Origin of the sequence: Buttiauxella cochleicola (assembly GCF_021283185.1) — a bacterium.
In the GTDB taxonomy this organism is placed as follows: Bacteria; Pseudomonadota; Gammaproteobacteria; order Enterobacterales; family Enterobacteriaceae; genus Buttiauxella; species Buttiauxella massiliensis.
The window spans coordinates 402351-460021 of the sequence record NZ_JAJSOS010000001.1 but is presented as its reverse complement, the minus strand read 5'-3'; the positions used below and the strand labels follow the sequence as shown (position 1 = coordinate 460021).

The window sequence follows — 57671 nt, the reverse complement described above, 5'->3', positions numbered from 1 at the left end:
CATCAAACCAGGCTTCGCCCTGGGTGATTTCACCGTCGACCGGCACGCGGTCACCGGTGGTTAAACGCAAGATCATGCCTGCGGTGACCTCTGCCAGTGGCAGCGTCTTTTCACCTTCTTCGGTGACCACGCGCGCGGTCGGCGGGGTTAAGTCCAGCAACCTTTCCAGCGCTTTAGAAGAGCGTTGGCGCGCACGTTGTTCCAGCATATGCCCAAGGTTTATCAGGCCGATAATCATCGCACTGGCTTCGTAATAGAGGTGGCGAGCTTCCATTGGGAAGTGCTGTGGCCAGATATTCACCGTAATGGAATAAATCCACGCGGCGCCGGTTCCTAGCGCAACCAGGGTATCCATGGTGGCGGTTTTGTTGAGCAAGCTGCGCCAGGCACTGCGATAGAAATGCCCACCGGCGAACACCATCACGCCCAGCGTGATAATCCCGATGGTCAGCCATAACGAGCGGTTGTCGTCGGTGACCATCATGTTGTCACCAAACATTCCCCAGACCATTACCGGGATACCGACAGCCAGGGCCAGAATAGCCTGCCAGCGGAAGCGCTTAACGGCGGCGTTGGCGGTCTCTTGTTGGCGTTCACGGCGTTTCGCATCATCTTCGATGGCTTCTGCACCATACCCGACACTTTCCACCGCTTTTACTAAAGATTCGGCAGAGGCAGAGCCCATAATCAGGGCGCTGCGCTCGGCAAGGTTTACCCGCGCCAGGCTGACACCAGGGACATTTTGCAATGCACTTTGTACCCGGGTCACGCAGCTGGCACAGCTCATCCCGTTGATCAACAACTGTTGGCTATCGTCGTCATCTTCGGTAGCTGTCGGAAGCTTCAATGCGTCCGCTGTCAGCACTTCCGACGGGATTGATGACTCTGTCAGCGGATCAGACTTTGGGTGGCTGGCCGCAGTTGCCTCGTACCCGGCTTGTTTTACGGTGTTGATTAACTCATCAACGGAAGCCGTTCCGGTTACGCTGGCGTGAGTTTGCGTGACTTCAGCTGTATCAACGTCAGGACGTTGCTCCAGGCTTTCTTTAACGCGTTTAACGCAATGGCCACAGGTCAGGCCATCAAGGTTTAGATCGATAACGTGAGACATTTTCAGACTCCTTTTATTTAACAGTACGACAAGCTTAAACCTTCCCCTCAGGGGAAGGTCAAGCTTCCCTCGAGGGAATATCTCTTTTACTGTTTTGGCGTCTGTCACTCATTCACTTTTTCTGCCCCCGGCAACTGACTTAATATCCCGGTATTCGCCAGCAAGCCTAAGCGCGCGGATTGCCATTCGGCAATAGCCTGAATTCGCTGTTGTTGCGCGTCCGCGAGCGCAGACTGAGCATTTAACACTTCAAGAATATCGGCCACATCTTTCTCGTAACGGCGACGGGAAGAATCGACCCCAGCTTGTGCGGCATCGAGCAGTTGTTGGCTTACGGTCAGCACACCCAGTGCGGTTTTGGCGTCGGCGTAAGCTTTAACCACATCGGTAAGGATTTGGTTGGTCGTGTCTTCAAGTTGTGCTTCGCTCTGTTCAGCTTGTGCCCGCGCTTCGAGAATTTTGTAATGGCGACTGAAGCCATCGAACAGCGGAACCGTCAGTGTCAGGCCAACTTCTTTACTGGTTTCAGTGCTGGATGACAGCCCCTGATTAGGGAAACCGTTTTGCGAGATATGCGCTGTCATATCTATAGTTGGTAAACCATCTGAGCGTACCTGGATGATTTTATCTTTATCAGCCAGCCATTTTGCCCGGGCTTGCTGAATCGCAGGGTGACGGGTTTCAGCCTGTTTAAGCCATTGATTAAGATCGTGAATATCCGCAGGGATCACCGTATCCGGTTGCGCCGGTAAGTGAATGCCGGTGGCGAGATCTATCCCCATGGCCTGTTTAAGCACCGCGAGATTTTTCTGGTAATCACCGCTGGCATGTATGGCGTTCAGCTGCGCTTTCGCCAGTGCGGTTGCGGCCTGCAACGTATCATCCTGGGTCGTTGCCCCTTTCTCCTCACGCCGCTTTGCCACACTAAGTGTCTGCTGGGCAAGCTCGGCGATTTGCTGGCGGGAATTCATTTCCGCTTCGCTGGTCATCGCCTCAAAATAGTCCTGAATCACCGATGCCATTGTTTTTTGCAAGGATGCGTCGTGCCCGGCAATGGCCGCCAGTAACATCTGATTAGCGGATTCGCGATTGGCTGAGCGGCCACCGAAATCGAATAATCGCCAGTTTAATGAACCGTAGTACTGATTACCCCGTGTGGTGGTCGTGGTGCTGGGTTCAAAAAAACTCGCAGGGACGGTGTTGGTGTCTCTGAGTCGGCTGGCGGTGGCGCTAATTGTCGGCAAATAAGCGGCTCTGGCTTCGCCAACCACGCCGCTTTGTACTTTAATTTCCGCCCAGGTGGCACGGATTTGTGGGTTATTGCACAACGCGGTATCCACCGCGTCGTTCAGGGCTAGCGGCTGGCTGAAATCAACTGACGTCGCACAATTTATTCGGCTCTGGTCTGGGAGCGTCGCCCCCGCCTGTAATTGGTCGGGATTGGCCTGAAGTGGATCATCGAGCACATTATTGATCCCTTCACTCCAGGCCGTGGGCAGCACCAGTAAACCCAACAGACAGACAGAGGCTAAATACTTTTTACCGTTCATTGAGACTCTCATGCGAATGCTGAATCAGAGGTGAGAGGAAATATTCAATGACCCGACGGCTACCTGTTTTTATTTCAATTGATGCGCTCATGCCCGGTCGTAGTGTCGAGGGTTCGCCATCGATATCCATCGTTTTGTGGTCAAGTTTGATATGAATGGCGTATTGCGAGTTCTGTGATTTCTGCGTGTTATCGCTATGGCCAGATGGTGCGCTTTCGGCTGCATTGCTGGTTCCGGCATTCAATGCATCGCGGGAAACATAAGTCACTTCACCCTGCATCATGCCGTATTTGGTGTAGTCAAATGCCTCGATTTTCACAGCGGCATGCTGGCCTTTGTGCACAAAACCTATGTCTTTGTTTTCAACGATTGCTTCGATCTCGACCTGATTTTGTTTGGGTACGATGACCATCAACGGCTGGGCGTCTGTTACTACGCCACCAACCGTATGTACCGCTAATTGTTGTACTGTGCCGTCAACCGGGGCGGTGAGCTGAAGTTGAGTTTTATGGGCGTCGGCTCGTTGCACATCCTGATGTGCTTCGGCCTGCTGGCGTAACCCGTCATTGAGCTCATCCTCGGTTTTCTTACGAGTATCTGCGATAAATGAATCACGCTGGTGGCGTGCATCGGCGAGTTTGCCTTCCAGCTCAATTTTGTCCTGCTCTTTTTCCTGCCATGAAGTGGCCGACACGTCATGGTTTTGGGCCAGATCTTTATAATTTTGTGCCCGCGCACGAACAATCGGTAATTGCTGGCTGTAACGGGCAATTTCCCCATCCAGATCCCGTAGTCTGCTTTCTACGTTCAGCCACTGGCTGGCCAGATGCTGACGGGCATCAGCGACCTTTTCTGGCGTGATGTTCTCTATATCGCTCAGTCCAATAAATTGATGAGCGGCGATGGATGCCAGCAAGGCGCGCGAGCGTGCAACCTGCAAGGCAGCGTTATCCTGGCCAACTTCAGCGCGCATTTTTTCATGGTCGATAATTTGCGTATCAAGCAGCAGGAGTGGTTCACCGGTATGCACAGTTTGCCCATCGGTAACAAAGATATGTTCAACGCGCGCGGTTTCTACAGAGGCAATCGTTTTGGCGTGACTTGAGGGAATGATTTTCCCGCTGGCGGAAACAATAATGTCAACCTTACCCAATACCGCCCACAGCACCATGAAAACGATTAACACCATAAGCAGGCGCGCCGTCCAGCGAGCAGTAGGTGAAACGGGGGCCAGTTGTAATGCCAGCGCCGCCGGTAGAAATTCCGCTTCGTCTGCTTTCAAAGCCGGTGGCGTGAGTGAGTGGCGCTGCTTCCAGAAAAACGCAAAGTGAGAACGGTAGCGTTTCATCAATTCGCACCACGCGGTATAGCGGAGTTTGAGGCTCATACGCAGGCCTCTCTTACCGGGCCTTGTTGCAGAGTATATAAATGCGCGTAGATCCCACCGGTGTGTTGAACCAGTTCATCATGATGACCGACTTCGGCAATCTCTCCGCGCTCCATTACCACGATACGGTTGGCTTCACGCACCGCAGACAGGCGATGTGCGATGATCAATACCGTTCGGCCTTCACAGATACGACGCATATTGTCCTGGATGATTTTTTCCGACTCATAATCCAGCGCACTGGTTGCCTCATCGAAAATCAAAATACGTGGATTTGAGATTAGGGCGCGCGCAATGGCAATACGCTGGCGCTGGCCGCCAGATAAACCTGTGCCGTGCTCACCGACCATGGTGTCGTAGCCTTCCGGTAACTCACAAATAAACTCATGCGCACCGGCAAGTTTCGCGGCTTCAATCACCGCTTCAATCGGCAGCGTCGGATTAGTCAGCGCGATATTGGCGCGAATCGAGCGGTTAAACAGGTTGTTTTCTTGCTGCACCACACCAATTTGGTGCCTGAGAGACGTGGTGTTTATCACCGCGAGATCGTGCCCGTCCAGTAGCACGCGGCCACTTGCGGGGATGTATAGCCGCTGCACCAGTTTCGTCAGGGTGCTTTTTCCTGAACCGGATCGCCCGACAATACCAATCACTTCGCCGGGGGTAATCGTCAGGCTCACTTTGCGTAACACTTCAGAAGCGTCCGGGCGATAACGGAAAGTCACCTGGTCGAATTCAATTGCGCCGTTGAGTCGCGGCAACCGTGATTTCTGGTCAACAACTTCAGGATGGGTATTTAAAATATCGCCAAGGCGGCTCATGGAAATACCGACCTGCTGAAAATCATTCCATAACTGCGCCAGGCGTAAAATCGGCTGTGACACCTGGCCGGAGAGCATATTGAACGCTACGAGCGCACCAACGGTCATCTGGTTATCGATAACCAGACTTGCACCAATCCACATAATAGCGGCGGTCACCAGTTTACTGATAAGCGTAATACCGCCACTGGCGATAGTTGAGATATTGGTGGCTGAAAGCCCGGAAGTCACATAACCCGCTAGTTGGTCATCCCAGTTTTTAACCCAGCGCGGCTCAACGGCCATGGCTTTTACGGTGTCTATATTGCTGATGGTTTCAACGAGGAACGACTGGTTTTCGGCCGATTTATTGAATTTTTCATTTAGCCGACGGCGCAGCACCGGTGTGAACACCAGCGATAAAAAAACATAGAGTGGGATCGATGCAATCACGATAAGTGTCAACTTAACGCTGTAGCTGAACATTACGGCGAGGAAGACGAACGAGAAAAGAATATCGAGCACGACTGTGATGGCATTACCTGTCAGAAACGAACGGATATTTTCCAGCTCTCGCACACGCGCTACCGAATCTCCTACGCGTCGGCTCTGGAAATAAGCAATCGGCAGGTTGAGCATATGGCGGAATAGACGCGCGCCGAGTTCGACATCAAGCTTGCTACTGGTATGTGCAAATACCCAGGTGCGAATTCCGCTCAATAAAGCTTCAAATATATTTGCTGCCACTAAGCCAATAGCAACAACATGCAGAGTTTTCATTGCATGATTAACCAAAACTTTATCCATCACCACCTGAAAGAAAAGCGGGGTGGCTAAGCCGATTAACTGCAATACCAGGGAAATGAGCATTATTTCACCTAAAATCCTCCGGTATTTGATCAGTGCCGGAATAAACCAGGTGAAATCGAATTTTGCTAATGTTCCTGTGAAATTTACTTTGCTTGCGAAGTAAATGACTTCGCCCGTCCAAATATCGGGCAATTCATCAATGGAAATAAATTCAGGAGGGCAGTTTTCATATTGAATAAGTAAACGAGGTTTTACGATATGATTATCATTCTTGCTACCCGGATCATATTTCCCCAGTATGAAATAACGCCCATCACGATGCTGAGCCACAGCAGGTAATGCGGCTTTATCCATTCGGCGCACATCCTGCCGCACGACTTTTGTTTTAAGCCCTAATTCCTGAGCTGCCAGCAATATAGCCATGCGGCCAAACACGGGCTGCCCGTCCGGGGATATCTCAAGATGTCCTGCAAATTTATGCTGAAGGTTAATTTTGTCGACCGCGACCTGATGGAAAGCACCGATGACCTGCAAACAGAAGAAACCACTATCCATGGGATACCGCCGACAACAAAAGAGTCATATTAATTAACAGGGCCAGTTATAAGAGGCTATATAGGATGTGCGCGATTAAATATCACAGCCATTATGGGTTGTAAAATGTGTATTTAGGTGAAAGTTGGGTATTTTTGGACAATAGTGGTGATATTGATTGTCCTGAGCTTTGTTAATTTGAATTGTGTTTTGTTGGTTTTTTTTAACAGCTGCGTACCATTGCATTCGTATTTAATGTTTTTGCGATCATAAAAAAAGCAAATATGTTTATATTGGTAAGAAACCACCTGCGACATGTAAATATATGGTTGTTTTGAAATGTCTATATTTAATGCATTGCCCGGAAGTCTCACGTGAAAATAAAGCTGCTGACTCATAGTTTGATTGATAATATTTACAAGAATGCATCTCTTTATTTTTATTGGAAAAATCAAAATAATTCTTAATCAAATAAATCTTTAACATGATTATTTGGTTTTTTATATAACTCGAAATAAGTACTCATTTTGGCAAAAGGAAAAACTGTGCCTGACTCCACACCAAACAACGCTTCACTACCTGACCTCAATAAAATTAGTTCCTGGACTGCTTCCGATTACGCGTCACTTACCGCTGATTTTGTCAGCAAAATGACCGTTGCACAGGTTCACTTGATGAGCAATGCACAACTGGTTGCGCCCAAAGCCATATCCGGCTTTACGGCAGACCAAATTCCAGCACTGGCGGTGGATTTTTATATCGTTACTGGCGAATGGTTAAACCAGCTTAATGAAGCAGCAACAAAAGCCATTACGCCGGATCAGATGACAAGGCTGACTTTTAGCAGCCTCGCTAAACTTGATACTAAACATCTGGGCCTTTTATCTGCTGATCAGGTGGCCGGTATTAATGATAATTACCAGTGGTACTCGGCGACCTGGCTGAACAGCCTCACATCTGAAGCTTTTAAAGGGATACCGATCAACAAACTGAACCAGATAAAGTTACAGGATTTTTGCCTGCTGGATGCAGAACATATCAAGGCGATATCGTCTGAGAAGCTGGCGGCCTTAAACGATGGACATCTCAAGGCTTTAACATCCGAACAGGTGGCTTTAATTCCTGATCTGGCTTCACTGAGTAGCCCCCAGTACGGATTGCTGAATATTTCCGGGCTACCCTCTTCGTTTTTCGCTGATATGAGCCAGGCGCAATACGCAGGCCTCACTGCGCACCAAATTTCTACCTTAAGTCTCGAACAAGTTAAGTCCATGAAGCACGTTGACTGGGTCCCTGCTAATTCTGCTACCGGCTTCACGGCTGAACAGATGGCGAGTATCCATGCAGAAGAATTCTCCTCAGCTAATTTGAACAAGTTGAGCATTGCATCGTTAAAGGCATTAAGCGGGGAGCAGGTTGCGTTGATTGGCGACCTTAGTGGTCTGGATAATGCCCACTTGAAAGCATTAACTGCTGCCCAGGTTAATGCAATCACCGGTATTAGCACTTTGAGCAATGAACAGTTTGCTTTATTAGACCTTTCCGCGATGTCAGCTTCGACTATCGCCGGATGGACCGTAACTGAGTACTCAGGGCTGACAGCTCATCAGATTTCCACCCTAAGCAATGAACAAATTCAGGCAATGCAACGTATTGACTGGATCCCTGCAGCGACAGTCACTGGTTTTACTGCCGCTCAGATATCATCTTTTAGCAATGACATGCTTTCGCAGCTCACGACGGATCAGGTTGCTGCCATAACGCATCTGAGCGCGTTGACTAGCCAGCAGTTTGGTTTGTTAAATATTTCTCAGCTTTCTAAAGTAGCCATAAACTATTTAAGTCAAACGGAATATGAAGGGTTGACGGCTCAGCAGATAGCGACCTTAAAACCAGAACAAATATATGAAATGTGGCATACCTCCTGGATGCCAGATGATGCTGCCACCGCCTTTACAGCAGAACAGGTGCAAAGTATTAACATCAGCATGGGCTACTTCACAGCTGGTTGGTTAAACCATCTGAGTATTGAAGCATTCCAGGCGTTGACGCCAGCGCAGGCCGCGCAAATATCTGCGGCAACAATGGCCGCTCTGGATAATGCACATCTGCAAGCATTAACCGCTGAACAAATTGGCAGTATGAATAAATTTGGCGATTTGAGTGGAGAACAGTTTGGTCTGTTAAATATTTCTAAGCTGTCAACCTCAGCCATCAACGCTTTGAGCCGTTCGCAATATGAAGGGATTACCGCCGGACAAATTTCGAGCTTAAGTACCGACCAAATCTACGCAATGAACCATGTGGACTGGCTACTGAGCGAAGCTATTGCCGTGTTTACAAAGGAGCAGCAGCAAAGTATTAGCGTTAGCATGGGCTATTTCACTTCCACGTGGTTTAACAGCTTAAGCGATGAAGCCATCAAAGGCGTGACTGCCGCGCAGTTATCCCATATTGATGCGTCTAATTTCAGTAAGTGGGATAATAACCACCTGGCGGCATTAACAGCAGAGCAGGTTGTAGCCGCACCGTACCTGAAGTCTTTGACCAGTGAACAGTTTGGGAATTTAGATATTTCTAAACTTTCAGTTTCAGCTATTGAGCAGATGTCAAAAACGGAATATCTGGGACTGACGGAGAAACAAATTTCCTCATTGAGTCCTGAGCAAACTCAGGCTTTGCAGCATATTGACTGGATCTCTCCGGATGCGGCCAAGGGGTTTACCGCTGCGCAAATGCCAGCATTTACCAATGATATTTCCGCGTTTACTGCTGCGTTCCTCAACAATTTGACTATTGCGGCTTTTGCGGGAATTACCCCAACACAGCTTGCGAGCCTGACCCCAGTCACATTTGCGAGTCTGGATTATCAACACTTTTGGGCCTTGAATGATTTGTCTGCGTTAACGGAGGTCATGTCGTCTTTGTCGAACGACCAGCTATTAACGGTTTCGCAAATGATGTCCCTTGATCAAGTGGCCCAGTTGCCAGAAAGCCAGAGGTCATTAATTAACTCTTCTGTCGAAACAGGATTCTCGTTAGTCGATACGATAAGCGACACCGGTTTGAAAACTCTCATGCACAACGCCGTGACCAACGATGCTTCATTGTTCAGTTTCACAACTATTGAATCCGTGCTTAAAGATTTTGCCTCGCAATTGACGGGGGACCTCACCGAAAACCAGTTCAACGATATAAATAATTACGTGCAGGCGATTGGCAATGTCTGTGGGACTGATTCGGCAATCTATTCCCTGGTCAATGGGTTGATTGGCACCGGTGGCGCATCCATTAACTGGACGGCAACGGGGCCTGGCGAGCGAATCGGTAGCCTGGCTGTTGGCTCGTCTGTCACACAATTTAACCAGTTAATTTCAACCTGGTTTGATGGTGCGAACGCGCCAGCGTCTTCTTCATTGGCACACGTTGATGGGCGCCCGCTGTTTGCCAAAGGTGGCCCAAGCATTAATGATATCCATCAAGGAGGAGTAGCAGATTGTTCGCTCCTTTCCTCACTTATTACGGTGGTGAACGCACAACCTGATTTCATCAAATCGATGATTGTTCAGAACCCGAATGATACTTACAGCGTAAGGTTCTTTAATAATGGTGTGGCTCACTGGGTTACAGTTGATGGTAATACTTATAGTAGTGGGGCCAATTCATCAAACTCAAGTTGGGTAGCGATTGTTGAGCGTGCGAACGTCGCATTTGAAGCGACCTATTTAAATGATGTGAATAGCTACTCAAGCTTGGTTGGTGGTAAAGCAAAGTTAATGGAAGTCACCGGCGACACTCTTACAATACTAAGAGCAGTCGCGACTTCGGAAGGAACCTGGGACACCACGGATTTTGAAACTCTAAAAACTGCGGTGCTCAATGGTGCACCCGCGGCAATTTCCAGTTGGGAAAACTCAACAAATGCCACCACCGGTCAATCAAATTTTATCAGTGGACATGCGTTTGCGATTATCGGTTTTGATGAGAAAACCAATGATTTTATTGTTGCCAACCCATGGGGGGCTGACCGTACTGATGGTGTTCAGGGAACATTTGAAGCCTCAATGGATCAAATGTGGCAGCACGGAAATTTCAGCACGGGTGTTTGGATCGCGAATTCAAATGGAGCATCTGACGCTGCCGGGCAACTTGTTCACGCAATGGCGGCAATGAACACTTCACCTTCGGCAGCGCTCACCACTGCTGCGTTACCAACCAATATGAATAACCCGCAGCTCGCTGCGTCACATGTCTGATAATTAAGCCCTTCACCTCCGCCCATCGGGCGGAGGTTTTCCCCATATTCAACGCATTATCTGAGGAAGTATTAGTTAAGTAATACTTTTTCTACCATTTACTTCTCAATGCACGGCTATGTACTAATGTTACTTAAAGTGTTTCGACACGTGTTTGTCGTTGTCTTTATGTTTCAGCGCGTTATTACCCTTTTTAGCCATGCAGAGATTCCTTATGAATAATATTTATCGTCTGGTGTGGAGCCATGTTGCGAACAGTTTTATTGCTGTAGCAGAAATATCTCGGACAGGAAAAAAAGGTGGCAGGGGGGGAAGGGGCCGCAGAAAACTATTAGCGGCGGCATTACTACTTTCCGGAAATTACATCTCCCTTGTCCATGCGGATGATGTGACCTGGAATGTTGCATACCCAAATTATGTGTTATTACCTCCATACGATGCCGTGAAAGAAACCGGCTATGCGTTCACTATTGATAGCCTGGTTGTTGCAAACCATTACCCGGTTGGCACCGAGCTAAATATCCTTGGCCCCATTCCGACTATTTCTCCCGGAACCAACGGCACCAGCACGGGTGTCACGGTAATTAACGGTTTGCCTGGTACTACCGGCACCGATCCGAACCGCATCATCACTATTGTCGCAACCGACTCGGCGGGAAATCCCACCACGATTACGGCTGCAAACATTGGGCAATATACCTACTCACCGGCACCTGCTGTTCCGCAAGAAAGCCAGGAGCTAAACGTAGAAGTTCCAGGGCTTGATGGCAGCTATCAGGTCATCAGCGTTTATGATTCGTCGACCTTTATTTCTGCGGGTGACACGCCCGTTAGCGATATGGTGCTTCCCGTTTATGACCATAACTCGATGCGTATTTTTAATAACTTTGGCATCGCGTCTGTGGCATCAACCGGCGGGCAGGCCAATATCAACGTGGGTTCAAGCGACGCTAATGCTCCCATTGCCGCGGCAGCAAACACCATTGATTTGTTAACTAAAAACTCCGTGCTGGCAAAAGCGGACGGAAGTGGCAGTGCAACCAGCCGTACCGAATGGCGTTCAGATAACTACATCCATTTTCGCCCGGCGATTGTGCTGTCAACGGATACTCAAAGCCTTCAGGCGCAAAGTGCAAAGTATGATTTCTCCATCACGCTGCCCAATTATGAGCAGGTCGGGAACCGGGTCGTCAGGCTACTTGATAAAACCTTTGTTATTAATTCCTCCAATGATATTGCCGGGGTTAACGACTTCCTGATAGGTCAGGGCGCGTACGCAGGTAAACCGCAGATACAGTACTGGCTAACGGCTGGTGCTACCGTGAATGGCGAGGTGATTGACTCTTCGGTCGAAGCTCAAAGCACCTATGATGCGATTATTACCGGAATGCTCGGTAAAGAAGAAAACACCAGCATCAACCTGACGTATCACGTCTGGGACGACAAAGGCCCTCACACCAACAACGCGACCGTCGACACGGGTGATTTAAACGTTATTTATGCCACAGGTGGGAACGCATCAGGACTTGTCACCATTGGTGGTAGCCTGGCGGTGGATGGTGCGAAGGCGGTAATGCGTGCCGACAATGACGCAATCATCACCAACAATGGTGCAATCAATGCCTGGCGCAGTAGCGGAAGCAGCCCCATATCGATTGGCATGCTGACCACGGATGCCACGGCCATCAACAATGGCACCTTAAACGCCGGGCTGTTTATTGAAAAAAATGGCGCAAACCAGAATGTCTCGAACGCAGGCAGCGTGGGGATGCAGGGTAGCGGTAGCAGCACTTTGACTAACAACGGTCATATTAACGTCGCGATCACCGACACCACCACCAACAACGCGCGAGGCATTAACGCGTCGGGTTCAACGGCGGTCACTAACGCCGCCAATGCCACGATTGCGGTGGTGGGCAATAGCAATAACACCGCGGGCAAAGCAGGCGGCTACGGCGTTTATCTGCAGGACAGTGCCACCTTTAATAATGCCGGGAAAATTTACCTCGGGGTGACGCCGGTTTTAAATGCTACTGCGCCGACGGCTGTACCGATGACCGGGGGAGACCTTTCTGCCGGTATCCATACGCAAAGTTCCGGAGCGGTAAATAACACTGGCATCATCACCCTTGAATCCAAAACGCGTAATGCGGCCGGGATTTCCGTGCAGGGTGCGACAGGAGCTGTGACAAACAGCGGCACGATCAATGTCTTAGGCAAACTGACGAATGGATCGGCGGCGGCTAACTATGGTCTGAATGTTGTCGATAACATCGGCTCCGTAACCCACTCAGGCGTGATTAACGTTGATGGCGATAATAATATTGCGATTAACGTGTCAGCGCAGAAAGCAGCTGCGACGGTTTCCACGACGGCAGGCAGCTCGATTACCGTGGGGACGGCGGGCGATACCGGCGGGAGTGATGGCCAGCCCTATACTTATCGTAACTACGCGGTGTACGCCGAGGGGCTGAACACCCAGCATGCCCAGGTAAACCTCAACTCCACTATTCGCCTGTTATCCGCCGGAGCAATCGGTGTTCACGCGCGTGGCGATGCACAAATCGACATTAACGCGGCCTCCACACTCTCTTTTGAAAACACCCAACAGATAGGCTATTACGCCTGGGGCGATGAAGCGCAGATCAATATCGGCAATGCGGTTATTACCGATAGCGGCCAAAAAGACTCAATTTTATTCGCTGTTGACCACGGGGCCTCTTTTGCTGGCAGCACGGGTGCAGCTTCAACCTATCAACTTACGGTTAATGGTCAAAATGCTACTGGGATATTTGCCAACGGTCTGGATGACAAAAATAATACGGATATCACTGACGATACTCTGACTTCGCTTGATACCGGGTCAGCCAAAATATTCGTCAACGGTAATGGCGCAGTCGGGGTAAAAGTCACTGGCGGTGCAGTAGGGACAATTAGCGATGGGGGGATTATTTTAGGCGGAAACAATACCACTGCGGTGGTGGTTGATGGTCGGAATTACAATATCGACAGCACTATTGATCCTGAAGAACTTATTACCCGCGTTACTTCCAATGCGTCTACTACCACCAGTTCCTCTCAAAGTGGGATTACGGGTTATAACGTTTCTCACTTAGGGCAATTAACCCTCAATGGCACGGGAATTGCCTTGAATGGAACGGGCAGCACCGGGATTTTGTTGCACGATAATGGCTCGGCGATCGTGAATGCCCCAGTCAGTGTTTCTGGGACCAATAATATCGGCGTGAATATCCAGAATAATGGGGTGTTGACCAATAACAATACCATTAGCGTCAGCGGTGTAGCCGGAAGCGGTAATGTCGGCCTGCGTGTTGGAGGCGCTAATGCGATCGTAAACCGTCTGGGTACCGTCAATGCGACGGGTGGGCTGGCGGCGGTTCAACTGATTGGTTCAGGCGCTAATCTAACAGTCAACGGAACGGGCAACCATATCACCGCATCTGGTGGAGCCGATGGTGTGAGAATGGACACCGGAGCCACCTCTTTTACCGCGACCAATACCATTATCGATATCTCTGGCAGCGGTGCTGGGATCAACAACAATGCTGACACGTCCAACATTAATCTTAATGGCGTCACGATTAATGCCTCGGATGGCCCGGCAATTCGTACGGCTGTAACCTTTAATGCAGCAGGGACCAATAACACACTCAACATTTCCGGCAGCGGCTACGGTTTTGCCTTCATGAATGCGACAGGCAATCCCACCACCGGAAACCTGACGATTGCTAATGGCTATACCATCAACGGGAATGGCGCTAACAGTGTCGGGATTCTGGCGCGAACAGCAGGCAATGTGAGCTCGGGTGCAACCATCAATATGGCGGCGGGGGCCGGTTCGGCAATAGTCGCCACCGATGGCGTGGCAAACACGGCTCGCACGATTACTAATACTGGCACTATCAACAGTCTCGGTGCCGGTGCGGCCGTGATTAATGCATCGGGTGCGGGAAATACGACGGTCAACAATAGTGGTACTTTGCTGGCGGCAAATAACACGGCGCAGGCTATTCTCACCGGTAGCGGCAATGACGTGGTGGCATTAAGCGGTGCGAGTGCCAATACGCGTGGTGAAATCGTGTTGGGAACGGGTAACGACCAGTTCAGTTGGACGGCGGGGGCATTTAACGGCGGCGTGACTTTCAGCGGTGCCGACGGTAATGACAGGGCCACATTGGGCGACGTTTCACTAGCGAACGTCACCCATATTCTGAGTAACGGCGGCATTAACAGCGCGCTGACCCTCAATGGCACACATCAAGGCGCAGCTCCGGCACTATTGGGAAGCTTTAACGCCGATAACCTGGCAAAAGGCACCAATATCGGCACCGGCTGGAGTTCGCTGACTTTAAATGGCGACGCCACCGATGCACGAGTTGTCGATAACCTGACACTCTCCGGTGCGCAGGCCATTAATGTCAATAACGGCGCGACGCTGCGCAGCGGTATCAGTGCTGCCACGTCCGCTGACGCCTCCATTCATAATTACAATGTCACCACATCTGGCGCGACCAGCCTGCTGTCATTCGATGGTGCAAGCGACCAGACTTATACCGGGGTTATCAGTGGAACCGGCGGCATGGAGCGCATCGGCGCGGGCAAAACTACATTGCTTGGCAACAGTACTTACACTGGAAACACTTATATTGGCTCGGGGGCGGAACTGGCATTGGGTGATGGTGGCACTGTCGGTAGTGTGTCTGAAACTACCAATATCACCGATGATGGCATTTTGACGATCGACCGTTCTGACAACATTGCCCTTAACGGTGTGATTTCGGGGAGCGGGGCGTTCCATCAAGATGGCATCGGGATTACGCGACTGGGTGGTGCCAACGCCTGGAAAGGGGCGACAGAAGTTAATCAAGGTACATTGCTGGTCAACGGTAATCAAAGCCAGGCAACTGGGGTTACCACCGTCCATTCGAACACCACATTAGGCGGTAATGGCACCATTGGTGGGGATGTCGCATTTGAAGGCAACACCACGCTGACGCCGGGAGATGGTGGGGTCGGCAAACTGACGATCAATGGCGATTTGACGTTGGCGAGTACCACCAACAGCAAGTTTGAGCTGGGCGAACCCTATGTGTCTGGTGGGGTACTTAACGATGTCGTGAATGTGGGGGGGGATCTGGTTCTTGATGGTGATCTTAATGTCACGCTGTCAAGTGGGGGCTACTTCATTCCGGGCGTCTATCGCCTGTTTAACTACGTAGGAGAATTAACTAATCACATCATGAATATTGCTTCACTTCCGGCGAATAATGGTGGTGATTACTATATTCAGACTGCTCTTCCTAATGAAGTTAACCTTATTCTGAATTACTTGAATCCTGCTTCAGAACTGCAGTTCTGGGATGGTGGTAGCGCAGCGGGTCATGGGACTGGCGGTGTTGGTGGCGATAATAATGTCAACGGTGGGGATGGAGTCTGGCGTGCTAATCGATTCGGCCAGACGAATAACTGGACTCAGGGAAATGGCGTCGGTAATGAGCCATGGGCAGCAACTGCCTTTGCTGTGTTTGAGGGACAAAAAGGCATTGTCACTATAAGTAATGACAATGGACGAGTCATCACCTCTGGTATGCAATTCCTGACAGATGGTTATGTACTGCAACAACTTAATGCCATCTCTCAATTGCATTACATCAGCACCGTAACGGATGCTTTCAATACTACGGCACCAAAACCGGCCAACCGTTTCCAGTCGGATGGAGAAACCGAGGCGGATAGTTTCTTTGTTATCCGGGTCGGGGCTGCGGGCAGTAATAATGTGACGACGACAATCAATGCGAATTTGGTTCAGGACGAGTTAGACAGCGGTGTGGTGCGATTGCTGAAAACCGATCCGGGCCGTTTGATCCTCAATGGCATCAATGATTTCAGCGGCGGGGTAGAGATCTGGGGCGGCACTTTGCAGGTCTCTAAAGACGAAAGCCTGGGCGATTCAGGGACATCCATAACGATCAGAAATGCTTCGGCTTTGCAGGCTGGGGCTGATTTCAATACTAATCGTAATATTTATCTTGATGGCGCAAGCGGTGGTTCGTTTGATTTATACGGTAACACCTTCACGCCGGCGGGTCTGATTGCCGGTGATGGGCCGCTCAACGTCTATGATACCTCGGGCGGCAGCGACAGCAGTTTCCTCGAGATGAACCGGAAAAATATTTATCAGGGCGATACAAATATTGTCGGCAACGACAATAACGGGCAACTGACCGTCAATGCTAATGCTACAGGGGTGTTTGGCAAGGTGAACAGCCAGGTTTCTGTTTCCAATAATGCATTGCTAAATCTCAATAATTCAGCCTCTGGTGAGGTCCATACCTTTGAAGTCAATGATGCGAGTCTGGCATTCCACGACACCGCAGGGGCCGGGCAGAGCACCATCAATCTGACACAAGGTGCTAATGCGACATTCACTGATGAAAGCCACGGTGATAACGCAAATGTAACCGTTGACGCCAGCTCAACACTCGCGCTGCAAAGCAGTGCAGATGCCGGTTCCGCGACTGTGGCAAACAGCGGCAAGGTGCTTTTTGCCGACAATGCGCAAGGCGCGGGTGCGGTAATATCTAACCTGGCGGGTGGTTTAGTTGATATCAGTGCTGCTTTGGCGAGCACATCAGTGGGTTCCCTATCAGGTGCGGGTAACGTTGCATTAGGTGCAGCAACTCTGATTGAAGGTGCGTTAGGGCGCAATGACACTATCAGTGGAATCATCGACGGGGCTGGAAGCCTGGTGAAAACGGGAACGGGCACGTTGAATCTCACCGCTAATAACACCTGGACTGGCAGCACCACCGCGCAGCAGGGCGTGTTATTGATCAACGGTAATCAAGTGGCTGCGACAGGTAAAACCACCGTCAATAACGGCGCAACGCTCGGTGGCGCAGGCGTCTTGGGTGGCAGCGTTGTTGTTGATGACGGCGGACACCTGGCCGCAGGGCAGGACCTTTCAAGCGTTGGTGTGCTGACGATGGGCGCATTAACACTCAACCAAAATTCGCAAGTCGACTTCCAGTTCGGACAGCCTTACACCGTTGGCGGCGCACTTAACGATCTGATCAACATCAATGGCGATCTCAACCTTAACGGCAAACTGAATATCGCGCAGACGCCGGGCGGCAGCTTTGATGTCGGGGTTTATCGCGTCTTCAATTATACCGGCGCGTTGACCGATAATATTCTGGATATCGGCTCCGCACCTCCGGCAGCAGACGATCTCTATGTTCAAACCTCAATTGCAGGTCAGGTCAATCTGGTGAACCGCACCGGCTATGTGATGCGCTTCTGGGATGGATTCGGCGGTACGGGTGGGGCGCTGAAAAACAACGGCGAGATCGACGGCGGCAACGGTATCTGGCAAAGCGGCAGCGGTAATGACAACTGGACGACAGACGTCACTACCCCGGACGGCCGTTTTAATACACCGTTTAGCGATGGCTCATTCGCGGTATTTGGCGGCACTGCGGGTAATGTCACGATAGATACAAGCCTGGGCGAAGTCGCGATTAGCGGCGCACAATTTGCCACCGATGGTTATGTAATTGGCGGTGATAACCTCACCACGCATACCGCCAATACAGTGATTCGCGTAGGCGATGGCACCGCACCGAGTGCGGGCTACACAGCGACCATCAACTCGGTTATCGACGGCGAAGGGGGCATCAACAAAGCCGATCTCGGCACCCTGATTCTCAATGGTAATAACCAATACCAGGGAGGAACGCAGGTCAGCGGCGGCGTGTTGCAGGTTTCTTCTGACAGCAACCTTGGTGCTGCGGGAACCGGCATTGGTCTGAGCGGCGGCACATTGCGCTACGGTGCCGCTTTTGACACGGCACGCCAGGTGACGCTTTCCGGCGTAGGTGGGGCTATCGATACCAACGGCCACTCGGTTTCGCTGGTAAGTGCCGTTACCGGCAACGGCGACTTCACCAAGCTGGGTAAAGGCACTTTGACGCTCACTCAGGACAGCAGTTTTGCAGGACTTACCACCATTAGTGATGGCGTGTTGCAACTGGGCAACGGTGGCACGGCGGGTAATGTGGGTGGCAATATTGTCGACAACGCGACCCTTGCTATTAACCGCAGCGACACCTTCACTTTAAACGGTGATATCTCCGGCAGCGGACGAGTCTGGCAGCAAGGTAGTGGCACCACTATTCTCAACGGTAGTAATACCTGGAGCGGGATTACTCTTGTCGAAAAAGGGACTTTGCTGGCGTCGAGCGAGAACCGCTTTAGCCAGAAATCCAGCCATATTGTCAGCAGTGGAGCCACTCTGGATACTGGGGGCTACAGCCAGACGGTCGCCAATACGGTTAACCAGGGAACCATCAATTTGCGTGGCGGTGATGTGGGATCAACATTCACGGTGAATGGTAACTATGTGGGTGTCGATGGCACGCTGAAAATTGCTGCGCAACAACATAGCCCCGGTGTTGCTGACCGTTTGGTTATCAATGGCGGCACGGCTTCTGGCAGCACGTTTTTAGATATTGATGTTAGCCAGTTGGGTGAGCCAACTACAGGTGATGGCATTATGGTTGTTGACGCAGTTAATGGTGCAACTACCACCGCACAGACTACGAAAGATGCCTTTAACATCGGCGGCGATGTCCTGACTGCCGGAGCATGGGAATACCAATTGTTTGCCGGAAATGCTCAGGGAGCGGGTGAGGACTGGTTCCTGCGCGCGGGCTATCGTCCGGATGTTCCAGGGTTTGATACGCTGGCCGCGATTATCCGCCAGGCCGATCTGACTGTGCTCGGCACACTTCACCAGCGTGTGGGCGATGAACAACTGTACAAGGCCGATGTGCCTGAAGATCAGGAAGGGCGTTTCTGGGCGCGTTACATCGTGAAGTCGGTCGACCAGAAACATGATGACCCAACCCAATCGCAAAGTAGCACCAACTACAATGGCATGCAGATGGGGCTTGATCTGTGGCAGAACGAGAAGTGGCGTGCGGGTTTGTACACCACCTTTATGGATACCGACAGCTCAATCAGTGGCATAACCGGGATGAGTGGCGGCGACGCTTATAACTCTACTTTCTCGTCTTACCTTGGCGGCTACGGAACCTGGACTGATACCAACGGCTTGTATGTCGATAATGTTTTGCAGTACGGGTACCACTCGGTTGATTTGAAGAATATGTATGACCGCGAGACTTACCATCCTGATGGCAACTCGTTTACGGCATCTGTCGAAGTGGGTAAACCGTGGCAACTGGGTGACAGTAACTGGCTGATTGAACCGCAGGCGCAACTTATCTACCAATACAGTGATTTTGACGACGTGACACTCAAAGACCGCGGCAAAACTAAAGTCTCGGTGAATGCTGACGGTTCTGTTATTGGTCGCCTTGGGGTTCGCCTGGCGGCGGATTACGACACTAACTACGGCAAAGTGAAACCGTATGTTCGCGTCAACTACTGGCAGGAGCTTTCTGATGGACAGGACACCGTTACCTGGAAAAACACGGCGAATAACGCCGCAGCAACGGATATCAATGCCAACCAGCGTTTCCAGACTACAGAAGTTGCCGTCGGCACCACATGGGCAGTGACTGCGGATGTGCAGGGCTATACTGAAATCGGAAAAACATGGGATGGTGGTGGTGATACTTCCGTGTCATCTGATGTATCAGCGTCGGTGGGTATGAAGATCCGCTTCTGACTATCCCCGTCCCCCTTCGAGCCGCAGGTGTGTTAGCTGCGTGAGTTTACCCCAGTCACTTACTTTAGTAAGCTCCTGGGGATAAACCCCCTTGCCGCCTTCCTGCAACTCGAATGGTTTGGGGATAGCATCATTGAAATGAACCTCCCGGAGGAAACATGAACATCAGCGATGTAGCGAAAAGGACCGGTTTAACCAGCAAAGCGATTCGTTTTTATGAAGAAAAGGGGCTAGTGACAACACCGCTTCGTTCTGAAAACGGCTACCGTAGCTATTCGCAAAAGCATCTTGATGAGCTGACCTTGCTGCGCCAGGCACGGCAGGTGGGGTTTAATCTTGAAGAGTGTCGCGAGCTGGTCAACTTGTTTAACGACCCGGCGCGACACAGTGCGGATGTGAAAACCCGCACGCTACAAAAAGTGGCGGATATTGAAAAACATATCACTGAGCTTCAGGCGATGCGCCAACAACTGCTGGCGCTTGCCGAATCTTGCCCAGGGGACGATAGCGCAGATTGCCCGATTATCGACAACCTCTCGGGTTGCTGCCATCGTCAGTAATCAGTCGCTACGCAATCCTGGTTTGGATTAGCGTAGCGCCATCTGATTAACTCACGCTTGAACGGCCTTCACCTTCAACGTAATCCCTTCAACGGCGACCACTACAATATCGGTGCCTGCTGTCAAATCGCTATCTGCCATCACCGGCCATGAGCTATCGGCTACCCGGACATGGCCGCGGCCATTGACTAACGCGGTTTCCAAACGCAAACGCCTGCCAATAAGCTGGTGGCCGCGTTGATTGAGCACTTCGCCCGGCTCCTGCTGTTTACGTGTCGACAGCCAGCGCCACCACAGAAAAGCGGCAACCAGTGTGAGTACCGCAAAGCAAACGCCTTGCCATTCCCAGCCCAGCGGCACCATCCACACCAATAAACCTGTGAGTACAGCCGCAACACCGCTCCACAGCAGATAACCACTGGCACCAAGCATTTCAGCCGCCAGCAGCAGGCCACCCAGCGTTAGCCAGAAGATATGCGCATGGGTAAATAGCAGGGCAATCATCTTTTACGCTCGTTACCGCTTTGCGCGATAAGTTCACTAATACCGGCAATCGAGCCCATCAGGCTTGTGGCATCAAGCGGCATCAGCACCACTTTGCTGTTATTGGCCGAACCAATCTGTTGCAGCGCGTCGGTATATTTCTGGGCAACAAAGTAGTTAATTGCCTGGATATCCCCGGCAGCAATAGCTTCAGAAACCATTTTTGTCGCCGCTGCTTCTGCTTCCGCACTACGTTCACGGGCTTCAGCCTGTAAGAATGCTGACTGGCGTTCACCTTCCGCTTTCAGGATTTTAGACTGCTTATCCCCTTCGGCTTTGACGATTTCCGCCTGACGAATACCTTCAGCTTCGAGAATGTACGCACGCTTGGTACGTTCAGCTTTCATCTGCGCATTCATCGCGTCAATCAGTTCAGCCGGTGGGCGAACGTCACGAATCTCAATACGGGTGATTTTGATACCCCACGGATTGGTGGCTTCATCAACGATATGCAGCAGGCGCGTGTTGATGTTGTCACGCTGCGAGAGCATTTCGTCCAGTTCCATCGAGCCGAGCACGGTACGGATGTTAGTCATGGTGAGGTTCATGATAGCCAGCTCAAGATTACTGACTTCGTATGCCGCGCGAGGGGCGTCAACGACCTGAATAAAGCACACCGCGTCGATGGCGACGTTGGCGTTATCTTTAGAGATAATTTCCTGAGAAGGGATGTCGAGCACTTGCTCCATCATATTGATTTTGCGGCCAATACGGTCCATAAATGGCACCACAAGGCTTAAGCCCGGCATCAGGGTTTTGGTGTAACGGCCGAAGCGCTCCACGGTCCATTGGTAGCCCTGCGGCACGATTTTTACCCCGGCGCCGACGATAATCAGCGCGACGAGGATCAGTACGGGAATGACGATTAGCATCAAAAAAACCTCCATTGTTTATTTGATGTAAGTCTAACCCTTTACGTGGAAAGATTCAGTTTGAATCAGGTCATTTGATCAACGCAGTCTTAATACAGCAGCGAATACATTTGGCGGCGATATTTTGATGCCAGCGCATCACCGGTTCCAAGAGCTGCAAGGATCTCCATCAGCATTTTGCGCACCTGGCCATCGGCGGCACCGAGGTCTTTTTTCAGATGACTAAACAGCAGTTCCAGCGCTTCTTCGTTACGCCCGACCTGATGCAGTTGCAGTGCCAGCTGGCTGGCTAACAGTGCGTTTTCAGGATCTTGCTCAACTTGCTGTTGCAGCAGCTGAATTTCTGGTGTGTCGGCGGCTAGCTTCAGCAGGTCGATTTGAGCAACCAGGCCCTGATAACGGGTATCTTGATCCTGCAATGGAATAGTTTTCAGTACCGCTTCTGCATCTTCGCTACGGTTCAGTGCAATTTGCACTTCCGCCAGCATCAGACCAATTTCACTGTTCTGGTTGGAAATCTGCCAGGCGTCTTTGAGCAATGGCAGCGCTTCAGCGTGTTTGCCTTCTTGCATCAGCAGCATCGCTTCTTGCGCTTTCAGCTCTTCTTCACGCGGCAGAACTTTTTCCAGCAGCGCGCGAATCGCTTCTTCTGGCTGTGGCCCCTGGAAGCCATCAACAGGTTGACCATTCTGGAACAAATAAACCGTTGGGATGCTGCGCAAACCAAACTGAGATGCAACCATTTGCTCTGCATCGCAGTCTACTTTGGCAAGGATAAACTGCCCTTGATACTGAGCTGCAAGCTTATCCAGAACCGGTGTTAACTGTTCGCAGTGTTGGCTGCGTGCTGACCAGAAGTAGAACAGAATCGGTGTAGTAACGGACTGTTCCAGCACCTGGTGCATGTTCGCTTCGGTGATGTCGATATTGTATTGGGCAGACATAAATCAATTCCTTATAAAGATTTGCTTTTACATGGGGGCAAGGAGCTGTCCTTCAACTAACCACGTAAAATTTTATCCAACATACGGCCAGGTAACAGGCGGCGTAACCACGTTAAAGCGTGGGCGACCAGCGTCACTGGATAGCGTAATTTCGGGTTTGAGCTTTCAAAAGCATGGCGCACTTTTTCCACTACCGCTTCCGGGCCGAGTGTAAAGCGTGCGGCAATCCCTGGGTTTTCTACCGGATGGTCAGCTTGAGTCTGGTTGACGTTCTGCGTGAACTGAGTGCGAATCGGGCCGGGCTCAATCAAGCTGACTTTAATACCGCTGTGATGCAGTTCCATACGTAGTGCATCGGACCAGGCTTCCAGGGCGTATTTACTGGCGGCATAAGCACCACGACCGGGGGTAGAAACCAGTCCCATAACCGAGCTGGTCATCACAATGCGCCCTTCGCGGTGCGGTAACATGGCCGGCAGAAGCAACATGGTGAGTTGGTGGGTGCCGAATAAATTGGTCGAAAACTGTTGCTCAAGTTGGCCGCGTGAAAGGGTTTGCAACGGGCCATAAACGCCGTACCCGCCATTATTAAACAGCCCGTAAAGGCGGTTTCCGGTCAGTTCAATGACTTGTTCCGCCGCCGCTTTCACACTCTCGGGCGAGTCGAGGTCGAGCAACACGCCGGTAAATCCGGCCTGGTTCATGCGCTCAGCATCTGCGGGTTTACGGCAGGCTGCCAGAACGTGATAACCCTTCTGCTTTAAATCTTGTGCGCAGGCAAAACCAATACCGCTGGAACAACCTGTAATTAAAACTGATTTTTGCATAACTTTACCCGAGAGGTGCCCCGATTGTTCATGAGTCATGTTTAACTAAAGGTGCCAGACGGGAAGACATCCAGTCGGCGATAAACGGCTGAGCATCACTATTCGGATGTATACCGTCATCCTGCATCCATTGCGGTTTCAAATAGACCTCCTCCATAAAAAATGGCAGAAGAGGGATAGAAAACTCTTTGGCAAGTTGCGGATAAATAGCGCTAAACGACTCATTATAACGACGCCCGTAGTTTGCAGGCAGACGTATTTGCATCAGCAATGGTTGAGCGTTTGCCGCTTTCACATCGTTAATTATCTGGCGCAGACTTTTCTCGATGGCTTGTGGCTGAAACCCGCGCAGGCCATCGTTACCGCCAAGCTCAATTAATACCCAGCGAGGCTGATGCTGTTTCAGCAGCGCGGGTAAGCGTGCCAGCCCTTGTGGTGCGGTGTCGCCACTAATACTGGCGTTCACAACTCTAGTATTTTGCTGGTTCCATTTCTTATCCAGCAGAGCAGGCCAGGCCGCCGTTGCCGACATTCGGTAACCCGCGCTCAGGCTATCACCCAGAATCAACAACGTGTCCGCAAAAGCGGCACGACAGGTCATCAAAGCCAGAAACAGGAAGGGCAAATGCCAGCGGAAAACATTGTTGAAGTTCATCATCTTAGTAAGTCCGTAGGAACTGGGGAACATCAGCTCTCCATCCTTACCGGAGTTGAGCTGGTTGTCAAACCGGCGCAGACCATTGCGTTAATCGGTGAGTCCGGCTCCGGGAAGTCTACACTACTGGCGATCCTCGCCGGGCTTGATGATGGCAGCGAAGGGGAAGTTCACCTGTGCGGCCAGCCGTTACACAGCATGGACGAAGAAGCGCGCGCGGCGCTGCGGGCGAAAAACGTCGGCTTTGTGTTCCAGTCATTTATGTTAGTCCCCACGCTAAACGCGCTGGAAAATGTTGAACTTCCATCATTGTTACGCGGCGAAAACGACTCTTCCAGTCGCGCCCAGGCCAAAGCGCTGCTCGAACAACTTGGCTTGGGTAAACGTTTGGATCATCTCCCCGCGCAGCTTTCCGGTGGTGAGCAGCAGCGTGTGGCGCTGGCTCGCGCCTTTAATGGTCGCCCGACAGTACTGTTTGCCGATGAACCTACCGGCAATCTCGATCGCCACACCGGCGACCGCATCGCCGATTTGCTCTTTTCGTTAAACCGCGATTTCGCCACAACGCTGATTCTCGTCACGCACGATGAACAGCTCGCCGCCCGCTGCGACCGCCGCCTGCGCCTGCGCGAAGGGCAACTGTGGGAGGAAGCATGATTGCCCGCTGGTTCTGGCGCGAATGGCGCTCACCATCGTTACTGATTGTCTGGTTGGCGTTGAGCCTGGCGGTGGCGTGTGTCTTGGCGCTAGGCAATATCAGCGACCGCATGGAACAAGGGCTAAACCAGCAAAGCCGTGATTTTATGGCGGGTGACCGTGCGTTACGCAGCTCACGCGAAGTGCCTGAGGAATGGCTGGAGCAGGCGAAAAAGGACGGACTGAAAGTCGGCAAACAACTGACTTTTGCCACCATGACCTTTTCCGGGGATACGCCACAACTGGCATCGGTTAAAGCCGTCGATGAGGTTTACCCGATGTACGGCCAGCTCGACACCAACCCGGTGGGACTGAAACCTGAGCCGGGAAGTGTGTTGTTGGCTCCGCGCTTAATGGCACTGCTCAATCTCAAAGTAGGGGATTCGCTGGACGTAGGCGACACCACATTGCGTATCGCGGGCGAAGTTATCCAGGAACCGGATTCTGGGTTTAACCCGTTCCAGATGGCCCCGCGCTTGATGATGAACCTTGCGGATGTGGAGAAAACCGGTGCAGTGCAGCCAGGGAGCCGTATCTCCTGGCGCTACAAATTTGGCGGTACGCCAGCCCAGCTCGATAAGTTTGAAAAATTTGTTGTTCCACTGCTTAAACCGGAACAGCGTTGGTACGGTATGGAGCAAGATGATGGCGCTCTCGGGAAGTCTCTGGAACGCTCGCAACAATTCTTGCTGCTCTCCGCTCTTCTGACGTTATTACTGGCAGTCGCAGCCGTTGCGGTCGCTATGAATCATTACTGCCGTAGCCGCTACGATTTAGTCGCCATACTGAAAACCCTCGGCGCAGGGCGTGCTGCACTGCGCAAGCTGATTATCGGCCAATGGTTGATGGTGCTGGCGCTGGCGGCCGTTACCGGAGGTGCCGCAGGGCTGGTGTTTGAAGCGGTGCTAATGCGCCTGCTTAAACCTGTATTGCCTGCCGCCTTACCGCCAGCCAGTCTGTGGCCTTGGATGTGGGCAATCGGCTCGATGGTGGTGATTTCGTTATTGGTCGGCCTGCGTCCTTATCGCCTGTTGCTGGCAACCCAACCACTGCGCGTATTACGCCGTGATGCGGTAGCGAATGTCTGGCCGTTGAAAATCTATCTGCCCGTCATCTTTATAGTTGTTGTTGCACTTTTAGCGCTGCTTATGGGTGGCAGCACGCTGCTGTGGGCTGTACTGGCAGGTACAGTTGTACTCGCGGCTTTGTGCGGCATTGTCGGCTGGGGTGTACTGAAGCTTCTGAAGAAGCTGACGCTGAAAAACCTCGCGCTGCGCCTGGCTGTAAATCGTCTTCTGCGCCAGCCATGGGCGACCTTAAGTCAGCTCGCAGCGTTCTCGCTATCGTTTATGTTGCTGGCATTGTTATTGGTGCTGCGTGGCGATTTGCTTGACCGCTGGCAGCAACAATTGCCGCCGGAAAGCCCGAACTATTTCCTGCTAAACATTGCCACCGAGCAGGTTCAGCCAGTGAAAGAGTTTTTAGCTGAGCATCAGATAATCCCGGAATCGTTCTACCCGATTGTGCGGGTGCGCATGACGGCGATTAACGGCAAATCCACCGAGGGCAACCCGGACGAGGCGCTTAACCGCGAGCTAAACCTGACGTGGCAGAGCCAGAAACCAACGCATAACCCGATACTTGCTGGTTCCTGGCCGCCGAAAGCAGGCGAAGTTTCGATGGACGAAGGTGTAGCAAAACGGCTGAAGATTAAACTGGGAGATACCGTCACGTTTATGGGCGATACCCAGGATTTCTCGGCGAAAGTTTCAAGCCTGCGTAAAGTGGATTGGGAGAGTCTGCGACCTAATTTCTACTTTATCTTCCCGCCGGGTGCGCTCGATAACCAACCGCAAAGCTGGCTGACGAGCTTCCATCTGGATGGGAAAAATGGCGTGTTAACACAACTTAACCGTGAATTCCCTACCGTCAGTTTGCTGGATATCGGGGCTATTCTGCGCCAGGTCGGACAGGTGTTGGAACAGGTCAGTCGGGCATTGGAAGTGATGGTGGTGCTGGTTACCGCTTGCGGTGTGCTGTTACTGCTGGCCCAGGTTCAAGTGGGGATGCGCCAACGGCATCAGGAACTGGTGGTATATCGCACCCTGGGGGCCGGGAAACGCCTGCTGCGTACGACTTTGTGGTGTGAGTTTGCAGTGCTGGGGTTCGTTTCCGGGCTGGTGGCGGCGATTGGTGCTGAAACTGCGCTCGGTCTACTGCAAACACGTGTGTTTGATTTCCCATGGGAACCAGACTGGCGGTTGTGGGTAATCCTGCCGTTAACCGGTGCGGTGCTGCTTTCTCTGTGTGGCGGCTGGTTAGGGATTCGTTTGCTGAAAGGTAAAGCGTTATTCCGCCAGTTTGTTGCCTGAATATTATTCCATCTAAAAAATGGCCACGGTGTTATCCGTGGCTTTTTTATTCCTTGTGTTATATTGCGCTATAAATCAACTTATATTTCGGTTTTGTTAGTGCTTGAATATATTTCAGGCGCAATTGTTTTATTTGTTAATAATTATTAACAAAATGATCTATTTTTAAAGGCACAAAACAATAAAAATTTTTCCGATACCAGGTTAAATAAAAGGATATATTTTTAGCTCTAATAATAAGTATGGTAATCAGGTTTTTTTGATGAAAACAAAATTGCGTGTTCTTCCACAATTAGTGGGAGCAGGTCTGCTATTGGGCATGGCTTCATTTGCTGCTAATGCAGAAATTACAGTGTTAAAACAATCGCCTGAGGCGGGTGATCCACTTAGCCGCCTTAACTTTACCGTTGGCGGTAGTATTCGTCCGCAATTCAATATGATGACCGGCGATAGCGACAAAGGCTCTTATAAGAATAATGGCTTTGATGGCGGCACTCGTTTTCGCTTTACCGCTGATTATTATCTCTTCGATGATATTAGCTGGATAACCTATTACGAACTTGGGGTTAACATTCCGGCTGTATTTGACTGGGATAATCATTATGCAGAAGGGGCAAATGATACTGACCGTCGTATGCTTTATACCGGTTTTAAAAGTAAGACCTGGGGTCAGCTAACCTACGGTAAACAAAATAGCGTTTATTACGATGTGGTGGGCGCGAAAACCGATATCTGGGACTACGACATGATCGGCCAGGCATCGGCTAATGGTATTAATGGCAACTATGATGGTACTTATCGTTCACGCGCCATGCTGAAATATAAGAATACTTTCGGTGATGCCGATGTATATGTCTCTTATCTGTTCAACGATGACGAATATTTGCCGGGTAACGGCCTGCGCTACAAGCGTAAAGGCGGCGGTTCACTGGGTGTGGATTATCATCTGACCAAAGATCTGACCTGGGGTACAGCGTGGAACTACACGCGTGCAGAAATGCGCGATCCGGGCACTAGCGAAAGTAAAAATTACGACCAGAATATCCTCGGTACAGCACTGAGCTGGAAACCTGACAACTGGACGTTCAGCGTTGGCGGCGGTTGGTATCAGAACTTCATGACCACCAAAAAAGTAGATGTGAACGATTACTTCGCGGGTGATGCGTGGGGCGTGGAATACTTTGCTGGCTACACCATTCCGGTGGATCAGTTTGCCGTTCAAAGCGTACAGCCATACTTCATGGGCGACCGCATTGACTACATTAACGGTCGCGATTACCAGCGCATCGATAATGGCGTGGGTGTTAGCTTCCAACTGGATTACGGTTTCCGTGTTGATTATGAACACGTCTTTACGTCCAGTACTGACAACCTGGGTGATATGAACCTGGTTCGTCTGCGTTACGACTTCTAATCGTGTTGTGGCGGATAGCGCTTGCGCTATTCGCCCGTACGCTTACGCAGCCACTCTTCAACCTGGCTGTAGTCGCCACGAAACACGATATTTCCCGCTTTCTTACTGAGCTGATAGCGATACATCGGGTCGTAATACTCTTCAAGTAGTGGCGCAAGCCACGCCAGATGTCCATCAACCGAACCGGTTTTACGTTGCAGTTCTAACGCCTCATCCAGATATTTGCTAAATTGCGCAAAACGCTCCATGCCCAAACGACGGCGAATAGCGAACAGGCCGTGATGCAAATATTCACCGTAGTTTTGCCAGGCTGTCTCTTCGTCGTGTACTGATAAAAATGCTTCGCTCATTTGCTCAAAATATTCGAATTTCAAACGCTCCAGACGCTGCTCAAACGGGTCTTCAATCACCACAATCGGCGAGCGCAGCATCTGCTCTCTGAAGCATTCCGGAATATGACGTGAGCCAATCATGCGGCCTTCATCTTCCACCACCCATGTCACTTCTGCATTGTCGCCTTTTTGAAGCAGCGTGACCGCGAGGTTATTTTCAAAGTTAGTTTGCGAGGGTTGTTCCACAATTGTGCGGCCAAATGACGAACCGCGATGGTGCGCCAGCCCTTCAAGATCGATCCCGGTCGGCAGTGAGCGGATCAGGATCGTTTTACCACCGCCGGTATTTCCGCTGACGAGCACCATTGGCCATTGCGAGCGAGCTTCTATCACGTCCATGGCGTAATGGCGCAGCGCTTTATAACCGCCTTCAACCAGCGGATAGTCAACGCCTGCTTCGCGTAACCACTCCTGAACCAGATGCGAACGCATGCCGCCACGCGCGCAACACAAATATCCCTGTGGATTTTGTCGACACGCTTCCAGCCATTTTTGCAAACGGGCTTCACGGATTTCGCCGTGTACGAGACGATGGCCCAGCTCAACCGCTGCCTGCTGCCCGCGCTGTTTATAGCAAGTGCCCACTGCAGCACGCTCGTCATCTGTCATCAGCGGGAAATTTAGCGCGGCAGGCATTGCCCCCTGGCTGAATTCAACCGGAGCGCGCACGTCGATTAGCGGAATACCGCTGCGCAGCAGATGTTCGTAATTTTGAGTATCAGGACGAGCGTTTTGCATAGAAAAACCTTAGAGCGAGTGAGGCCGAAACGCCGTGGATTGTGCGCCTTCGAGTCTGGAAAAGAAAGGTTGGGGAGACTTGAGTGAAAGAGCGGGTGAACAAATCGCCACCCGCTGAAAGATTAGAACTTGCTTTGCGCCCAGGCAATTCCGCTGGCGTATTCCGCTGGCAACAGCGGCACCATCGCTTCGAGAGAGGCGCACAGTCTGCCGGTATCGCTGTCGTTGAGGTTGAGATGGCCCACTTTGCGGCCTTCGCGCACCTCTTTATCGTACCAGTGCAGATGAACCAGCGGCAGCTTTAACCAGTCGTAATTCACATCGGTGCCGATAAGATTAATCATGACTGACGGGGCGTTCACCACCGGTTTCGGCAGCGGCAGGTCCACAATGGCGCGTAGATGCAATTCAAACTGGCTAATCGATGCGCCGTTTTGCGTCCAGTGCCCGCTGTTGTGTACGCGTGGGGCCAGCTCGTTGATAAGCAGTCCAGCTGGCGTGATAAAGCACTCCATCGCCATGACGCCGACATATTTCAGCTCGTGCATGATGGCAGAAAGCATCGTTTCAGCTTGCTGTTGTTGTTCAATATCAGCCTGTGGGAAAACCACGCTAGTGCGCAGAATACCGTCCTGATGGAGGTTGTGCGTTAACGGATAAAACACAGTTGTGCCATCGTGGCCACGCGCGCCAACTAAAGAGACTTCGCCCGAGAAGTTAATACCTTGCTCAATGATGCATTCGCCGTAGCAATCGTCCGGCAACTGAGCCGTTTCATCGCTGCGTAAACGCCACTGCCCACGCCCGTCATAACCACCTGTGCGACGCTTCACAATCGCCAGCTCGCCAAGATTCTGGAAAACACCCGTCCATTCATCGCGGCTAGAAAGTAACTGCCATGGCGCGGTCGCTAGTTCGAGCTTATCGAATAGCTGCTTTTGCGTCAGACGGTCGGCGATAATCGGGAACACATCGCGGTTCACAAACGCGTTATGACGCGCCAGTTCACGGGTGAGGGCGGTTTCTGGCCAGCGTTCAATTTCTGCGGTGATGACGCTTTGCGCAAATGGCACGGCTTCAGGTTCGGCATCCAGGCCAACCGGGTAAACCGCGATGCCCAGCGGTTCGCCTGCCTGGCGCAGCATTCTGCCTAACTGGCCGTTACCCAACACGCAGACGCGTTTCATGCTTCACCCCGTGGGTCCGGGTTTTCCAGCACTTCGTCGGTCTGGCTTTGACGCCACACTTCAAGGCGCTGATGCAAGGCTTTGTCGTGGATCGCGAGAATTTGCGCCGCCAGCAGGGCCGCGTTCGCCGCACCCGCTTTGCCGATTGCCAGCGTGCCAACCGGAATACCACGTGGCATTTGCACAATGGAATAGAGACTGTCGACGCCGCTTAACGCCGCGCTCTGGACAGGCACACCCAGCACAGGAACCAGGGTTTTTGCTGCGATCATGCCCGGCAAATGTGCCGCTCCGCCTGCACCGGCAATAATCACCTGCAAACCGTTGTCGCTTGCCTGTTCAGCAAAGCTGAAAAGTTTATCGGGAGTGCGGTGTGCGGAAACCACTTCGACATGGTGCGGGACATCAAGGGCGGTGAGGATTTCTGCGGCAAACTGCATGGTAGCCCAGTCACTTTTGGAACCCATGACAATGGCGATACGCGCCGGGGTCTGGTTGGAGGACATGCGTCTCAAAACTCCTGTGGGTATGCAAACATCACCGAACGTGGCTCGGTCGGTCAGAAGGGCTCAGAGAATAGCATGAACATAGAGCAAGGAAAACGGTTGCGTGGTCAACAAGGCAGCAAAAAGGCGTGATTTTGTTTAAAAAGAGAAGGAGATGAGTTCGACGTCTTCGGCAGTGACTTTGATCATCGACCCTTCGCTATGCCATGCACCGAGCACGCAGCGAAACGCGGGTTTGCCGTTGGCTGAAATAGGATGAATTTCTGGGCGATGGGTATGACCGTGGATCATCCATTGCACCTGATGGCGGGTGAGCGCATCAATAACCGCATGCTGATTCACATCCATAATCGCCATCGATTTACTGCTGTTTGAGGCTTTGCTGTTGGCGCGCATTTTCACGGCCACACGCTTGCGGATAAACAGCGGCAGGGCGAGGAACAAGCATTGCAGCCAGGGCTGGTGAACTTTCTTGCGGAAGGCTTGATAACCGTGGTCGTCAGTACACAGCGTGTCGCCGTGCAGCAGCAATATTTTGCGGCCGTACAGTTCGACGATTTTTTCTTCCGGCAGCAACGTCATGCCGCTTAAGCGGGCAAAACGCTTGCCGAGCAGGAAATCGCGGTTGCCATGAATAAAGAAGCAGGGCACGCCGGAATCCATAAGATCTTTGATGGCTAAGGCGATTTGGCGGTGCAGCGGCTCTGGGTCATCGTCGCCAATCCAGGCTTCAAACAGATCGCCAAGAATATAGAGCGCATCAGCTTCCCGAGCGGTGCCCGCCAGAAAACGCAGAAAACCGGCGGTAATCGCCGGTTCTTCTGAACACAGATGCAAATCTGCGATAAAAAGCGTCATCGCCATCGGGCGAATTATTCGCTTACGGTTACGCTAGTGATAACCACGTCTTCTTTAGGAACGTCCTGGTGCATACCGCTGCGACCAGTGGACACGCCTTTGATTTTTTCGACTACGTCCATGCCTTCAACCACTTCAGCAAATACGCAGTAACCCCAACCTTGCATGCTTTCGCTGCTGAAGTTCAGGAAATCGTTGTCCGCTACGTTAATAAAGAACTGGGAACTTGCAGAATGTGGCGCCTGGGTACGAGCCATTGCCAGCGTACCTTTGGTGTTTTTCAGGCCGTTATTCGCTTCGTTCTGGATGGTGTCTTTGGTTTCTTTCTGGTTCATGCCCGGTTCGAAACCGCCGCCCTGGATCATAAAGCCGTTGATCACACGGTGGAAAATAGTGTTGGCGTAGAAACCTTCGCGGCAGTACTCGAGGAAGTTTTTAACAGTGATCGGCGCTTTATCATCAAAAGTTTTGATTACGATATCGCCGTGATTAGTATGAAAAGTAACCATGCTGTGCATCCTATATTTAGTCAGACAGTGTTCCGGCAGAGGGTGCCGCCACACAAGGTGGTTGTTATAGCATAACTGCGCACTGAGAGTCAGCATGCGATAACCTTGCAAAGCGTGCTGCCTGAAGGAAAATAATCGGTTAATATAGCCAATTGCACCGTTTTCTACACACTGACATGGAATCCCCTGATGTTAAAAATCTTCAATACAATGAGTCGCCAAAAAGAGGAATTCAAACCTATTCATGCCGGAGAGGTTGGCATGTACGTGTGTGGTATCACCGTTTACGATTTGTGTCATATCGGACATGGCCGTACCTTTGTTGCCTTTGATGTGGTAGCGCGTTACCTGCGTTTTCTCGGCTATAAGCTGAAATACGTGCGCAACATTACCGATATCGACGACAAAATTATCAAACGCGCCAATGAAAACGGCGAAGATTTTGTGGCACTGGTTGATCGCATGGTTGCTGAAATGCATACCGATTTCGACGCGCTGAATATTTTGCGCCCGGACAGTGAGCCGCGCGCTACCAAACATATCCCGGACATCATCGAAATTGTTGAACAGCTTATTGAGCGCAATCACGCCTATGTTGCCAGCAATGGCGATGTGATGTTCTCGGTAGAAAGCGATGTCGATTACGGCAAACTTTCCCGTCAGGATCTGGAACAGCTGCAAGCCGGTGCGCGTGTTGAAGTCGAAGCGAACGTCAAACGTAACCCAATGGATTTCGTGCTGTGGAAAATGTCCAAGCCGGGCGAACCAAGCTGGTCATCCCCTTGGGGCGAGGGCCGTCCAGGCTGGCACATCGAATGTTCGGCGATGAACTGCAAACAGCTCGGTAACCATTTTGATATTCATGGTGGCGGTTCGGACTTGATGTTCCCGCACCACGAAAACGAAATCGCCCAGTCAACCTGTGCGCACGGCGGCGAGTACGTCAACACCTGGATGCACTCCGGCATGGTGATGGTTGACCGCGAGAAAATGTCTAAATCGCTGGGCAACTTCTTCACCGTGCGTGACGTGCTGAAATATTACGATGCTGAAACTATTCGCTATTTCCTGATGTCCGGTCACTATCGCAGCCAGCTGAACTACAGCGAAGAGAACCTGAAACAGGCGCGTACTTCGCTTGAGCGTTTGTACACCGCGCTGCGCGGCACCGATTCCAGCGTTCAGCCTGCGGGCGGCGAAGCATTTGAAGCGCGTTTCCGTGAAGCGATGGACGATGATTTCAATACGCCGGAAGCCTATTCCGTGTTGTTCGATATGGCGCGTGAAGTAAACCGCCTGAAAACCGAAGACTTAGCAGCGGCAAATGGCCTGGCTGCCGCACTGCGTCAACTTTCTGCGGTGTTAGGTCTGCTTGAGCAAGATCCAGAATCCTTCCTGCAAGGTGGTGCGCAGTCTGACGACAGTGAAGTTGCCGAAATCGAAGCGCTAATCAAACAGCGTAACGACGCGCGTCAATCAAAAGACTGGGCGCTGGCGGACCAGGCGCGTGACCGTCTGAATGAGATGGGTATCGTGCTGGAAGATGGCCCACAAGGCACGACCTGGCGTAGAAAGTAGAACTTATTCAGTTTGTTATATAGAAAGCGGCGCAAGCCGCTTTTTTTATCAGCTATGATTGTGGTGCGAGGAATATAAAAAGGTTAACTCATGACCACCGTAAATGATCAAAACAGTGAATCAGGGCTGTCCTCTCTTTATCCACACAGGCCTGTAGCTGAGATATATGCTCTCAAGGAAGCGCTTTCCACGCTTGGGACGGTACGTTCATTTCAGCCTAATGATGAAGTGCACGCAGTTTTTCAGCACGAAAAATACCTGTATCTATTCAATGAAGGGCATTTTACAGCTGTTCGTGCAACTGATGGCTTAGTCCTGTCATCGGTGAGAGGTGAGATGATTTATGGCATTGCTGAATGTTTGCGGCCTCGTGGCGGCTGGTTTTTGAAAGTAGAAGAGCCCTGTGAAGCGCGAGTTATCCCGGCTGAGCAAGCATTTGAACTCTTTACCCGACTGCAATTGTGGGAGTCAGTTTCTGGCATTCTTGCCTGGTTTTTACAGATGTACTCTTTGCGTGATGAGCATCTGGTAGGCGTTACGGCGTATGTGATGATTCGCAATAAATTGCTTGAACTGGATTTGCAACCTGCTGATGTACGCCGTGACATTAATGCAGCAGATTTTATTCAGGAACGTACGCAACTGGCGCGCAGCACGATTATGGCGATTCTTGGGGAATTACGTCGTGGTGATTACATTGAGATTAAGCGTGGGAAACTGGTAGCGATTCGGCATCTTCCGAAGGATTATTAGCAAGCCTGGGTCGCAAGGACACGTAAGTGGAAATAAACCCCTAAGGCTATTACCGAAGGGGTTTACTGTTTTATGTTACGCTCCGACAGGAGGCGTAAATGCACTAAGTGTTAGCTCTGCTCCTGAATACTTCTCTATTTTCACCAGCGACGTATTTGCAGAGCAGCCATTTGCCAGGCGTGATGTTGGAATATCTTTGGTCAGCACGTTAGCGCTACCGTTCTTGCAAATACCGGTTGCTGGATCAAGATCCGGCCAGGCGCCTTCGTGAATGCAAACCACTCCGGGTTTGATCCCATCAGTAACCACAACTCCCGCTAAAACCTGACCACGATCGTTCCACACGCGAACCGTATCCCCGTTTTTAACACCGCATTTTGCTGCATCATCAGAATGGATATAGATGGGTTCACGGTTCGCCACGGCATACTTTTTACGCAGTTCGGCATAATTAAGCTGGCTATGCAGACGGTGAGCCGGATGCGCGGTTAAAAGTTGCAGCTGGCCCGGTTGAGCGTTGCCTGCCCATTCATCTGGTTCAAGCCAGGTCGGGTGTGCCGGGCAATCTTTATAGCCAAATTCTTCGATAGTTTTTGAGTGGATCTCTATTTTTCCGCTCGGTGTACCTAGTGGGTTCATCACCGGGTCTTTGCGGAAATCCGCATAGCGTACGAAGGTTTCATTTTTCGGGTTTTTACGCATTTCGATAAGCTTGTTTGCCTGCCAGAAAGCAGAGAACTGCGGCATATTGACGCGTTGTGCCCGGGCTCCTTTCTGCGCGGCATCGTAGAACTCGCGCAGCCAGGCCATTTCATCTTTCCCTTCGGTGTAAACAGCTTTTCCTCCAGCTTTGAGTAGTTCTGCCAGATCGGCAAATACGTCAAAGTCATTACGCGCTTCAAATTGTGGTGCTATGGCCTGCTTCATCGGCACCAGGTGCTGGTTGCTATAGTCGCCGGTCATGGTCAGATCGTTGCGTTCAAAGGAGGTCGTTATCGGTAGCACGATATCTGCGTGTTTTGCTGCAGCTGTCCAGTAGCATTCAGAAATCACCACCAGCTCTGGCTTCTGCCAGGCAGCAATGAGCCTGTTAGTGTCCTGGTGATGGGTGAAGTTACCGCCGCCTGCCCACCAGATCATTTTGATATCAGGGAAGGTTTGTTCCTTACCGTTGTGTTGGTATTTAACGCCTGGGTTCTCCAGTGCTTCGACAATACGAGCCACTGGAATATTAGTGACAGCATCGGATGTAGCCCAGTCATTACCGGCGGAAGAATTGCCTGCAACGGTTGCAGAAATTGCCGTTAATACGCCGCCACTACGCGTTGGGTTACCACCATTTGAATAGTGATAGGAGAAGCCGAAACCACCACCATCACTGCCAATTTGCCCAAGCATTGCTGCGAGCGTCACCAGCATCCAGTGGCGCTGTTCGCCATACTGCTGACGCTGGATACCCCATCCAGCCATAAGCATGGTTTTATTTTTGGCGAATATCTCGGCAAGCAGCGTGATTTGTTTAGCAGGAACCCCGCAAATTTTTTCAGCCCAGGCGGCGTTTTTAGGTGTTTTGTCAGCAACACCAAGAAGATAGGACTCAAATTCCGCGTATCCGGTGGTGTATTTCTCAATAAAGGCCTTATCGTGCAGGTTTGCTTCAACCAGCGTATGGGCGATCCCCATCATCAGTGCAACGTCAGTACCTATGTTGGGATCAATCCACTGAACTTTATCACCAAAGAAACCGATGGTTTCTGAACGCATAGGATCGATGGCAATCACCGTTTTGCCGGAAGCTTTCAACTGATTGAAATATTCCAGGCCTTGTTCATCGGTACTGCTCCAGGCGATTTTCAGCGTATTTAGCGGGTTCATTCCCCACAGAACAACGACCTGGCTATTTTTAAGGATCATGGGCCAGACGGTTTGCTGTTCGTAAACCTCAACGGAACCGACAACGTGCGGCAGAATCACTTGTGCAGCACCTGTGGAATAATCTCCAGTGTGACCAACATAACCGCCAGCCATACTCATATAACGTTGTAATAATGTTTGTGCTTTATGCAGCACTCCGCTGGAGCGCCAGCCATAAGAGCCCGCAAAGATAGATGCCGGGCCATGAGTGGTACGAATACGAGCATGCTGTTCGTGAATGAGCTTTAGCGCGTCATCCCAGGAAACGCGGACAAACTCATCTTTACCGCGTTTTCCATCTGCTGTTCCTGGTGCTGCGAGATAACTTTTACGTACCATAGGGTACTTAATTCTACAGGCTGTATGAGCCTGATCAGGTGCGCTGCTCTGTAGTGAGTTCTCGATGGTTTTAGCCAGAACGCCTTTCGAAGAGACTATCTTCCCATCTTTCACTTCAACTTCAATTGCTCCCCAGCGAGCAGCGGTGAGTATTGTACCTGCAGGTGTTTCAGCCCATGCAGGAAGCGGGATTGCTGAGGACACCACCATGGCGCCAGCCGTACCGCCTGCCGTTTTCAAAAAACTACGTCGTGTTAACTTCATCATTCTCTCCTTAAATGAACATGGCTATGACGTACGGCTTACCGGGCAGCATCTTTAGCGTGGTACTGGAACCAACGCGTAAGAATGTCCAGATCGTCATCACTGATATCTGTGCGGGACCCCATTCCTTTAGCAATAGAAGGCCAGGCGTTGAGGGTGTAGTGGTCTGCGGCTATAGGTGCGTGGCAACCGGAGCAGTAAGCGGTGTCGAGGGATTTTGCATAGCGCCAAAGAGGTTCGCGGCTTGCCAACGAGTGCTCTGTGACTGGACCTTGCAGGCTAACGTCCCGCCAGACATTGCCATAACTGTCTTTTTCCCATTCACCCAGTGGCTTAAGCGCTTGCATTCCTTCGGGGGTAAGAGAGGCAATAACCAGCCTTTGGCCTGTTGCAAGGTAGAGAACCTGCTCTGCACCCTGCATTTGGCTGCCAGTAATCTCAACTTCTTGCCCATCATCTATTTGGCGCAAAACTTTCATTTTTGTCGCTGGATAGACAGTGCCCAATGTGCCCAACGGCGTTGGGGTTACGGCAAAGCGCTCTGGGGCATCGACTGGGGTTTTAACGGCTTCAGCCATCATTGCATCCAACGCTTTGCTATCAACGGTGACTTCAGGCGGGAAGTGGGCGATACCTTTGTGGCAATCAATACATGTTTGGTTCTCTTTCACCGCCAAAGCATGCATTTTTTGCGCATCGCTACTCTGTTTTTGCAGATCCATCGCTTCCATGCTGTGGCAGGAACGACAGGTGGCAGAGTTGTTGCTTTTCATCTGGCTCCATACGCTTTGCGCCAACTCAAGGCGATGGGCTTCGTATTGCTCAGGGGTATCAATTTTGTTGGTGATAAATTGGTGATAAACGTCCTTGCTGGCGCGAAGCTTAGTCACGAGGTAATCGAGCCCACCTTCCGGAATATGGCAGTCTTTACACTCGGCGCGAATACCCTTTTGATTCATAAAATGAACCGACCCCTGATACTCTTCGTAGGGGGCTTGCATGGTATGACATGAGAGGCAAAATTCTGTTTCTGAGGTCTTTTTTAAACCCCAGCCGGTGAGTGCGGTTAACATAACTCCAACGACGATACTTGCCGTACAAACCACAAAAATCCATTTCTTGTTCATATTATTCTCATTGAACTTTTTAATATAAAACATTGGTTATTTTATGGATATTTGAGCAATGAGCTGAAATATGTCAATGGCACTTAATGTAAAATGAGGGGTAGATAGAAAAAGTTATTTATTTCATTTAGTTAATGAATGTTGTGAAGCATTTAATTCATTTAAAGAATGAAAAAAAGCGGCCGAAGCCGCTTTTTGATATGCAGGTAAGCAATGATTTTTAATTATCGATAGGGGTGCGAATCAAATAATCAAATGCGCTCAGCGAGGCTTTTGCACCTTCACCGGTAGCAATAATAATTTGTTTATAAGGCACGGTAGTACAGTCACCCGCAGCAAACACACCTTTAACGGTAGTTTCGCACTTCGCATCAATAATGATTTCACCCATGCGGTTGCGCTCAACGCTGCCTTCCAGCCAGTTGGTATTGGGCAACAGGCCGATTTGTACGAAAATACCTGCCAGCTCAATTTCATGCACGCTTTCAGTAACGCGGTCTTTATACTGCAAACCAGTAACTTTCGTGCCGTCGCCTTTCACTTCCAGTGTTTGAGCATTCAAAATGATGTCGACGTTTTTAAGACTGCGAACTTTGTTCTGCAATACCTGATCGGCTTTCATTTCTGGGGCAAACTCCAGCAGCGTGACGTGTTCAACGATACCCGCCAGATCAATCGCTGCTTCCACCCCGGAGTTGCCGCCGCCAATCACCGCCACGCGTTTACCTTTAAACAGCGGGCCGTCGCAGTGCGGGCAATAAGTCACGCCTTTGGTGCGGTACTGTTCTTCGCCCGGCACGTTCATATTGCGCCACTTTGCACCTGTTGCAATGATGATGCTGCGTGCACTAAGTGTCGCGCCAGACGCAGTTTGAATCTGATGCAGACCGCCTTCAGTCTTCGCCGGGATTAACTTGCTGGCACTTTGCGTATCGATAACATCCACGTCGTAATCATCAACGTGAGCTTTCAGTGCGCCAGCCAGTTTCTGACCTTCGGTTTTCGGCACGGAAATGTAGTTTTCGATATCCACAGTATCCAAAACCTGGCCGCCAAAACGCTCGCCCATCAGGCCGGTGCGAATGCCTTTACGTGCGGAGTAAACTGCTGCCGCCGCACCTGCCGGGCCGCTACCGACGATCAACACATCGTAAGCTTCGCGTTTGTTCAGCGCTTCGGCCGCACGTTTTTCAGCGCCGGTATCAATTTTGCTGACGATTTCAGCCAGTGTCATTCGCCCCTGGCCGAACTCTTTACCATTCAGGAATACCGCAGGAACACCCATTACGTTGCGATCCTGAATCTCATTCTGGTAAACGCCACCGTCAATCGCGGTGTGGCTGATACGCGGGTTCAGCACCGCCATCAGGTTCAGCGCCTGCACCACGTCCGGGCAGTTGTGGCACGAAAGCGAGTAATAGGTTTCAAAATGGAAATCGCCGTCGATTTCACGGATCTGCTCAAGCAAATCCTGTGATTCTTTCGACGGATGTCCTCCGGTTTGCAGCAAAGCCAAAACCAGAGAAGTAAATTCGTGGCCGAGTGGGGAACCCGCAAAGCGTGGGCCTTTATCGGAACCTGGGTTGGTGATCAAAAATGACGGTTTGCGCACCGGCAAATCGTTATTAATACTCAAAGAAACTTTGTCAGATAGCTCAGCAATTTCTGCCAACAGTTCCTTTATCTCGGTCGATTTTGCACTGTCGTCCAGCGTGGCAATCAACTCAACAGGTTTGGTTAAGCGCTCAAGGTAGGCCTTGAGTTGGGTTTTCATGTTGTTGTCGAGCATGGGTAAATCTCCCTGATGGCGAGAATAACCAGGGTGGGCAGGCTTGCGCGCTGCCCACCGCTGAGTTAGTTATTGCAGGTGTTTATTGTCTTATTATTTTTTAGATCTTACCGACGAGGTCCAAAGATGGAGAAAGCGTTGCTTCACCTTCTTTCCATTTAGCCGGGCAAACTTCACCTGGGTGAGAAGCAACGTATTGAGCCGCTTTCACTTTACGCAGCAGGTCAGAGGCGTCACGGCCAATGCCTTCAGCAGTCACTTCGATAGCCTGAATGATGCCCTGTGGGTCCACGATAAAGGTACCGCGATCCGCCAGGCCTTCATCTTCACGCATGTTTTCGAAGTTACGAGTCAGTGCGCCAGTTGGGTCGCCGATCATCGCATATTTGATTTTCGCGATGGTGTCAGAGCTGCTGTGCCATGCTTTATGCGTGAAATGGGTGTCAGTGGAAACAGAGTAGATATCTACGCCCAGTTTCTGGAATTCTTCGTAGTGGTCAGCAACATCGCCCAGTTCAGTTGGGCATACAAAAGTAAAGTCAGCTGGATAGAAGAAGAAAACGCTCCAGCGGCCTTCTACATCCTTCTCGGTTACTTCAATGAATTCACCGTTTTTAAAAGCGCTGTTTTTGAATGGTTTGATTTTTGTATTAATTAAAGACATCTGTACTTCCTCCGTTTTGCGATGGGAGAAAGGTACCGAATATTCGCGTTTGGCTCTAATGGGTAGACCGTATCGAATTGATAAGTAATACCTTACAAGCGAAATAGCAGACATAAAAAAAGCCACCCGTTGCGGGGTGGCCTTCATGTTGCGCGTTACAATTCCACTTTAAAAAATTATAACAGCGGCGCGATTAAATCATTTGCACGCAGTACTGGTCAATCGACTCAACCGTTGTATTAACGATGATTCTGATAGCTATTTACTATCGATCAATGCAATACCCTTATTCCCAGCGGGCACAATTCCGAAATAGAGCACATTTTCATGTCAGGGAAATTGCAGGACTGTGACAACAACGCTAGATTTAGCGCTCAGTAATCTCTGAGCACAGCTTTGTGCCATTGTGCGCATCTATTTCGAGGGTCAGGCGTTGTCGGAAATGCTTTCAATTGTGTTGTTTGTCGCAGCTATTGCCGTTTACGCCGTAAAAGCAGGTCGTAACGCCTGGTGGTTTAGCGCTATCCTTCTGATTTTAGGACTGTATATTGTCCTGAACGTGACCTTTGTTGCCAGTAACTACTTCACTGGCGATGGCATCAACGATGCGGTGCTTTACACCCTTACCAGCAGTCTGACTGGGGCGGGGATTGGGAAGTATATCCTGCCGGGTGTCGGGGTGTTTGTCGCGCTGGTGGCCGTTTTCAGCGGTTTGACCTGGATTTTACGCCGCCGTAAAAACTACCCTCACCATTTTGGCTACAGCCTGTTGGCGCTTGCGTTAGCGATGGGTTCTGTCGATGCCTCGCCGGCATTTCGCCAGGTCACAGAATTGGTGAAATCACAGACCCGTTCCGGTGATTCAGATTTCGATGTTTATTACAAAGCCCCGCAGGGGAATATTAAAGATCCTAAATTAAACCTGGTTTATATTTACGGTGAAAGTCTGGAACGTACGTATTTACAGCCAGAGTTCTTCCCTGATTTAGCGCCGGAATTAACCGGGCTTAAAGATGAAGCAATAGATTTCAGCCATACGGTGCAATTACCCGGCACCGATTACACTATTGCCGGAATGGTCGCCTCGCAATGTGGTATTCCTTTATTTGCCCCATTTGAGGGGAATTCATCGGCTTCAATGTCGAGTTTTTTCCCAAAAAATATCTGCCTTGGCGATATTCTAAAAGCCTCGGGATATGAAAACTACTTTATGCAGGGCGCAGACTTACGCTTTGCGGGCAAAGACATCTTTTTACAGTCCCATGGCTTCGACCATATGTACGGTGCGCAAGAGCTGAAAAGTATGGTCGCAGACCCGGAATACCGCAATAACTGGGGTTTCTACGACGACACTGTGCTGGACGAGGTATACGAAAAGTATGTTGAACTGTCGAAGAAAAATAAACGTTTCTCACTTTTTACGCTGACCGTCGACACGCACCACCCGGACGGCTTTATCTCGAAAACCTGTAAGCGCCGTAGCTACAACTTTGACGGCAAAGAAAACCAATCCTTCAGCGCCGTGGCTTGCAGCCAGGAGCATGTCGCTGCACTTATCGAGAAGATAAAAGCATCACCATATTTTAAAAATACCGTCATCGTCGTAAGTTCCGACCATTTGGCAATGAATAACACCGCGTACAAATACCTCAACCAGCATGACCGCAATAACCTGTTCTTTATTATTCGCGGTGATAAACCGCAGGCCGATCTGGTGCCAGTTAAACGCAGCACGCTGGATAACGGCGCAACGGTCTTAGATGTTTTAGGTGGTGATAATTACCTGGGTCTTGGACGCAGTAGTTTGTCCGGGCAGTCGATTGCATCGGTATTTCTTAACGTCAAAGAAAAGGTGATGGAGTGGAAACCGGACGTAATCGATCTGTGGAACTTCCCGAAAACGATTACCCAGTATGAAATTGACCAGAAGAAAAATACCTTTAGCTATTCAGGCGCGCATTTCAAAATGCCTTTATTGCTGCGTATTCTGGATAAAAAAATAGAGCCGTTGCCTGAAAGCGAGTATTCCGCGCCGTTACGCTATCAACTTGCTGACTTTAAAGAAAATGACAAATTTATTTGGGCCGACCGCTGCTTCAAAATGGCGCGTTTATGGGAACCTAAACTGGCACTTTCGACCGGGCTGTGTGTTGCTCAGGGGCAAGTTGGCGGCCAACCGTCAGTGCGCTTAATTGAACAGCAGCAGGAACAACATGCCGTTGAATTTGCCAAACAGGACATCGATAAAGCACGTTTTAAACAGAACGTTGCGCTGCTGAAAGTGGATGAAAACGCCATCCGCTATCAGGCAGATAGCTTTATTTTCAATGTGCCGGGGGCGCCACTTAATGTGAAAGAGTATGCGGGGATTTCTCGCCCTGAAGAGTGGGGGCGTTGGTCGAATGCGAATTTGGCACCGGAAGTGAAAATTGAATATGCCGAGCCGCTGCCCGAGAAATTTGACCTGGTGATTTCAGCTAAAGCGTTTGGCCCGAATATCGGTCAGCCGGTGCCGGTCAAAGTCGGGAGCCAGCAGCAAACACTTACGCTTGGCGAAGAGTTAAGTACCACGACGTTGCATTTTGATAACCCGGAGCGCAGTAATTTGCTGGAGATTATTCCACCGCAGCCGCAGTTATCTAATGAAGGCAATATTCTTGGCCACGAACCGCGCAAGATTGGGATTGGGATGGAAGATATTAAGGTGGTTCCTGGGGTTTAGTTTTAAATAAAAAAATAATACCCTAAATAATTCGAGTTGCAGGTAGGCGGCAAAAGAGTTCATCCCCAGGAGCTTACTAAAGTAAGTGACTGGGGTGAGCGAGTGCAGCCAACACCCCTGCAACTTGAAGAATGACGGGTATTATAAAACGCCCTGGCCTAACATCGCATCGGCTACCTTAACAAAGCCCGCAATATTCGCGCCGCGAACATAATGTGTTTGCTTATCTTCACCACCGTAATTCACACAGGCTTCGTGAATATCCAGCATGATGTGATGCAGGCGAACATCAACTTTTTCGGCCTTCCATCCCATACGAGCGGCGTTTTGCGCCATCTCCAGACCTGAAGTTGCCACACCGCCCGCATTTGCCGCTTTACCTGGTGCGAACAGCACGCCCGCGTCCAGGAACAGATTGGTAGCTTCAATGGTGGTCGGCATATTCGCACCTTCAGCCACGGCCTTCACGCCATTGGCAATCAGCACACGAGCAGCTTCGCTATCCAGTTCATTCTGTGTCGCGCACGGTAGAGCGATATCCACCGGTACGCTCCACGGTTGCTGGCCTTCGAGGTACTTCAGACCGAACTCTTTGGCGTAATCTGCCACGCGCCCATCGCGGCTGGATTTAATTTCAGCCAGGCGCGCCAGTTTTTCGCTAGTGAAACCAGCTTCATCAACCACGGTACCGTTGGAGTCAGAAGCAGTAACCACGCGCGCACCCAGAGATAATGCTTTTTCGATGGCGTATTGCGCCACGTTACCGGAACCAGAAACAGCAACGCGCATTCCTTCAAAGCCCAGGCCATGACGCTTGAGCATCGCATCGGTGAAGTAGATAAGGCCATAACCGGTCGCTTCCGGGCGAATAAGACTGCCGCCGAACGACAATCCCTTGCCGGTAAACACGCAGGCCGTATTGTTGGAGAGTTTTTTCATCATCCCCGCCATAAAGCCAACTTCACGTCCGCCAACGCCAATATCGCCTGCTGGAACATCGGTATCCGGCCCGAGATGGCGATACAGTTCCGTCATCAGTGCCTGGCAAAAACGCATGATCTCGCCTTCACTTTTACCTTTCGGGTTAAAGTCGCTACCGCCTTTACCGCCGCCCATTGGCAGTGTGGTCAGCGCATTTTTGAAGGTTTGTTCAAAGCCGAGGAATTTCAGAATTGAGAGGTTCACTGACGGGTGGAAACGCATCCCACCTTTAAATGGCCCAATCGCCGAGCTAAATTGCACGCGCCATGCGCGGTTAACCTGCACCTGATTTTGGTCATCAACCCAGGTGACGCGGAACTGAATCACACGTTCTGGTTCAACAAGGCGCTCTAAAAGTGCCAAACGGCGGTATTGCGGATTTTGTTCCAGGAACGGCCAGAGCGTAGTCATGACTTCGCGTACTGCCTGTGCAAATTCAGGCTGGTGCGGGTCACGTTGTTGAACAGAGGTCAGGAATGATTCGAGAGAAAGCGAGTTTTCCATAGATTAAGAAGTCCTTGTTATAAGTGATGTTGTAGATGTGTTGTGTTCTTTCGAATATAACATTCACTTATTACCAGGCCGCAAGTGATTTATCTTATGCTGTTTATAACTGTATTAGCGTTATTAATTGCGTAGCGTGATTTTCCCATATCGCTTTGAATTTACTTTCTTTTTTAAATGGCCCAAGTGAATGATTGAGCGTCAGAATAAGATGCTTGTCATCTATTTTTCTTATGGATGCAGCTGAAAAATCAAAATAGCGCCCAACGTGGCGAAACAAGGCTTTGAATAAACTCTCTTTGGCAGAGAATGCCAGCGTTAATGCGTAATGAAAGGGGAGGGCGGTCGAGCACAAAACTTCTCTTTCCGCGCTATCAATTATGCCAGGGTAAATTTCCCCGGCGACATCTGGCGTAATAATTTCAGCACAATCAATGCCAATTCCCACACGCATTTGCGCCGAGTCAGCGATTACTGTTGCCAGCGCCACATTGCCGCTGTGAGTCATGCTGCCGGTAAACCCTGGCGGCCAGCAAGGTTCACGGTGCAGGCCAATGCCCGGAATATGATGGTTTATTCCATGAAGACGCAGCGCTTCTCTGGCAGCAATCCGGCCAGCGAGATGCTCGGCTTTGCGTTGCCTGACAGCATTTTCAAGACGCTTGTGATGCGGGAGTAACAGCAGGTCATCGGGTTGAAAAGTGACAGCGTCAAAATCCACCCGCACGATAGTTTGCGTCGTGTCACAGAGGCTGAAATGGGTGAGCTGAGTATTCATCAGATGTTTTCTCCTTCTACCTTGGGGAGAAGGTTGGGATGAGGACCATTATCGCAGTCCCTCTCCAAAAAGGAGAGGGACTGCATGGCGTAAGCGGAGGTCTATCAGAAATGGGTATTCACACTCACGTAGTAAGTACGTCCGGACTCGTTATATGTTTCGGCACCTGCACCGTACATGTAACCGGCATTGCCACCCGTTGTCTGGGCATTACCTGCGCGCCAGTGGCGTTCATCGAAGACATTGTCGATACCCGTAGTCAGGCTGACATTCTTCGTGGCATCCCAGGTCCCACTCAGGCCAACAATGCTATAAGGGCTAACTTCGTTGGTTTCTGTTCCCGTTGCAGGCAAACCTTTGTAGTTGTACTTCTTCGGCTGTTGTTTGCCGTACCACGTAAAGGTCGATTGCACAGAGATGTCCTGGCGAATTTGCCAGCTCAGGGTGGAGTTTAACGTATATTCCGGAATAACGGACAGGCGCTCGCCGGTCTCTTTATTCTTACTTTCCAGCATGTAAGTGATGTTATTTGTCCAGTTCACTGTATTGGAAACCGGTACGTTTAACGTGCCTTCCAGCCCTTCTACCAGAGCTTTAGGAATGTTTTCCCACTGGTAAATATCGGTTTTGGTTTTACCAGAAGAAGTCTGGCCGATTGGTGCGTAACCCGCTTCGATTTTGTCTTTATAATCATTGCGGAACCAGGTGACACCTGCCAGCCAGCCGTCACGTTTGAACTCAAGGCCGATCTCTTTGTTGACGCTGGTTTCAGCTTTAAGGTCTTCGTTACCCATCATATAGCAGCCCACGCCGGTCCCGCTTGCGTAGCAACCCTGGCCTTTGCTGTAGAGGATGTAGTTCGGGTTGGTTTGATACAGGCTCGGTGCTTTATACGCCTGAGCAATACCCATTTTCAGGGTGAAGTCATCACCCAAACCTTGAGACAGGTTCAGAGATGGGCTCCAGTTATTACCCACGATGCTGTGATGATCAAAGCGCAGACCCGGAGTCAACATAGTGCTGTCGGTCAGCTCCATATTGTCTTCAGCAAACAGTGAGAAGATCTCTGCCTGAGAATATGGGCTACGGTTGGTGCTGTTCGACCCAGGAATTGGGCCGCCCATAAAGGTTTGACCGTTTGACGACAAATCTTTCATCTTTTGCTGGTTCCATTCGGTACCCAGCGTCAGGTTTTGGTTAAACACGAAATCAATCGGGATATTCACTTCGCTGTGCAATAGCACATCGCTCAGATCGATATCGCTGAATTTATCACTGGAGAAAATCCCTTCGGTGCCACCGGCCAGACCTTCACGCATACGTGAGTTGCGGGTGTGTTCGTACTGCACCCAGTTGCTGGTCGTCAGGCCGCTGTCCCAACCACCATTCCAGGTCATGGAGTAGCTCTGGCGGTAGAGGCGGTTAGTCTCTTTGCCATAGTTATCTTTCACGATTTGGTTGGTATTGGTGTTCTGGGTATCGCCGGAATACAGGTTGCCCTGGCGGCTGTAACCCGCTTCCAGTTCCAGAGATTGCATTGGTGCGAAGTCCCAACGCACGACGCCGTTGATATCTTTGTTAATTACCCCTTCACGCCCGGCTGGCAGGGTGTCGGCATAAATACCGGTACGTTCAGACTGATGGCCCTGGTTGATATCCCAGGCATCGGCTTGCGTTTTATCGAGGTTGCCGTACAGCCGGAAGCTGAAATCTCCGCCCAGTGGGCCGTTCAGGCTGAAGTTGGTGCGCTTAGTAGAGCCTTCGTCTTTGTGCTCAGGGGCATTGAGATAGGTGTTCCAGGTGCCATGCCATTCACCGGTGCCTTTTTTGGTGATGATATTGACTACACCACCTGCCGCACCGTTACCGTAACGCGCTGCGGCCGGGCCACGAATGACTTCGATACGCTCGACCATTTCAGGTGGTACCCAGCTTGCATCACCACGTGTATCACGTTCGCCACGCCAGCCAAGTCTTACCGAGTTTCGGCTGGTGACCGGTTTACCATCGATAAGAATCAAGGTGTTTTCCGGGCCCATACCCCGAATATCGATCTGGCGGCCGTTGCCACGTTGGCCACTGGTGGAGTTACCGGTCAGGTTAACGCCTGGCATAGTGCGGACGATTTCAGAAATATCACGCGCTGGTGGGCGTTTTTTCAGCTCTTCAGCGGTGATGGTTGAAACGCCTGGTGCCTGCAAGTTTTGCGCGGCGGCGGTAACAACCAAAGTGTCTTCTTCAGCGTGATTTTGTGTGTCGTCATTGTTGGCAGCAGCGGTCTGAGCCGTTGCTGGTGCCGCTTGCTCTGCCGCAAAGACAGGTGCTGCAACACCGTATATTCCCAGATTGATTAGCATTGCGAGGGAATAGTTAATTTTCTTATTCATTATGGCGGCCTGCTTTTCCGCTGCGCCCGGTGTCATTCCATTCCCAGAGGGATCGGGCACAGCATGGATGTTACGAAGCGATACCGAAACTGTCTGCAACAGCCCCGAAATGAGGGAATCGTGCGTTCAAGTCCGGCAATTAATTGTTTTTGCACCAGGAAGCTGGTAGCCCAAAGCGCGGAAATACGCTATTGCAAATGCAAATAATTATCAATAGTATTATCAATATATTTCAAGATTATTGGTCGTTATCAATAATTTCATAAGGTTATGTTCGAGTGACGAATTTGCTGACAGGAAGTGAGTGCTGGTGGCAGGAAAAAATGGCGCAAGGGATCCCCGCCGTTACCTGTGAAAATGACGGTTTGTGTGAGGTGACTTTTTTGTGGCGTGACCCCCAGGGTTGCGAGCAAACCTCACCGATAAAGCGAGTCTGGATTTACATCACGGGCGTGACAGATCACCATCAACGCTCGCGTCCGCAAACGCTCGAACGCATTGCCGGAACTGATGTCTGGCAATGGCAAACGCAGCTAACTGCTACATGGCGCGGCAGTTATTGCCTCATTCCAACAAACAGCGAAGATGATTTCCCGGCAGAGGCTTTTGAAGGCATCGTGCCGGAGCGCATGGCGCTGCGAGAAGGTTGGCGAAAACTGTTGCCACTTGCGATTGCCGATCCGCTAAATCCTGAAAGCTGGCTCGGTGGGCGAGGGCATCCGATGTCAGCACTCCATCTTCCTGATGCGCCAATGCAGGCCGGTTGGGATAAACCAGACACGCCGTATCACACACCTCAGCATATTTCCTGGTTGAGTGAGCGCCTGAAAAACCAGCGTAGTGTATGGATTTTTGCAACCGGTGACGCCCAGCCAGAGCAGCGCCCGTTGGCGATTTTGCTCGACGGCCAATTCTGGGCTGAAGGGATGCCTGTGTGGTCTGCACTTCAGGCTCAAACTGATGCTGGCGTATTACCTCCGGCCGTTTATGTGTTGATTGATGTCATCGACAATGCCACCCGCAGTGATGAACTGCCCTGTAATGCGCAGTTTTGGCTGGCAGTACAAGAAGAATTACTGCCGCATCTGCGTACGGTTACCCGCTGGAATGAAAACCCTAAAACCACAGTAGTCGCCGGGCAAAGCTTTGGCGGGCTTTCCTCGCTTTATGCCGCACTTCACTGGCCTGAACAATTTGGCTGTGTGCTGAGCCAGTCAGGTTCTTACTGGTGGCCACGTCGTGAAAACAACCAACAAGGCGGGCAGTTGATACGGCAACTGGAAGATGGGCTTGCGTGTGAAAAACCGCTGCGTATCTATCTTGAGGCAGGGGTCAGAGAACCTATCATTTATCAAGTTAATCAAAGAATTTACCCCTTACTACAACAAACACAGCGAGCTGTTTTCTACCGTCAGGTTGATGGTGGGCACGATGCGCTTTGCTGGCGAGGTGGTCTTTTGGACGGTCTCGCCTGGCTTTGGAAAGCGCCTTAAAGAGCGGAGTTAACTATGGAATTCAGTAACCCTTTCGACTCGTTGCAGAGCCGTTTTTTCATCCTTGAAAATGCGCAGCAACAGTTCAGCTTATGGCCGGAACATTGTGCATTGCCCGATGGCTGGCAGGTGGCTTGTAAACCCGCATCAAACGATGAATGCAACCGCTGGCTGCTTGCCAACTGGAGCGATCTTCAACCCGCCTCCTTTGCAAAAGAAGAGGTGATTGGTGAGTGAATTAATGATGACGCCAGCACTGGAACAACAGATAAAAACTATGCCGCTTGTAGCAGCGCAGCCCGGAATCTGGATGGCGGATCAGCTGTCACAACAGTCTAATATGTGGAGCGTGGCACACTATGTTGAGCTAAATGGAGAACTCAACGAAGCGTTACTGTGCCAGGCGATAGTGGCAGGCATGAAAGAGGCCGATACCCTTTGCATGCGCTTTAGCGAAGTGGACGGCGAAGCGCGGCAGTGGATAGACCCCAACGCGTCGTTTGTTGCCCCTTGTTGCGTTGATCTGCGCAATGAAATCGATCCGATCGCCACCGCACAAGCGATGATGCGCGACGATCTCGACGGGGATTTGCGCATTGCCAGCGGTAAGCCGCTTTACCATCATCAACTGCTGCGAATCTCAAATACACGCTGGTTCTGGTATCAACGTTTTCATCATTTAGTGGTCGATGGCTTTAGTTTCACCGCTATTACCCGCCGAATTGCCAATATTTATAGCGACTTGTGCCAAAACCAAGCGCCTGAACCCACGCCATTTACTCCGTTTAGCGAAGTGGTTGAAGAATACGAGCATTACCGCAAAACGGATGCCTGGCGGCGTGATTCTGCATTCTGGATAAGCAAAGCTAAACAGTTGCCACCACCTGCCACTCTGTCAACCAAACCGCTTACTGGCCAAGGGGTTAGCACAAAACTGATTCGCCAGACGCTACGTTTTGAGTCGGCAGATTTTCATGCACTGGTTGAAAACGCCCGCCTGCAAAACCTGACAGCCGCCGATATGGCGTTAGGACTGGTGGCGTTGTGGCTCGGGCGCTTAAGTGGCCGCAATGAGTATTCCGCCGGTTTTATCTTTATGCGCCGCATGGGTTCCGCCGCACTTTGTGCCACCGGCCCGGTGCTGAATGTATTGCCGTTTGGTGTACGTATTGAATCCGACTACACCCTCGCCAGCCTTGCGACAAACCTCGCCAAAGAACTGAAAGGTATACGCCGTTACCAGCGTTACGATGCTGAACAAATCCAGCGCGATTTGGGGCTGATCGCAAATGGCGAACCGCTGTATGGCCCAGTAATAAACCTGAAAATGTTCGATTACCGGCTTGATTTCAATGGTATTGAAGGCATCACGCATCAACTGGCTTCAGGCCCGGTGCGCGACCTGGAAATTGCGTTATACATCAGCGAACAAGGTGACTTCTCCCTTGAGATGTTGGCAAATGCCGAGCGTTACGATGCGCAAACTTTGCAGCAGCATATTGCGCGCTTGCCGCTTCTTTTGCGCCAGTTTGCGGCCAATCCTGCATTACGATGCGTAGATGCCCAACTGTTGCATGAATCCGAAATCTCGTTGCTGGACAGTGTAAATGCCACGCAAAAGTCAGTCCCTTCGACAACGTTAAGCGAGCTTATTGCGCAGCAAGCGGAGCGCACACCAGATGCCCCGGCGCTGGCGGATGAACACCACCAGTTCAGTTATCGCGAGATGCGTGAACAGGTTCAGGCATTGGCGAGTGAGTTGCTGTTACGTGGCGTAAAACCGGGTGATGTGGTTGCCGTGGCACTCCCTCGCTCGGTCTTTTTATCCCTGGCGCTGCAAGCGATTGTTGAAGTGGGTGCAGCATGGCTGCCGCTCGATACTGGCTATCCCGATGATCGACTTCATATGATGCTTGAAGATGCCGCGCCGCGTTTGTTGCTCACTTCTCAAGAGCAGTTACCACGTTTTAGTGCTGTTCATGGCCTGCAAACCTTCTGCTATCAAAATGTGCTGACAGCGTTTAAGCCGCCGCAGACTCACAATCTCTCTCGCCCGGAACATACCGCGTATGTGATCTTCACATCCGGTTCAACGGGCCGCCCGAAAGGGGTAATGGTCGGGCAACAGGCTATCGTTAACCGCCTGTTGTGGATGCAAAATCACTACCCGTTAAACGGTGACGATGTGGTTTTGCAGAAAACGCCATGCAGTTTTGATGTGTCCGTTTGGGAGTTCTTCTGGCCGAATATTGTGGGCGCACAGCTGGTTATGGCTCCACCAGAGGCGCACCGCGACCCGGAGGCGTTGCAGCAGCTTTTTGCTCGTTATCGAGTGACTACTACACACTTTGTTCCATCAATGTTAGCGGCGTTTGTTGCGGCACTAACCGATGCCGACGCGGTGGCGAAATGCGCAACTTTAAAACGCGTATTCTGTAGCGGCGAAGCACTGCCAACAGAACTTTGCCGCCATTGGGAACAGCTCATCCACGTGCCACTGCATAACCTTTATGGGCCAACGGAAGCCGCGGTCGACGTGAGCTGGTATCCGGCATTTGGTGAGGAATTAGCGCAAGTATCTGGTAGCAGCGTGCCGATTGGCTGGCCGGTGTGGAATACCGGGCTGCGAATTCTGGACTCGGCAATGCGCCCGGTTCCTGTCGGGATCGCAGGTGATCTTTACCTTACCGGGATCCAACTGGCGCAGGGCTATTTATCCCGCCCGGATCTTACTGCCAGCCGCTTTGTTGCCGATCCTTTTGCTGCGGGCGAGCGCATGTATCGTGCCGGCGATGTGGCGCGTTGGCTTGATAATGGCGCGGTGGAATACCTTGGCCGCAGTGACGATCAGTTAAAAATTCGTGGGCAACGCATTGAATTGGGCGACATTGACCGCGCTTTGCAGGCGCTGCCGGATGTGGCGCAGGCAGTGACGCACGCCTGCGTGCTCAATAAAGAGGCCGCAAGCGGTGGCGATGCCCGCCAACTGGTGGGCTATCTGGTCTCGGCTTCAGGCGAGGTTTTGCCCGTCGACACTCTGCGTAAACAATTGAGCAACGTGCTCCCGGCGCACATGGTGCCGGTCGCGCTCATTCAGCTTGATGATTTCCCATTGAGCGCGAATGGCAAACTGGACAGAAAAGCGCTGCCGTTGCCGGAACTGGCGATACGTGGCACAGGGCGCGCACCGGAATCTTCTTTAGAAATCACCATTGCTGACGCTTTTGCCCATTTGCTGGGATGCGAAATTCACTCGATAGATGACGATTTCTTTGCCCTCGGCGGCCATTCATTACTGGCGATGCGCCTCGCGGCTCAACTACGCCGTATGCTTGAAAGGCCAGTAACTGTGGGGCAAGTGATGGTGGCGTCGACTGTCGGCCAGCTTGCGCAAATGCTGGCGAAAGATTGCGGTGAAGAAGAAGCGAATCGGGCAGGGTTTGATGCCGTGCTGCCGCTGCGTAAAAGCACCGGGCCAACGCTCTATTGCTTCCACCCGGCGTCTGGTTTTGCCTGGCAATTTAGCGTATTGCAGCGCTATCTCGACCCGCGCTGGTCGATAACTGGCATTCAGTCTCCGCGCCCGTATGGCCCGATGCAGCAGGCAGAAAACCTGGCTCAGGTGTGCGAAGCGCACCTGCAAACTCTGCGTCAACTGCAGCCGCATGGCCCGTACTATCTGATGGGATATTCATTAGGCGGCACACTAGCACAAGGGATTGCAGCGCATCTTGAAGCTGCAGGTGAAAAGGTGGCGTTCTTAGGGCTGTTAGATACCTGGCCACCGGAAACGCAAAACTGGGCTGAAAAAGGTGCCAACGAACTCGACCCGGCGGTGCTTGATGAAATTAACCGCGAACGTGCGGCTTTTGTCGCCGCTCAGCAGGGGCAAACGTCGGATGCATTATTCCAGGCTATCGAAGGGAACTACGGCGATGCGGTGCGCCTGCTTACCACGGCGCAAAGTGTGCCGTTTGCCGGCAAAGCCACGCTGTTTGTTGCCGAGCGAACGTTGCCAGAAGGGATGGACCCGCAAAAAACCTGGGCACCATGGATTGGCGAACTTGATGTATACCGCCTGGATTGCGCCCATGTCGATATCATTTCCCCAAATGCTTTCGAGGAAATTGGGCCGGTGTTGCAGCGAGTGTTAGCGTTAGATTAAACAAAAGCGGCGGGTAGTTTAGGTTACCCGCCATTTTACTTATGCTGCTCTGGTTTTACGTTCCAGCATTTCTCTGAGCGTCACGATACGACTCATTTCTTCCTGAGTCCGCGGGTCGTTCTGAATTTCCCAGATATCGACATTCGTTTGCAGATTGAGCCAAAATTCCACAGAGGTATCAAACACCTTCGCGAGTCTGAAAGCCATATCGGTTGTCAGTTTGCTGTTGTTATTTAGCAGCTTACTGACGGTGTTGCGATGAACCTGAAGCATCTCCGCCAGATCGTTAATTCGCAGACCTGTAGGTTCGAGATACTCATAAAGAAGCACGTCGCCGACAGAGGTGGGTTTACGTTGTGCCTGGACCATACTTAATCCTTATTGTTTATACCCATCATCCTTCAAGCCGCAGGGGTGTTGGCTGCACTCACAAACCCCAGTCACTTACTTCAGTAAGCTCCTGGGGATTTGCTCCCTGGCCGCCTACCTGCAACTCGAATGCTAATGGCTATATATGATCAGCAAAGTTGAGATTGTGTGCTTTAGCGTTAGTACTGATGCTGGTTCGATGTGATTAATCAGGTGGACAGTAGAATATATTTTCGCACCCTTGCACAGTGCTAGTGTGCGTCTTTGCGAGGCGCTACGCAAACTTTTTGATCAGTTCTTTTTCATCCACGCCCGAGCGGCACCACCAACGGCGTATGCGCTACCGGATCTTCAATAATCATGCAGCGCAGGCCATAAATCGCTTCGATAAGTTCGGGTGTGACAATCTCGGTCGGTGCGCCTTCGGCCACAATCTTACCGTCCCGCAAGGCGATTAAATGCGTGGCGTAACGGCAGGCCTGGTTCAAATCGTGCAGCACCGCGGCAAGCGTAAAACCTTGCTTTTGATTGAGATCGCGCAGTAATTCCAGCAAATCAATTTGGTGGCTGATATCAAGCCAGGTGGTCGGCTCGTCAAGCAGCAAAATGGAGGTTTCTTGCGCCAGCACCATCGCAATCCAGGCTCGTTGCCGCTGGCCGCCAGAAAGCGTATCCACGGGTTGATCGGCTAAATCTTCAATGTTGGTCGCTTTTAATGCCCGCTCGACCGCCTGGCTATCCTCTTCTCGCCAGCGTGAAAACATCGGTTGGTGCGGGTAGCGGCCACGTGCCACTAGCTCCGCCACACTAATATCACCAGGTGCTGTGGAATTTTGCGCCAGTAAACCCACGCGCCGCGCCACTTCTTTGGTCGCAAAACGGTGGATTTCATTGCCATCGAGCCAAACCTGGCCGTGCATCGGTTTCATCAGTCGGCTTAACGTGCGCAATAGCGTGGATTTCCCGCAGCCATTGGGGCCGATAATCGCGGTAAATTTCCCGTCAGGAATGGCAACGGTCAGGCCGTCGGCCACCACATGATTGCCATATCCAAGCCGTAATTTTTCGCCATGCAGGCGCGATGGAGTGGAAATCTGGCTCATTTCTTACGGGACTCCTGAATCAACAACGCAATAAGATAAATACCGCCGAGGCTTACCGTGACCACGCCGACCGGTAATTGATATGGCATAAACAGATGTTGGGCGCACAGGTCTGCCGCGAGTAAAAGCGTTGCGCCGCATAATGCGGATTGCAGCAAACCCCAGCGTGAAGTACCGCTTAAACGGCGGGCGATATGTGGTGCGACAAGTGCGATAAACGAAATTGGCCCGGCTAATGCGGTGGCTGCGGCAGTGAGTATCACACCAGTTAGCATCAACAACAGGCGAGAGCGTTCAACCGAAACGCCGAGTGCGCAGGCGCTGTCATCGCCCATTTCCAGCAACCGCATGCGCCGCACTAACAATGCTCCAGCAACTAGCGCCAGTAACATTAAAGGTGCTGCCGGGAAGATTTTCCCCCAGGTTAAACCGTTCAGGGAACCGGCATTCCACAGCCCTGCGGAAATGGCGGTTTCAAGCGAGGCATGCAGCAATAGCCAGGTATTGAACGCTACCAGCATGGCACGCACGCCAATACCGATGATTATCAAACGGAAAGTTTCAATGCCGTTTCGCCACGCGAGCAACCAGACCACCAGCGCAGTAATGATGCCACCGGCCATGGCTGAGGTAGCAATCGCAGTTTGATGCTGGCCGAACAGCACCATGGCAACCAACACGCCGCTCCATGCGCCAGTATTAAAGCCCATCACGTCCGGGCTGCCGAGTGGGTTACGCATCAGTGACTGGAAGATGGCTCCGCTCACGCCCAAAGCCGCACCAATCAGCAGCGCCATGACAACGCGTGGCAAGCGCCATTCGACCACCACCAGTGAGATATTGCGCGGTGCGGAACCCAATAGCGCGTCAATCACCTGGCTTACCGAAAGCGGTAATATGCCACTTCCCAGGCTCCATATTCCCAGAGTGATACTGAGTAGCAATAAAATCAGGCTGATGGTGACCAGACGAGGAGAAGGGCGGTTCATAATCCTGCTCCTTTGCGGCTGCGGCGTACTAAGTAGATAAGCATCGGTGCGCCAATAAACGCGCTCACTACTGAAACGCGCAGCTCTCCAGGAACCAGCATGCGGCCAATAATATCGGCAAACAGCAGTAGAGTTGGGGTGGCAATAAGAGTCACGGGGAGCGACCAACGGTGATCGGCTCCCACCAGCCAACGCGCCAGATGCGGCATCATCAGGCCAATAAAAGCAATTGGCCCGACTGCGGCGGTAGCGCTGCCACACAATAAAGTGATGGCAATTAAACCGAGCAACTGAGTGCGTGCAACTTTGCTGCCCAGCGCGGTGGCGGTGTCGGTGCCCATACTCAGGCTATTAAGCGAACGGCTGATAAACAGCGCAATCACGCAGCCCGCTAGCACGGGCAATACAATAATTTTTAGGGTTTCGAGCGTGCGAATATCCAATGTTCCGGCCTGCCAGAAACGCAACTGGTCATAGACCACCGGGTTGAGTAGCGCGATGCCGTTGCTTAAGCCT

The 57671-nt window shown here is 51.2% G+C and carries 37 protein-coding genes (2 of these 37 cut by a window edge); 12 read left to right on the top strand and 25 right to left on the bottom strand.

Features of this window, described 5'->3' with window-relative positions:
• From copA to LVQ76_RS02005, 4 genes are all read right to left on the bottom strand, one after another.
• Window positions 1-1111 carry the 5' end (the start) of a copper-exporting P-type ATPase CopA gene (gene copA / locus LVQ76_RS02020; protein ID WP_232920853.1) on the bottom strand. 1397 nt of this gene lie to the left of the window's left edge, so 1111 of the gene's 2508 nt are visible here — the first part of the coding sequence; the start codon lies at window positions 1109-1111; the stop codon falls past the left edge of the window.
• 104 nt (window positions 1112-1215) lie between these two features.
• A complete protein-coding gene (locus tag LVQ76_RS02015; protein ID WP_232920852.1) occupies window positions 1216-2661 on the bottom strand; it encodes a TolC family protein in 1446 nt (481 codons plus the stop codon).
• Window positions 2651-4048, bottom strand: coding sequence for an HlyD family type I secretion periplasmic adaptor subunit (locus LVQ76_RS02010; protein WP_232920851.1), 1398 nt, complete (start codon window positions 4046-4048; stop codon window positions 2651-2653). The genes LVQ76_RS02015 and LVQ76_RS02010 overlap by 11 nt, the downstream gene beginning before the upstream one ends.
• Window positions 4045-6213 carry a type I secretion system permease/ATPase gene (locus LVQ76_RS02005; RefSeq protein WP_232920850.1) on the bottom strand — a complete coding sequence of 723 codons (2169 nt, stop codon included), beginning with the start codon at window positions 6211-6213 and terminating at the stop codon, window positions 4045-4047. Before LVQ76_RS02005 ends, LVQ76_RS02010 begins: the two co-directional genes overlap by 4 nt.
• A 524-nt stretch (window positions 6214-6737) precedes the next feature.
• Between LVQ76_RS02005 and LVQ76_RS22365 the strand changes: the two genes are divergently transcribed.
• From LVQ76_RS22365 to cueR, 3 genes are all read left to right on the top strand, one after another.
• Complete coding sequence (locus LVQ76_RS22365; protein ID WP_232920849.1) at window positions 6738-10448, top strand: C2 family cysteine protease; 3711 nt, start codon at window positions 6738-6740, stop codon at window positions 10446-10448.
• A 214-nt stretch (window positions 10449-10662) separates the two neighbouring features.
• The gene (locus LVQ76_RS01995; protein WP_232920848.1) at window positions 10663-20163 is read left to right on the top strand and encodes an autotransporter-associated beta strand repeat-containing protein; all 9501 of its coding nucleotides are present in this window, start codon (window positions 10663-10665) and stop codon (window positions 20161-20163) included.
• A 158-nt stretch (window positions 20164-20321) separates the two neighbouring features.
• Window positions 20322-20723, top strand: a complete 402-nt coding sequence (gene cueR, locus LVQ76_RS01990; RefSeq protein ID WP_232920847.1) for a Cu(I)-responsive transcriptional regulator — start codon at window positions 20322-20324, stop codon at window positions 20721-20723.
• 51 nt (window positions 20724-20774) lie between these two features.
• Here the strand turns inward: cueR and LVQ76_RS01985 are convergent, their stop codons facing one another.
• The 5 genes from LVQ76_RS01985 to tesA form a co-directional block, all read right to left on the bottom strand.
• Window positions 20775-21227, bottom strand: coding sequence for an NfeD family protein (locus tag LVQ76_RS01985; RefSeq protein ID WP_232864157.1), 453 nt, complete (start codon window positions 21225-21227; stop codon window positions 20775-20777).
• A complete protein-coding gene (locus tag LVQ76_RS01980; protein ID WP_064516777.1) occupies window positions 21224-22138 on the bottom strand; it encodes an SPFH domain-containing protein in 915 nt (304 codons plus the stop codon). The genes LVQ76_RS01985 and LVQ76_RS01980 overlap by 4 nt, the downstream gene beginning before the upstream one ends.
• Window positions 22139-22227: 89 nt before the next feature.
• Entirely contained in the window at window positions 22228-23082 is an 855-nt protein-coding gene (locus tag LVQ76_RS01975; RefSeq protein ID WP_232864158.1) for a co-chaperone YbbN, read from the bottom strand.
• 56 nt (window positions 23083-23138) lie between these two features.
• Window positions 23139-23948, bottom strand: a complete 810-nt coding sequence (locus LVQ76_RS01970; RefSeq protein ID WP_232920846.1) for an SDR family oxidoreductase — start codon at window positions 23946-23948, stop codon at window positions 23139-23141.
• Window positions 23938-24567 (bottom strand): multifunctional acyl-CoA thioesterase I/protease I/lysophospholipase L1, encoded by a 630-nt coding sequence (gene tesA / locus LVQ76_RS01965; protein ID WP_232864160.1) that lies wholly within the window; start codon window positions 24565-24567, stop codon window positions 23938-23940. The genes LVQ76_RS01970 and tesA overlap by 11 nt, the downstream gene beginning before the upstream one ends.
• Between tesA and ybbA the strand changes: the two genes are divergently transcribed.
• From ybbA to LVQ76_RS01950, 3 genes are all read left to right on the top strand, one after another.
• On the top strand, window positions 24535-25221 hold the full coding sequence (ybbA, locus tag LVQ76_RS01960; protein WP_232904133.1) for a putative ABC transporter ATP-binding protein YbbA: 687 nt from the start codon (window positions 24535-24537) through the stop codon (window positions 25219-25221). The two genes, tesA and ybbA, sit on opposite strands and share 33 nt — an antisense overlap.
• A complete protein-coding gene (ybbP, locus tag LVQ76_RS01955; protein WP_232920845.1) occupies window positions 25218-27632 on the top strand; it encodes a putative ABC transporter permease subunit YbbP in 2415 nt (804 codons plus the stop codon). The genes ybbA and ybbP overlap by 4 nt, the downstream gene beginning before the upstream one ends.
• 262 nt (window positions 27633-27894) lie before the next feature.
• Window positions 27895-29046: a porin gene (locus tag LVQ76_RS01950; RefSeq protein WP_370640051.1), complete on the top strand. Its 1152-nt coding sequence runs from the start codon at window positions 27895-27897 to the stop codon at window positions 29044-29046.
• Between the two features lie 26 nt (window positions 29047-29072).
• Here the strand turns inward: LVQ76_RS01950 and mnmH are convergent, their stop codons facing one another.
• The 5 genes from mnmH to ppiB all read right to left on the bottom strand — a co-directional run bounded on the left by mnmH (window position 29073) and on the right by ppiB (window position 33236).
• Window positions 29073-30176: a tRNA 2-selenouridine(34) synthase MnmH gene (gene mnmH, locus LVQ76_RS01945; protein ID WP_232864163.1), complete on the bottom strand. Its 1104-nt coding sequence runs from the start codon at window positions 30174-30176 to the stop codon at window positions 29073-29075.
• A gap of 122 nt (window positions 30177-30298) precedes the next feature.
• A complete protein-coding gene (gene purK / locus LVQ76_RS01940) occupies window positions 30299-31363 on the bottom strand; it encodes a 5-(carboxyamino)imidazole ribonucleotide synthase (protein WP_232864164.1) in 1065 nt (354 codons plus the stop codon).
• Entirely contained in the window at window positions 31360-31869 is a 510-nt protein-coding gene (purE, locus tag LVQ76_RS01935) for a 5-(carboxyamino)imidazole ribonucleotide mutase (protein ID WP_232864165.1), read from the bottom strand. The genes purK and purE overlap by 4 nt, the downstream gene beginning before the upstream one ends.
• 138 nt (window positions 31870-32007) lie before the next feature.
• Window positions 32008-32727, bottom strand: a complete 720-nt coding sequence (lpxH, locus tag LVQ76_RS01930; RefSeq protein WP_232920917.1) for a UDP-2,3-diacylglucosamine diphosphatase — start codon at window positions 32725-32727, stop codon at window positions 32008-32010.
• 14 nt (window positions 32728-32741) lie between these two features.
• On the bottom strand, window positions 32742-33236 hold the full coding sequence (gene ppiB, locus LVQ76_RS01925; protein WP_232920844.1) for a peptidylprolyl isomerase B: 495 nt from the start codon (window positions 33234-33236) through the stop codon (window positions 32742-32744).
• Between the two features lie 189 nt (window positions 33237-33425).
• Between ppiB and cysS the strand changes: the two genes are divergently transcribed.
• Window positions 33426-34814 (top strand): cysteine--tRNA ligase, encoded by a 1389-nt coding sequence (gene cysS, locus LVQ76_RS01920; RefSeq protein WP_232864168.1) that lies wholly within the window; start codon window positions 33426-33428, stop codon window positions 34812-34814.
• 90 nt (window positions 34815-34904) lie between these two features.
• Window positions 34905-35567, top strand: a complete 663-nt coding sequence (locus LVQ76_RS01915) for a helix-turn-helix domain-containing protein (RefSeq protein ID WP_232920843.1) — start codon at window positions 34905-34907, stop codon at window positions 35565-35567.
• 75 nt (window positions 35568-35642) lie between these two features.
• Here LVQ76_RS01915 and LVQ76_RS01910 read toward each other — a convergent pair whose 3' ends face one another.
• The 4 genes from LVQ76_RS01910 to ahpC form a co-directional block, all read right to left on the bottom strand.
• Complete coding sequence (locus LVQ76_RS01910) at window positions 35643-38084, bottom strand: trimethylamine-N-oxide reductase 2 (protein ID WP_232920916.1); 2442 nt, start codon at window positions 38082-38084, stop codon at window positions 35643-35645.
• A gap of 38 nt (window positions 38085-38122) precedes the next feature.
• Window positions 38123-39211, bottom strand: coding sequence for a NapC/NirT family cytochrome c (locus LVQ76_RS01905; RefSeq protein ID WP_255680970.1), 1089 nt, complete (start codon window positions 39209-39211; stop codon window positions 38123-38125).
• A 220-nt stretch (window positions 39212-39431) separates the two neighbouring features.
• Entirely contained in the window at window positions 39432-41000 is a 1569-nt protein-coding gene (gene ahpF, locus LVQ76_RS01900; RefSeq protein WP_232904126.1) for an alkyl hydroperoxide reductase subunit F, read from the bottom strand.
• 100 nt (window positions 41001-41100) lie between these two features.
• Window positions 41101-41664 (bottom strand): alkyl hydroperoxide reductase subunit C, encoded by a 564-nt coding sequence (ahpC, locus tag LVQ76_RS01895; RefSeq protein ID WP_151994812.1) that lies wholly within the window; start codon window positions 41662-41664, stop codon window positions 41101-41103.
• 442 nt (window positions 41665-42106) lie between these two features.
• On the opposite strand from ahpC, the gene opgB reads away from it, so the two are divergent.
• Window positions 42107-44386 carry a phosphatidylglycerol--membrane-oligosaccharide glycerophosphotransferase gene (gene opgB / locus LVQ76_RS01890; protein ID WP_232904125.1) on the top strand — a complete coding sequence of 760 codons (2280 nt, stop codon included), beginning with the start codon at window positions 42107-42109 and terminating at the stop codon, window positions 44384-44386.
• Between the two features lie 141 nt (window positions 44387-44527).
• Here the strand turns inward: opgB and gdhA are convergent, their stop codons facing one another.
• The 3 genes from gdhA to LVQ76_RS01875 all read right to left on the bottom strand — a co-directional run bounded on the left by gdhA (window position 44528) and on the right by LVQ76_RS01875 (window position 49036).
• Window positions 44528-45871 (bottom strand): NADP-specific glutamate dehydrogenase, encoded by a 1344-nt coding sequence (gene gdhA / locus LVQ76_RS01885; RefSeq protein ID WP_232864173.1) that lies wholly within the window; start codon window positions 45869-45871, stop codon window positions 44528-44530.
• Between the two features lie 103 nt (window positions 45872-45974).
• The gene (entD, locus tag LVQ76_RS01880; RefSeq protein ID WP_232920842.1) at window positions 45975-46649 is read right to left on the bottom strand and encodes an enterobactin synthase subunit EntD; all 675 of its coding nucleotides are present in this window, start codon (window positions 46647-46649) and stop codon (window positions 45975-45977) included.
• Between the two features lie 104 nt (window positions 46650-46753).
• Entirely contained in the window at window positions 46754-49036 is a 2283-nt protein-coding gene (locus LVQ76_RS01875; RefSeq protein WP_232904122.1) for a TonB-dependent siderophore receptor, read from the bottom strand.
• 278 nt (window positions 49037-49314) lie between these two features.
• On the opposite strand from LVQ76_RS01875, the gene fes reads away from it, so the two are divergent.
• From fes to LVQ76_RS01860, 3 genes are read left to right on the top strand one after another with little or no spacing between them, the layout of a single operon-like run.
• Complete coding sequence (gene fes / locus LVQ76_RS01870; protein WP_370640050.1) at window positions 49315-50529, top strand: enterochelin esterase; 1215 nt, start codon at window positions 49315-49317, stop codon at window positions 50527-50529.
• 15 nt (window positions 50530-50544) lie between these two features.
• Window positions 50545-50766 (top strand): MbtH family protein, encoded by a 222-nt coding sequence (locus LVQ76_RS01865; protein WP_232920841.1) that lies wholly within the window; start codon window positions 50545-50547, stop codon window positions 50764-50766.
• A gap of 40 nt (window positions 50767-50806) precedes the next feature.
• Window positions 50807-54694: an enterobactin synthase subunit F gene (locus LVQ76_RS01860; RefSeq protein ID WP_370640056.1), complete on the top strand. Its 3888-nt coding sequence runs from the start codon at window positions 50807-50809 to the stop codon at window positions 54692-54694.
• Between the two features lie 39 nt (window positions 54695-54733).
• Here the strand turns inward: LVQ76_RS01860 and LVQ76_RS01855 are convergent, their stop codons facing one another.
• The 4 genes from LVQ76_RS01855 to fepD form a co-directional block, all read right to left on the bottom strand.
• The gene (locus tag LVQ76_RS01855; RefSeq protein WP_232864178.1) at window positions 54734-55063 is read right to left on the bottom strand and encodes a HigA family addiction module antitoxin; all 330 of its coding nucleotides are present in this window, start codon (window positions 55061-55063) and stop codon (window positions 54734-54736) included.
• Window positions 55064-55365: 302 nt separating this feature from the next.
• Window positions 55366-56166: an iron-enterobactin ABC transporter ATP-binding protein gene (fepC, locus tag LVQ76_RS01850; RefSeq protein WP_232904119.1), complete on the bottom strand. Its 801-nt coding sequence runs from the start codon at window positions 56164-56166 to the stop codon at window positions 55366-55368.
• Window positions 56163-57155 (bottom strand): iron-enterobactin ABC transporter permease, encoded by a 993-nt coding sequence (gene fepG / locus LVQ76_RS01845; RefSeq protein ID WP_232920840.1) that lies wholly within the window; start codon window positions 57153-57155, stop codon window positions 56163-56165. Before fepG ends, fepC begins: the two co-directional genes overlap by 4 nt.
• A protein-coding gene (fepD, locus tag LVQ76_RS01840; RefSeq protein WP_232904117.1) for a Fe(3+)-siderophore ABC transporter permease crosses the window boundary here: on the bottom strand, window positions 57152-57671 show its 3' portion. Its footprint extends 470 nt past the window's final position; the window shows 520 of its 990 coding nt (coding positions 471-990); the start codon falls outside the window, past its right edge — the gene reads right to left on this strand; its stop codon occupies window positions 57152-57154. Before fepD ends, fepG begins: the two co-directional genes overlap by 4 nt.

Excerpts from the sequence above, each read along its gene's own strand:
- LVQ76_RS01875 (WP_232904122.1), bottom strand. The coding sequence starts at position 49,036 with ATGAATAAGAAAATTAACTATTCCCTCGCAATGCTAATCAATCTGGGA.
- LVQ76_RS01985 (WP_232864157.1), bottom strand. The coding sequence starts at position 21,227 with ATGATTGCCCTGCTATTTACCCATGCGCATATCTTCTGGCTAACGCTG.
- entD (WP_232920842.1), bottom strand. The coding sequence starts at position 46,649 with ATGAATACTCAGCTCACCCATTTCAGCCTCTGTGACACGACGCAAACT.
- LVQ76_RS01950 (WP_370640051.1), top strand. The coding sequence starts at position 27,895 with ATGAAAACAAAATTGCGTGTTCTTCCACAATTAGTGGGAGCAGGTCTG.
- cysS (WP_232864168.1), top strand. The coding sequence starts at position 33,426 with ATGTTAAAAATCTTCAATACAATGAGTCGCCAAAAAGAGGAATTCAAA.
- ybbP (WP_232920845.1), top strand. The coding sequence starts at position 25,218 with ATGATTGCCCGCTGGTTCTGGCGCGAATGGCGCTCACCATCGTTACTG.
- LVQ76_RS01970 (WP_232920846.1), bottom strand. The coding sequence starts at position 23,948 with ATGACTCATGAACAATCGGGGCACCTCTCGGGTAAAGTTATGCAAAAA.
- LVQ76_RS01910 (WP_232920916.1), bottom strand. The coding sequence starts at position 38,084 with ATGAAGTTAACACGACGTAGTTTTTTGAAAACGGCAGGCGGTACGGCT.
- LVQ76_RS01915 (WP_232920843.1), top strand. The coding sequence starts at position 34,905 with ATGACCACCGTAAATGATCAAAACAGTGAATCAGGGCTGTCCTCTCTT.
- purK (WP_232864164.1), bottom strand. The coding sequence starts at position 31,363 with ATGAAACGCGTCTGCGTGTTGGGTAACGGCCAGTTAGGCAGAATGCTG.
- LVQ76_RS01905 (WP_255680970.1), bottom strand. The coding sequence starts at position 39,211 with ATGAACAAGAAATGGATTTTTGTGGTTTGTACGGCAAGTATCGTCGTT.
- ppiB (WP_232920844.1), bottom strand. The coding sequence starts at position 33,236 with ATGGTTACTTTTCATACTAATCACGGCGATATCGTAATCAAAACTTTT.
- LVQ76_RS01980 (WP_064516777.1), bottom strand. The coding sequence starts at position 22,138 with ATGCTAATCGTCATTCCCGTACTGATCCTCGTCGCGCTGATTATCGTC.
- LVQ76_RS02010 (WP_232920851.1), bottom strand. The coding sequence starts at position 4,048 with ATGAGCCTCAAACTCCGCTATACCGCGTGGTGCGAATTGATGAAACGC.
- ahpF (WP_232904126.1), bottom strand. The coding sequence starts at position 41,000 with ATGCTCGACAACAACATGAAAACCCAACTCAAGGCCTACCTTGAGCGC.
- LVQ76_RS02015 (WP_232920852.1), bottom strand. The coding sequence starts at position 2,661 with ATGAACGGTAAAAAGTATTTAGCCTCTGTCTGTCTGTTGGGTTTACTG.
- fepG (WP_232920840.1), bottom strand. The coding sequence starts at position 57,155 with ATGAACCGCCCTTCTCCTCGTCTGGTCACCATCAGCCTGATTTTATTG.
- LVQ76_RS01975 (WP_232864158.1), bottom strand. The coding sequence starts at position 23,082 with ATGTCTGCCCAATACAATATCGACATCACCGAAGCGAACATGCACCAG.
- purE (WP_232864165.1), bottom strand. The coding sequence starts at position 31,869 with ATGTCCTCCAACCAGACCCCGGCGCGTATCGCCATTGTCATGGGTTCC.
- tesA (WP_232864160.1), bottom strand. The coding sequence starts at position 24,567 with ATGATGAACTTCAACAATGTTTTCCGCTGGCATTTGCCCTTCCTGTTT.
- LVQ76_RS02005 (WP_232920850.1), bottom strand. The coding sequence starts at position 6,213 with ATGGATAGTGGTTTCTTCTGTTTGCAGGTCATCGGTGCTTTCCATCAG.
- opgB (WP_232904125.1), top strand. The coding sequence starts at position 42,107 with ATGCTTTCAATTGTGTTGTTTGTCGCAGCTATTGCCGTTTACGCCGTA.
- lpxH (WP_232920917.1), bottom strand. The coding sequence starts at position 32,727 with ATGACGCTTTTTATCGCAGATTTGCATCTGTGTTCAGAAGAACCGGCG.
- LVQ76_RS01865 (WP_232920841.1), top strand. The coding sequence starts at position 50,545 with ATGGAATTCAGTAACCCTTTCGACTCGTTGCAGAGCCGTTTTTTCATC.
- fepC (WP_232904119.1), bottom strand. The coding sequence starts at position 56,166 with ATGAGCCAGATTTCCACTCCATCGCGCCTGCATGGCGAAAAATTACGG.
- mnmH (WP_232864163.1), bottom strand. The coding sequence starts at position 30,176 with ATGCAAAACGCTCGTCCTGATACTCAAAATTACGAACATCTGCTGCGC.
- LVQ76_RS01860 (WP_370640056.1), top strand. The coding sequence starts at position 50,807 with ATGCCGCTTGTAGCAGCGCAGCCCGGAATCTGGATGGCGGATCAGCTG.
- ahpC (WP_151994812.1), bottom strand. The coding sequence starts at position 41,664 with ATGTCTTTAATTAATACAAAAATCAAACCATTCAAAAACAGCGCTTTT.
- cueR (WP_232920847.1), top strand. The coding sequence starts at position 20,322 with ATGAACATCAGCGATGTAGCGAAAAGGACCGGTTTAACCAGCAAAGCG.
- LVQ76_RS01995 (WP_232920848.1), top strand. The coding sequence starts at position 10,663 with ATGAATAATATTTATCGTCTGGTGTGGAGCCATGTTGCGAACAGTTTT.
- LVQ76_RS01855 (WP_232864178.1), bottom strand. The coding sequence starts at position 55,063 with ATGGTCCAGGCACAACGTAAACCCACCTCTGTCGGCGACGTGCTTCTT.
- ybbA (WP_232904133.1), top strand. The coding sequence starts at position 24,535 with ATGCCAGCGGAAAACATTGTTGAAGTTCATCATCTTAGTAAGTCCGTA.
- gdhA (WP_232864173.1), bottom strand. The coding sequence starts at position 45,871 with ATGGAAAACTCGCTTTCTCTCGAATCATTCCTGACCTCTGTTCAACAA.